This window comes from Intrasporangium zincisolvens, from assembly GCF_034724055.1.
Taxonomy (GTDB): Bacteria; Actinomycetota; Actinomycetes; order Actinomycetales; family Dermatophilaceae; genus Monashia; species Monashia zincisolvens.
This window is the reverse complement of sequence record NZ_JAWIIL010000001.1, coordinates 723,378-781,048: the sequence shown is the minus strand read 5'-3', so window position 1 is coordinate 781,048 and position 57,671 is coordinate 723,378. Positions and strand designations below refer to the sequence as shown.

General features: G+C 73.1%; 48 protein-coding genes (2 of these 48 cut by a window edge). 25 read left to right on the top strand and 23 right to left on the bottom strand.

Annotated elements, in window-relative coordinates; genetic code table 11:
• A protein-coding gene (locus tag RY076_RS03505; protein WP_323096178.1) for a CHAT domain-containing protein crosses the window boundary here: on the top strand, positions 1 to 1,822 show its 3' portion. 1,067 nt of this gene lie to the left of the window's left edge; only the last 1,822 of its 2,889 coding nucleotides appear in the window; its start codon lies off the left edge, out of view; the stop codon is at positions 1,820 to 1,822.
• Between the two features lie 9 nt (positions 1,823 to 1,831).
• Here the strand turns inward: RY076_RS03505 and RY076_RS03500 are convergent, their stop codons facing one another.
• Both RY076_RS03500 and tdh read right to left on the bottom strand, forming a co-directional pair.
• The gene (locus tag RY076_RS03500) at positions 1,832 to 2,485 is read right to left on the bottom strand and encodes an alpha/beta fold hydrolase (protein WP_323096177.1); all 654 of its coding nucleotides are present in this window, start codon (positions 2,483 to 2,485) and stop codon (positions 1,832 to 1,834) included.
• Positions 2,482 to 3,519 carry an L-threonine 3-dehydrogenase gene (gene tdh, locus RY076_RS03495; protein ID WP_323096176.1) on the bottom strand — a complete coding sequence of 346 codons (1,038 nt, stop codon included), beginning with the start codon at positions 3,517 to 3,519 and terminating at the stop codon, positions 2,482 to 2,484. The genes RY076_RS03500 and tdh overlap by 4 nt, the downstream gene beginning before the upstream one ends.
• A 44-nt stretch (positions 3,520 to 3,563) precedes the next feature.
• On the opposite strand from tdh, the gene RY076_RS03490 reads away from it, so the two are divergent.
• Both RY076_RS03490 and RY076_RS03485 read left to right on the top strand, forming a co-directional pair.
• The gene (locus tag RY076_RS03490) at positions 3,564 to 4,085 is read left to right on the top strand and encodes a Fur family transcriptional regulator (RefSeq protein WP_323096175.1); all 522 of its coding nucleotides are present in this window, start codon (positions 3,564 to 3,566) and stop codon (positions 4,083 to 4,085) included.
• A 77-nt stretch (positions 4,086 to 4,162) separates the two neighbouring features.
• Positions 4,163 to 5,539, top strand: coding sequence for an ATP-binding protein (locus RY076_RS03485; protein WP_323096174.1), 1,377 nt, complete (start codon positions 4,163 to 4,165; stop codon positions 5,537 to 5,539).
• Positions 5,540 to 5,554: 15 nt separating this feature from the next.
• On the opposite strand, the gene RY076_RS03480 is transcribed toward RY076_RS03485, so the two are convergent.
• The 4 genes from RY076_RS03480 to RY076_RS03465 are packed head-to-tail and all read right to left on the bottom strand — an operon-like array spanning position 5,555 to position 10,954.
• Positions 5,555 to 7,756, bottom strand: a complete 2,202-nt coding sequence (locus tag RY076_RS03480; RefSeq protein ID WP_323096173.1) for an alpha-galactosidase — start codon at positions 7,754 to 7,756, stop codon at positions 5,555 to 5,557.
• Between the two features lies 1 nt (position 7,757).
• Complete coding sequence (locus RY076_RS03475) at positions 7,758 to 8,693, bottom strand: carbohydrate ABC transporter permease (protein ID WP_323096172.1); 936 nt, start codon at positions 8,691 to 8,693, stop codon at positions 7,758 to 7,760.
• Between the two features lies 1 nt (position 8,694).
• Positions 8,695 to 9,588, bottom strand: a complete 894-nt coding sequence (locus RY076_RS03470; RefSeq protein ID WP_323096170.1) for a carbohydrate ABC transporter permease — start codon at positions 9,586 to 9,588, stop codon at positions 8,695 to 8,697.
• A 16-nt stretch (positions 9,589 to 9,604) separates the two neighbouring features.
• Positions 9,605 to 10,954 (bottom strand): ABC transporter substrate-binding protein, encoded by a 1,350-nt coding sequence (locus RY076_RS03465; protein ID WP_323096168.1) that lies wholly within the window; start codon positions 10,952 to 10,954, stop codon positions 9,605 to 9,607.
• Between the two features lie 329 nt (positions 10,955 to 11,283).
• On the opposite strand from RY076_RS03465, the gene RY076_RS03460 reads away from it, so the two are divergent.
• The 7 genes from RY076_RS03460 to RY076_RS03430 are packed head-to-tail and all read left to right on the top strand — an operon-like array spanning position 11,284 to position 19,652.
• Positions 11,284 to 13,275, top strand: a complete 1,992-nt coding sequence (locus RY076_RS03460; RefSeq protein WP_323096166.1) for a beta-galactosidase — start codon at positions 11,284 to 11,286, stop codon at positions 13,273 to 13,275.
• Positions 13,276 to 13,277: 2 nt separating this feature from the next.
• Positions 13,278 to 14,060: a DeoR/GlpR family DNA-binding transcription regulator gene (locus RY076_RS03455; RefSeq protein WP_323096164.1), complete on the top strand. Its 783-nt coding sequence runs from the start codon at positions 13,278 to 13,280 to the stop codon at positions 14,058 to 14,060.
• Positions 14,057 to 15,166 carry a galactose-1-phosphate uridylyltransferase gene (gene galT / locus RY076_RS03450; RefSeq protein ID WP_323096162.1) on the top strand — a complete coding sequence of 370 codons (1,110 nt, stop codon included), beginning with the start codon at positions 14,057 to 14,059 and terminating at the stop codon, positions 15,164 to 15,166. Before RY076_RS03455 ends, galT begins: the two co-directional genes overlap by 4 nt.
• Complete coding sequence (gene galK / locus RY076_RS03445; protein ID WP_323096160.1) at positions 15,163 to 16,347, top strand: galactokinase; 1,185 nt, start codon at positions 15,163 to 15,165, stop codon at positions 16,345 to 16,347. Before galT ends, galK begins: the two co-directional genes overlap by 4 nt.
• A gap of 17 nt (positions 16,348 to 16,364) precedes the next feature.
• Positions 16,365 to 17,678 (top strand): MFS transporter, encoded by a 1,314-nt coding sequence (locus RY076_RS03440; protein ID WP_323096158.1) that lies wholly within the window; start codon positions 16,365 to 16,367, stop codon positions 17,676 to 17,678.
• Positions 17,678 to 19,120, top strand: a complete 1,443-nt coding sequence (locus RY076_RS03435) for a pyridoxal phosphate-dependent decarboxylase family protein (RefSeq protein WP_323096156.1) — start codon at positions 17,678 to 17,680, stop codon at positions 19,118 to 19,120. Before RY076_RS03440 ends, RY076_RS03435 begins: the two co-directional genes overlap by 1 nt.
• Before the next feature lie 10 nt (positions 19,121 to 19,130).
• Positions 19,131 to 19,652, top strand: a complete 522-nt coding sequence (locus RY076_RS03430; RefSeq protein ID WP_323096154.1) for a hypothetical protein — start codon at positions 19,131 to 19,133, stop codon at positions 19,650 to 19,652.
• 73 nt (positions 19,653 to 19,725) lie between these two features.
• Here the strand turns inward: RY076_RS03430 and RY076_RS03425 are convergent, their stop codons facing one another.
• Together RY076_RS03425 and RY076_RS03420 are read right to left on the bottom strand one after the other, a co-directional pair.
• Positions 19,726 to 20,346 carry a superoxide dismutase gene (locus RY076_RS03425; protein WP_323096152.1) on the bottom strand — a complete coding sequence of 207 codons (621 nt, stop codon included), beginning with the start codon at positions 20,344 to 20,346 and terminating at the stop codon, positions 19,726 to 19,728.
• A 173-nt stretch (positions 20,347 to 20,519) separates the two neighbouring features.
• Entirely contained in the window at positions 20,520 to 24,029 is a 3,510-nt protein-coding gene (locus RY076_RS03420) for a DEAD/DEAH box helicase (protein ID WP_323096150.1), read from the bottom strand.
• Positions 24,030 to 24,095: 66 nt separating this feature from the next.
• On the opposite strand from RY076_RS03420, the gene RY076_RS03415 reads away from it, so the two are divergent.
• The 5 genes from RY076_RS03415 to RY076_RS03395 all read left to right on the top strand — a co-directional run bounded on the left by RY076_RS03415 (position 24,096) and on the right by RY076_RS03395 (position 28,544).
• A complete protein-coding gene (locus tag RY076_RS03415) occupies positions 24,096 to 24,572 on the top strand; it encodes an acyl-CoA thioesterase (RefSeq protein WP_323096149.1) in 477 nt (158 codons plus the stop codon).
• The gene (locus tag RY076_RS03410) at positions 24,569 to 25,051 is read left to right on the top strand and encodes a TY-Chap domain-containing protein (RefSeq protein WP_323096147.1); all 483 of its coding nucleotides are present in this window, start codon (positions 24,569 to 24,571) and stop codon (positions 25,049 to 25,051) included. The genes RY076_RS03415 and RY076_RS03410 overlap by 4 nt, the downstream gene beginning before the upstream one ends.
• Before the next feature lie 111 nt (positions 25,052 to 25,162).
• The gene (locus RY076_RS03405; protein WP_323096145.1) at positions 25,163 to 26,662 is read left to right on the top strand and encodes an arylsulfatase; all 1,500 of its coding nucleotides are present in this window, start codon (positions 25,163 to 25,165) and stop codon (positions 26,660 to 26,662) included.
• Positions 26,659 to 27,636 (top strand): formylglycine-generating enzyme family protein, encoded by a 978-nt coding sequence (locus tag RY076_RS03400; RefSeq protein ID WP_323096143.1) that lies wholly within the window; start codon positions 26,659 to 26,661, stop codon positions 27,634 to 27,636. Before RY076_RS03405 ends, RY076_RS03400 begins: the two co-directional genes overlap by 4 nt.
• Positions 27,633 to 28,544 (top strand): HAD family hydrolase, encoded by a 912-nt coding sequence (locus tag RY076_RS03395; protein ID WP_323096141.1) that lies wholly within the window; start codon positions 27,633 to 27,635, stop codon positions 28,542 to 28,544. The genes RY076_RS03400 and RY076_RS03395 overlap by 4 nt, the downstream gene beginning before the upstream one ends.
• A 9-nt stretch (positions 28,545 to 28,553) precedes the next feature.
• Here the strand turns inward: RY076_RS03395 and RY076_RS03390 are convergent, their stop codons facing one another.
• Genes RY076_RS03390 through RY076_RS03380 form a run of 3 tightly spaced genes read right to left on the bottom strand, consistent with a single transcriptional unit; the run spans position 28,554 to position 32,646 of the window.
• Complete coding sequence (locus tag RY076_RS03390) at positions 28,554 to 29,363, bottom strand: SDR family NAD(P)-dependent oxidoreductase (RefSeq protein ID WP_323096139.1); 810 nt, start codon at positions 29,361 to 29,363, stop codon at positions 28,554 to 28,556.
• 8 nt (positions 29,364 to 29,371) lie between these two features.
• Entirely contained in the window at positions 29,372 to 30,346 is a 975-nt protein-coding gene (locus RY076_RS03385) for an NADPH:quinone oxidoreductase family protein (protein WP_323096137.1), read from the bottom strand.
• Entirely contained in the window at positions 30,346 to 32,646 is a 2,301-nt protein-coding gene (locus RY076_RS03380) for an exo-beta-d-1,3/1,6-glucosidase (RefSeq protein WP_323096135.1), read from the bottom strand. Before RY076_RS03380 ends, RY076_RS03385 begins: the two co-directional genes overlap by 1 nt.
• Positions 32,647 to 32,677: 31 nt before the next feature.
• On the opposite strand from RY076_RS03380, the gene RY076_RS03375 reads away from it, so the two are divergent.
• Together RY076_RS03375 and RY076_RS03370 are read left to right on the top strand one after the other, a co-directional pair.
• Positions 32,678 to 33,970, top strand: coding sequence for a DUF4921 family protein (locus tag RY076_RS03375; protein ID WP_323096133.1), 1,293 nt, complete (start codon positions 32,678 to 32,680; stop codon positions 33,968 to 33,970).
• Complete coding sequence (locus RY076_RS03370) at positions 33,967 to 34,434, top strand: MOSC domain-containing protein (RefSeq protein WP_323096131.1); 468 nt, start codon at positions 33,967 to 33,969, stop codon at positions 34,432 to 34,434. The genes RY076_RS03375 and RY076_RS03370 overlap by 4 nt, the downstream gene beginning before the upstream one ends.
• A gap of 288 nt (positions 34,435 to 34,722) precedes the next feature.
• On the opposite strand, the gene RY076_RS03365 is transcribed toward RY076_RS03370, so the two are convergent.
• Both RY076_RS03365 and RY076_RS03360 read right to left on the bottom strand, forming a co-directional pair.
• Positions 34,723 to 35,931, bottom strand: a complete 1,209-nt coding sequence (locus RY076_RS03365; protein WP_323096129.1) for a flavin-containing monooxygenase — start codon at positions 35,929 to 35,931, stop codon at positions 34,723 to 34,725.
• Positions 35,825 to 36,184 carry an NAD(P)-binding protein gene (locus RY076_RS03360; RefSeq protein ID WP_323096127.1) on the bottom strand — a complete coding sequence of 120 codons (360 nt, stop codon included), beginning with the start codon at positions 36,182 to 36,184 and terminating at the stop codon, positions 35,825 to 35,827. The genes RY076_RS03365 and RY076_RS03360 overlap by 107 nt, the downstream gene beginning before the upstream one ends.
• A 65-nt stretch (positions 36,185 to 36,249) precedes the next feature.
• Between RY076_RS03360 and RY076_RS03355 the strand changes: the two genes are divergently transcribed.
• Positions 36,250 to 38,268, top strand: a complete 2,019-nt coding sequence (locus tag RY076_RS03355) for an NADPH-dependent 2,4-dienoyl-CoA reductase (protein ID WP_323096125.1) — start codon at positions 36,250 to 36,252, stop codon at positions 38,266 to 38,268.
• Between the two features lie 60 nt (positions 38,269 to 38,328).
• On the opposite strand, the gene RY076_RS03350 is transcribed toward RY076_RS03355, so the two are convergent.
• A complete protein-coding gene (locus RY076_RS03350; RefSeq protein ID WP_323096124.1) occupies positions 38,329 to 39,444 on the bottom strand; it encodes a ScyD/ScyE family protein in 1,116 nt (371 codons plus the stop codon).
• A 309-nt stretch (positions 39,445 to 39,753) separates the two neighbouring features.
• Between RY076_RS03350 and RY076_RS03345 the strand changes: the two genes are divergently transcribed.
• Positions 39,754 to 40,197 (top strand): iron chaperone, encoded by a 444-nt coding sequence (locus RY076_RS03345; RefSeq protein ID WP_323096122.1) that lies wholly within the window; start codon positions 39,754 to 39,756, stop codon positions 40,195 to 40,197.
• 16 nt (positions 40,198 to 40,213) lie between these two features.
• On the opposite strand, the gene RY076_RS03340 is transcribed toward RY076_RS03345, so the two are convergent.
• From RY076_RS03340 to RY076_RS03320, 5 genes are all read right to left on the bottom strand, one after another.
• Positions 40,214 to 41,485, bottom strand: a complete 1,272-nt coding sequence (locus RY076_RS03340; RefSeq protein ID WP_323096120.1) for a glycosyltransferase — start codon at positions 41,483 to 41,485, stop codon at positions 40,214 to 40,216.
• Positions 41,486 to 41,492: 7 nt separating this feature from the next.
• A complete protein-coding gene (locus RY076_RS03335) occupies positions 41,493 to 42,521 on the bottom strand; it encodes an LLM class flavin-dependent oxidoreductase (protein WP_323096118.1) in 1,029 nt (342 codons plus the stop codon).
• A 20-nt stretch (positions 42,522 to 42,541) separates the two neighbouring features.
• Positions 42,542 to 43,066 carry a 2'-5' RNA ligase family protein gene (locus tag RY076_RS03330; protein WP_323096116.1) on the bottom strand — a complete coding sequence of 175 codons (525 nt, stop codon included), beginning with the start codon at positions 43,064 to 43,066 and terminating at the stop codon, positions 42,542 to 42,544.
• A 4-nt stretch (positions 43,067 to 43,070) separates the two neighbouring features.
• A complete protein-coding gene (locus RY076_RS03325; RefSeq protein WP_323096115.1) occupies positions 43,071 to 43,970 on the bottom strand; it encodes a P-loop NTPase family protein in 900 nt (299 codons plus the stop codon).
• Positions 43,971 to 44,043: 73 nt separating this feature from the next.
• Entirely contained in the window at positions 44,044 to 44,478 is a 435-nt protein-coding gene (locus RY076_RS03320) for a MarR family winged helix-turn-helix transcriptional regulator (RefSeq protein ID WP_323096114.1), read from the bottom strand.
• 86 nt (positions 44,479 to 44,564) lie between these two features.
• Between RY076_RS03320 and RY076_RS03315 the strand changes: the two genes are divergently transcribed.
• From RY076_RS03315 to RY076_RS03305, 3 genes are read left to right on the top strand one after another with little or no spacing between them, the layout of a single operon-like run.
• Positions 44,565 to 46,385: an ABC transporter ATP-binding protein gene (locus tag RY076_RS03315; RefSeq protein ID WP_323096112.1), complete on the top strand. Its 1,821-nt coding sequence runs from the start codon at positions 44,565 to 44,567 to the stop codon at positions 46,383 to 46,385.
• A gap of 26 nt (positions 46,386 to 46,411) precedes the next feature.
• A complete protein-coding gene (locus RY076_RS03310; RefSeq protein WP_323096111.1) occupies positions 46,412 to 46,915 on the top strand; it encodes a PH domain-containing protein in 504 nt (167 codons plus the stop codon).
• Complete coding sequence (locus RY076_RS03305; RefSeq protein WP_323096109.1) at positions 46,912 to 48,414, top strand: PH domain-containing protein; 1,503 nt, start codon at positions 46,912 to 46,914, stop codon at positions 48,412 to 48,414. Before RY076_RS03310 ends, RY076_RS03305 begins: the two co-directional genes overlap by 4 nt.
• 180 nt (positions 48,415 to 48,594) lie before the next feature.
• On the opposite strand, the gene RY076_RS03300 is transcribed toward RY076_RS03305, so the two are convergent.
• Both RY076_RS03300 and RY076_RS03295 read right to left on the bottom strand, forming a co-directional pair.
• Positions 48,595 to 50,421 carry a BCCT family transporter gene (locus RY076_RS03300; protein ID WP_323096108.1) on the bottom strand — a complete coding sequence of 609 codons (1,827 nt, stop codon included), beginning with the start codon at positions 50,419 to 50,421 and terminating at the stop codon, positions 48,595 to 48,597.
• 291 nt (positions 50,422 to 50,712) lie between these two features.
• Complete coding sequence (locus tag RY076_RS03295) at positions 50,713 to 52,122, bottom strand: cation:dicarboxylate symporter family transporter (protein ID WP_323096106.1); 1,410 nt, start codon at positions 52,120 to 52,122, stop codon at positions 50,713 to 50,715.
• 87 nt (positions 52,123 to 52,209) lie between these two features.
• Between RY076_RS03295 and RY076_RS03290 the strand changes: the two genes are divergently transcribed.
• Genes RY076_RS03290 through RY076_RS03280 form a run of 3 tightly spaced genes read left to right on the top strand, consistent with a single transcriptional unit; the run spans position 52,210 to position 55,369 of the window.
• A complete protein-coding gene (locus RY076_RS03290; RefSeq protein ID WP_323096104.1) occupies positions 52,210 to 53,853 on the top strand; it encodes a sensor histidine kinase in 1,644 nt (547 codons plus the stop codon).
• Positions 53,850 to 54,554, top strand: a complete 705-nt coding sequence (locus tag RY076_RS03285; RefSeq protein ID WP_323096103.1) for a response regulator — start codon at positions 53,850 to 53,852, stop codon at positions 54,552 to 54,554. The genes RY076_RS03290 and RY076_RS03285 overlap by 4 nt, the downstream gene beginning before the upstream one ends.
• Positions 54,551 to 55,369: a helix-turn-helix domain-containing protein gene (locus RY076_RS03280; protein ID WP_323096101.1), complete on the top strand. Its 819-nt coding sequence runs from the start codon at positions 54,551 to 54,553 to the stop codon at positions 55,367 to 55,369. Before RY076_RS03285 ends, RY076_RS03280 begins: the two co-directional genes overlap by 4 nt.
• On the opposite strand, the gene RY076_RS03275 is transcribed toward RY076_RS03280, so the two are convergent.
• Positions 55,335 to 56,786, bottom strand: a complete 1,452-nt coding sequence (locus tag RY076_RS03275; RefSeq protein ID WP_323096099.1) for a carboxyl transferase domain-containing protein — start codon at positions 56,784 to 56,786, stop codon at positions 55,335 to 55,337. The two genes, RY076_RS03280 and RY076_RS03275, sit on opposite strands and share 35 nt — an antisense overlap.
• On the bottom strand, positions 56,786 to 57,671 hold the 3' portion of the coding sequence (locus RY076_RS03270; protein ID WP_323096097.1) for a CaiB/BaiF CoA transferase family protein. Its footprint extends 290 nt past the window's final position; only the last 886 of its 1,176 coding nucleotides appear in the window; its start codon lies beyond the right edge, outside the window; its stop codon occupies positions 56,786 to 56,788. Before RY076_RS03270 ends, RY076_RS03275 begins: the two co-directional genes overlap by 1 nt.

Below are 57,671 nucleotides of genomic sequence, written 5' to 3'. Positions count from 1 at the left end.
CCAGCTCGAGGGCACGACGATGCGCAGCCACGTGCTGTCGGCGACGACGGGCCGCGCGTTCGTCATCGGCGACACCGAGAGCGGCCTCGGGCCACTGCCGGCCGCCCAGAACGAAGCGCGCGCTGTCGCGAAGACCCTGCAGGACAAGGGTTTCCAGTGCGACCCGCTCATCACGGCGTCGGGCACGCAGGTGGTGCAGGGCCTCTTCGACGGCGCCTACCGCATCGTGCACCTGGCCGGGCACGGCGTCTTCGACTGGCCCGTGCCGGCGGCCGGGACCGACGGCGTCGACGGGACGGCACGCGTCACCGGGCTCGTACTCGGCGGCGGGATGTTCCTCACCGCCGGGGAGATCGGGCAGCTGCGCCAGGTGCCCGAGCTCGTCTTCGTCAACTGCTGCCACCTCGGCGCGGTGCCCGAGGGCGACACCGCCGCACCGACGCTCGGCGGCCGGTACCACCGGCTCGCCGCGAGCGTCGCCACCGAGCTCATCGACATCGGCGTGCGCGCCGTCGTCGCGTGCGGCTGGGCCGTCGACGACGAGGCCGCCGCGACGTTCGCGACGACGTTCTACGACGCGATCCTCGCGGGTGAGACCTTCGGCGACGCCGTCACCCGGGCCCGCGCGGAGACGTGGAGCCTGCACCCCGACGTCAACACGTGGGGCGCCTACCAGTGCTACGGCGACCCGGACTACCGCCTGGCCCGTGAGGGCGTCGAGCTGACGGCCGGCCCGACGCGGAGCCTCGCGAGCACCGAGCAGGCCCGCGTCGAGATCGAGAACCTCGGCCAGTCGGTCGACGTCAGCCGCGACACGAACTACGGCCTGCGCCGGCTGCACACCCTCGTGGCCCAGCTCGACGCGTGCGACCTGTCCGACGGCGCGCTGCAGGTGCTCATCGCCCGCACGTACAACAAGTTCGGCAACTTCGACCTCGCCCGCGACTACTTCCGCCGCACCCTCGCCTCGGGCGGCACGGCGCTCACGGTCCGCGACTTCGAGGTGTGGATCGACCAGACGGTCCGCACCGCCGCGACCGACGCCGTGCACGGCTCGGGCGCGCCGGGCGGCTCCGGCATCGCGCTGCTCGGCGCCGACGCGGTGGAGACGGCCGCCGCGACGATCGAGTCCTCGATCGCGACGCTGCGCCACCTCATCGACGACCCCGGCTCGGTGGTCCTCGGCAGCGGACCGGGGGCCTCGGTCCTCACCGCGGCCGACGCTGTGCCCGCACCGAGCATCGACCGGCTGTGGCGGGTCGCCAGCGCCTACAAGCGGCTCGCCCTCGTGACGTGCCCGGCCCGCTCCGCCGCCGCGGCCGCGGCGGCCCCCGACGACTGGACGCGTGCCAAGGCCGCGCTCGTCGACGCCGCCGACTGGTACCGCCGCGCCCACGAGGCCGCCGGCCCCAACGACCGGCGCAGCAACGGGGCCCTCGCCAACTGGCTCGCGGCCGAGCTGGCGCTGACGTGGCGCCCGGTGCCGGACCGCGAGGGCGTCGACCCGGACACCGCCCGGCGGCTGCTCCACGACGCCACCGAGGTGGCCGACGAGGAGGCGCGACACTCCCCCTCGTTCTGGACCGTCGCCGTGGTGGGCGACCTCGTCACGCTCGCGGCGCTGTGGGCGCCGGAGCCGACGCGCTCCAAGGCCGCCAAGGCCGTCGACCGCTACGAGCGCGCCGCCCTCATCGGCAGCGAGGAGCAGCTGCGCCAGGTGCGCGACCAGGTCGACTGGCTCTCCGACATGGCGAACTCCGACCACCCGCCGCAGGCGGCGTTCCTCCGGACGCTCCAGGAGGGCCTCGACGCCATCGGGTGAGTCGGGAGGTCAGGCGTCGGAGAGGAACTCGTGGGTGAGGTCGGCCAGCTCGCGTGCGGACTCGGTGTTGAGCATCGCCCCGGCGCCGTCGACGACGTGCAGCCGCGCGCCCGGCACGTCGGCGGCGAGGCGTCGCCCGGCCTCGACCCCGGCGCGGTCGCGCGATCCCGCGACGACCAGCGTCGGCGCCTCGACGCGTCGCAGCGCGTCGGTGCCGTCGAACTCGCGCAGCGCGTCGAGGACCGCGAGCATCCGCGGGCGCGACACCCCGGCGTCGACGAGCTTCGACTCGGGCACGAGGCGCATGGCGAGCTTCTGCATCCGCAGCGCGCCCTTCGAGGGGCGCACGAGCGCGCCGGCCACGACGAGGCGCCCGACGAGCTCGGGCCGCTGGACGGCGAGGCGCAGCGCGACGCTCGCCCCGACCGACACCCCGAGGAGGTCGGCCTTGCGGACGCCCTGCAGCTCGAGCTCGTCGGCGACGCCCGACGCCGCGGCGTCGAGGTCGAAGCCGACCGGGTCCTTGGGGCGCAGGCCGCGCATCCACGGCGCGGTCATCGGCCGCCCGGCGCCGAACGCCGACACGAAGTCCTGCCACGCGATGGGCGACTGCCCGACGCCGTGGAGCAGCACGAGCGGGCGGGGCCGACCCGGCTGGGTCATGACCAGTCGAGGACGACCTTGCCGCACTGGCCCGAACGCGCCGTGTCGAAGGCCTCCTCCCAGCGCTCGGCCGGGAACCGGTGCGTGATGACCTGCGAGACGGCGGCCCGGAAGCGCTCGGACGTCGCGATCATCTGCGACATCGCGTACCAGGTGTCGTACATCTCGCGGCCGTAGATGCCCTTGAGGGTCAGCATGTGCGTGATGACCTTGCCCCAGTCGAGCTCGTAGCTCTGGTGCGGCAGCCCGAGCAGCGCGATGCGCCCGCCGTGGTTCATGTTGGCGATCATGTCGGTGACGGCCGGAGCGGCCCCCGACATCTCGAGACCGATGTCGAAGCCCTCCTTCATGCCGAGGTGGTGCTGGGCGTCGGCGAGCGACTCGCGCGTCACGTTGATCGTCAGGTCGGCGCCGGCGTGCTCGGCGAGGGAGAGGCGGTAGTCGCTCGCGTCGGACACGACGACGTAGCGGGCCCCGGCGTGGCGCGCGATGGCGGCGGCCATGACGCCGATCGGCCCGGCGCCGGTGACGACGACGTCCTCGCCGACCATCGGCCACTGCAGCGCCGTGTGCGTGGCGTTGCCGAGCGGGTCGAAGACGGCGCCGAGGTCGGGGTCGAGGTCGGCCGGCTGCACCCAGACGTTGCTCGCCGGCAGCACGACGAAGTCCGCGAAGGCGCCGTCGCGGTTGACGCCGATGCCCTGGGTGCGGATGCAGAGGTGGCGGCGCCCGGCGCGGCAGTTGCGGCAGATGCCGCAGACGACGTGGCCCTCGCCGGAGGCGCGATCGCCGACGGACACGCTCGTGACGTCCTCACCGACCTCGACGACCTCGCCGTAGAACTCGTGGCCGATGACGAGCGGCGGCTTGACGGTCGACTCGGCCCAGTCGTCCCAGCCCGCGAGGTGCAGGTCGGTGCCGCAGATGCCCGCCCGGAGCACGCGGATCTTGACGTCGGTGGGGCCGCATTCGGGCTCGGGTCGGTCGACGAGCTCGAGACCGGGGCCGGCGGACAGCTTCGTGAGGGCACGCACGGGGGCAGTCTGCCACCCACCGCCGGACGCGGGATGATGAGGGCGTGCCGCCGACCCAGCCGACGACCCCGACGCCGCGCGTCGCCGACGTCCTCGCCCGGCTGCGCGCCGTGGGCGAGCGGATGACGCCGGCGCGGCGTGCCGTGCTCACGGTGGTCGACGTGGCCGATGCCGCGGGCGAGCACCTGACGGCCGAGCAGATCGGCGCGCGGGTCGGCGACCTCGAGCCGGCCGTGCACCGGGCCACCCTCTACCGGACCCTCACCTCGCTCACCGAGCTCGGGGCGCTGTCGCACGTCCACCTCGGCGGGTCGGCGACGGTCTACCACCTCGGCGCCGGGCCCGAGGACGTGACGCCGCACGAGCACGAGGAGGGCCACGACCACGCGCACGACCACGCGCACGACCACGCGCACGTCCAGTGCCACCAGTGCGGACGCGTCCTCGACGTCCCACCGGACGTCCTCGACGACGTCGCGGCCCGCCTCGAGGCCGACCTCGGCTTCGTCCTCGACACCGGACACGCCGCCCTGCTCGGCACCTGCCGCGACTGCGCCGCCGATTGACCCGATTCGCCGCCACCGGCCGCGTCCGCGGGCCACCATGGAGAGGCTTGCGGTTCGGCGGCGGTGTGGAGGCGATGATGACGCACGACACGACATTCGGCGCAGACGTCAGGTCCGACGACGGGCGCACCTTCGTCGCGGCCACCGAGCGACTCAGTCCCGGCGACCTCGCCGTCATCGAGTCCGACCACGAGACCCTGCTCGCCCAGGTGCGGGACCGGTTCGGCGACCCGGCCGTCGCGGCGGGGGTCGTGCTCGGTCACCTCAAGGACGGTCGGCTGGTGCGTCCGCAGGGTCGGGACCTGCTCGACCAGGCGACCATCCGCCCGGCGAACCGCGAGGAGGCCGAGCACCTCCAGGCGGCGACGCGGGCGTCGATGGAGGTCGGCACGTGGCAGCTCGGCGCCGCGGAGGCGCCGCTGCGCCTGCGGCCTGCCGGGTTCGCCCGGCACACCTTCGTGTGCGGGCAGAGCGGCTCGGGCAAGACGTACGCGCTCGGCGTCGTCCTCGAGCAGCTGATCCTCCAGACGCGGCTGCGGCTGTTCGTCATCGACCCGAACGCCGACTTCGTGCACCTCGGCACGACCCGCGACGATGCGCCCGCCGGGACCGGTGAGAGGCTCGCCGCCGCCGGCACCCTCGATGTGCAGCGGGCCGACGCCACCGGCGCGGAGGCGCTGCGCGTCCGCTTCGGCCACCTGTCGCTGGCGGCGCAGGCGTCGGTCATGCAGCTCAACCCGGTGACCGACCGCGGCGAGTTCAACGAGTGGCTGCACGTCGACGTCAACGACCCGAGCATCGACCTCGGCGACCTCATGGCGCGGATGGCCGTCGGCTCGGCCTCAGAGCGGGCCTTCGCCCAGCGCGTCGAGAACCTCGGCATCGGGGACTGGCAGGTGTGGCCCATCAACACCCCCGGCGCGGTGCCGATGGACGAGCGGTCCGCGCGCACGACGGTCCTCGACGTGTCGGGCTTCGGCCGTCACGAGGAGCAGCTCGTCGTGGCCCTCGACCTGCTCGACCGGCTGTGGGCCGAGCGGGAGGAGCGGCAGCCCGCGCTCGTGGTCATCGACGAGTCGCACAACATCTGCCCGTCCGACCCCTCCACGCCGCTGCAGCGCGCCGTGACCGACCGGCTCATCCAGATCGCCGCCGAGGGGCGCAAGTACGGGTTGTGGCTGCTCCTGTCGACGCAACGGCCCTCGAAGGTCCACCCGCAGGTCGTCTCGCAGTGCGACAACCTCATGCTCATGCGGATGAACTCGCCCTCCGACGTCGCCGACCTCTCGCGCCTCTTCGGCTTCGCGCCGGAGGCGATGCTCGACGCGTCGCCGAACTTCTACCAGGGCGAGGCCCTCTTCGCGGGCGCGTTCGTGCCGGTGCCGTCGTTCGGGCGCATGGGCGCCCGGCTGACGATCGAGGGCGGCATCGACGTGCCGGTGCCGCTGCCCTGAGCCGGGCGGCCGGGGTCAGACGGCGCGGACGTCGAGCAGGTAGCCCTGGGCCGGGCCGAGGACCGGCACCGGCAGGCCGACGACGCCGAGCACCGAGCCGGGCACGACGACCCCTTCGGCGGCGAGCGCCGGCTCCCACCACGACGGCGCCCCGTGCTGGACGACCGCGGGCGCTCCCGCCTCCGGACGCACCCGCACGGAGTAGCTGCGCCGCGGGTCGAGACCCGGCAGCGGCAGCGCCCCCGTGGTGGCGTCGCGCCCCGTGACGAGGCGCGCCACGGTGTAGGCGGCGCGGCCGCGGTCGGCGTCGACGGTGCCGGTGACGAGGACGGTGCCGTCGGGGCTCTCCGACCGGACGAGGTCGCCGGCGTGCAGCAGCGGTCGCAGCTCGCGGGCCAGCGCCGTCCACGCGGTGAGCGCCTCGAGCTCGTCGTCCGAGCACGTCGTGATGTCCCACTCGAGCCCCGCGTGCCCCTGCAGTGCCATGAGCGTGCGGAAGCCGAGGTCGACGGTGCGGTGCGTCGTGTGCGCCGTGGCCGGGCCGACGTGCGTGCCCATGAGCTCGGCGGGCACGAGCAGGCTCGTCCAGCGCTGGATGCTCGCCCGCTCGAGGGCGTCGTTGCAGTCGCTGGTCCAGATGCGGTCGGTGTGGTCGAGCACCCCGAGGTCGACGCGCCCGCCGCCGCTGCTGCACGACTCGATCTCGAGCCGCGGGTGACGGGCCCGGAGGTCGTCGAGCAGGCGGTAGAAGGCGAGCGTGTGCTCGTGCACCGCAGGGGCGTCGACGCGGCGTCCGCCGGGGCCGTCCACCGTGTGCACGGCCTCGAGGAGGTCGCGGTTGTGGTCCCACTTGATGTAGTCGATGCGGTACTCGGCGACGAGCGCGCTGATCCGCTCGAGCAGCTGGGCGTACGCGTCGGGGTTCGTGAGGTCGAGCAGCTGCTGCCAGCGCCACTCGCGCGGGGCGCCGGCTGCCGGGCCGAGCGCCCACTCGGGGTGGGCGCGCACGAGGTCGCTGTCCTCGTTGACCATCTCCGGCTCGAACCACAGCCCGAACTCGAGGCCGAGGCCCTTGACGTGGTCGACGAGGGGCGCCATGCCGTCGGGCCAGACGTCGGCCGAGACGACCCAGTCGCCGAGGCCCGCGCGGTCGTGGCGGCGCGAGCCGAACCAGCCGTCGTCGAGCACGAAGCGCTCGACGCCGATGCGGGCAGCCTTGTCGGCCAAGGACTTCAGGTGGCCGAGGTCGGTCTCGAAGTAGACGGCCTCCCACGTGTTGAGGACGACCGGACGCGGCCGCGACGGGTGGCCGGCACGGGCGCGCAGGCTCCGGTGGAGTCGGCGCGACAGGCCGTCGAGACCGTCGGTCGAGTGGACGAACACGACGGTCGGGGCCTCGTGGGTCTCCCCCGGCGCGAGACGCACCTCGCCCGGCGCGAGCAGCTCTGCCCCTCCCAGGACGGCGTGGTGGCGGCCGGCCCCCTCCGGCAGGGCCTCGACGAGGTGCTCGTGGTTGCCGCTCCACGCGGTGTGCACGGCCCAGACCTCCCCTGAGCCCCAGTCGAACCCGCGGGTGCCCGCCATGAGGAGGAGCGTCGCGTCGTGGCCGGTGCGACCGCGCCGCGACGCGCGCAGGTGCGTGCCGTGGTCGAGCCGGCTGCGCTGCGGCGAGCGTTCGCGGCACCAGCGGCCGGTGAGGTCGAGCACCTCGTCGGCGCGCAGCGGCAGCGGCAGGATCGCGCGCAGCGCCGACACGTCGAGCGGGGCGGCGGCGTCGGACGTGTTCGTCACCGACGCGTCGACGCGGAGGACGCCGTGCGCGTCGAGCGCGTGCCGCAGCTCGAGGCGGATGCCGTCCACCGAGGTCGCGCGGGTCAAGACGGTGGCGCCCTCGGCCGCGCACGTGACGTCCGACCAGCGCACGGCGCCCGCGGACCCGCCGCGGTGCCCGGCCCACCCGGGCGTGCCGGACCAGCCGTCGGCTTCGCCGGGCAGGACGGTGAGCGGCCACGGCTCGTCGAGCGCGCTCGGCGGGACGGGGGCGACCGTCAGGGCGGACAGGGCGGCGTAGGTGCCGGGCCCGCCCTCGAGGACGGGGCCCCAGTGGAGCACCTCCGGCAGGCCGTCGGTGCGGGGCTCGAGCGCCAGCGCGGTGCCCGCGGACTCGACGACGACCGGGGAGGAGGACGGCTGGGACGGGCGGGTCGGGTGGTTCACGTCATCCCTTCGTCGCGCCGAGCGTCAGGCCCGCCACGAAGTGTCGTTGGAGCACGAAGAAGATCACCAGCGTAGGCACCGCGATGATGATCGAGCCCGCGGCCACGAGGTTGTTGTCGGTGAAGAACTGGCCTTGGAGGTTGTTGAGCGAGCTCGTCACCGGGTACTTGTCGCCCTGCTGGAGCAGCACCGTGGCCCAGAAGAACTCGTTGTAGATCCACGTCGTCTGCAGCACCGCGAGCGCGGCCAGGGCCGGTCGGCACAGCGGCAGGGTGATCTGCCAGAACTGACGCGTCACGCTCGCGCCGTCGATGACGGCCGACTCGTAGAGCTCCTTGGGCAGCGCCTTCATGTAGTTGCTGAGGACGAAGGCGCAGAAGCCGGTCTGGAACGCGACGTTGACGAGGATCAGGCCCTGGAAGCTGTTGAGCAGCGTGCCCGACTCGCTGAACCAGAACGGCACCTCGATGGCGCGGAACATCCGGTACACCGGGATGAGCAGCGCCTGGGGCGGCAGCAGGTTGGCCGCCATGAAGAAGCCGAGCAGCGCGAAGTTGACCTTCCACGAGAAGCGCGCGACGACGAAGGCGACGCACGCCGACAGGAAGAGCGTCAGGAGCACGGCGGGGACCGTGATGATGAACGAGTTCCAGAAGTGGAGCGCGAACTCGCCTCTCTCCCAGGCGTTCTTGTAGTTGTCGAGGGTGAAGCCACCCCAGGACACGTAGCCGTTTCGGGCCGTGTACGCGTAGTCGCGGAAGGAGTTGACGAGCGCGAGCAGCAGCGGGAAGAGCCAGATGAGCGAGACGAGGGTCAGCACGAGCGGCAGGAACCAGCGGCGTCCCGACCTCGGGCCGCCCTCGCGCGGCGGGGCCGGGGAGGGGGTGCGCTCCCGCACCGGCTCCACGGCGTCGGCGGTGACGGACACGTCGGTCATGTCAGTCCTCCTTCATGGCGATGCGCAGGTAGACGAAGACGAGCACGCTCGAGATCGCGAGCATGATCGTGGCGAGCGCCGACCCGAAGCCGATGCGGCTCGCCTCGCCGACGACGTTCTGGGTGACGAGGGTCGAGATGAGCTCGAGCCCGTTGCGGCCCTTGTTGATGATCCAGACGAGGTCGAAGGCACGCAGGGACTCGATGAACGTGACGATGAGGACGATGATGTTGATCGGTCGCATGACCGGGAAGACGACACGGAAGAACGTCGTCGTCTCGCTGGCGCCGTCGATCTTCGCCGCCTCGCGCAGCGACGGGTCGACGCCCTTCAGGCCGGCCAGGTAGAGCAGCATGATGTAGCCGGAGTGGCGCCACGTCGCCGCGACGAGCGCGGCCCAGAGGTTGACGCTGGAGTCGCCGTACCAGTCGGTCTTGGTGTGCAGGACGGCGTTGAGCAGTCCCTGGTCGCGCGAGTAGATGAGCTGCCAGATGAAGCCGATGAGCGCCAGCGACAGCACGACCGGCAAGTAGATGCTCGTCTGGTAGAACCGCGTGCCCGCCGCGCCGCGGTCGACGAGTACCGCGAAGAGCATGCCGAGCGGGGTCGCGACGAGGAACATCACGGCCAGCCAGATGAGGTTGTGCTGGATCGCCGGCCAGAACGGCGGGTAGATCGTCGTGACGTCGCGGTAGTTCTGGAGCCCGACCGACTTGATGCCGGAGAGCGGCCCGATCCCGTCCCAGTTGGTGAACGAGAGCAGGACCGAGCCGATCGCCGGGATCCAGACGAGCCAGAGGACGAGGAGCGTCGGCACCGCCACCATCAGCGCGATGACGACCCGGTCGCGCGCCGACAGCTGGTCGATGCCCTTGTACCTGCGTGTGCTCGCCATGATGAGTCGCCTCCTGTCAGGACCCGAAGATGCTCTTCTTCTGGGCCTGGATGCTCGAGCAGAGGCCGTCGATGTCCTTCGGGTTCTTCAGGAAGGTCTGCAGGGCGGGGATCATGACCGTCGAGGCGAAGTCCGGGCGGGTGTCGCGGTCCATGAACTGCGCGATGGACTTGGCCGACTGGACGTACTCCTTCGACTTCTTCTGCAGCGCCGTGTAGCCGCTCGTGTCGGCCTTGCCGTTCGTGGCGATGACGCTGGGGTCGGCCTTGAGCGCGAGCAGCTGGGCCTCGGGCTGCGAGATGTACTGGAGCAGCTTCTTGGCCGCGCCCTCGTTCTTGGGTCGGGCGCTCATCATGTAGCCGTCGATCGGCGCCTCGATGGCGTCGGTGCCGATCGTCGAGTCCACCTCGGGGAAGGTGAAGAAGTCGAGGTCGTCCTGCTCGGCGCCCTTGCCGAACTGCTGGGCGAGGAAGGAGCCGAGGACGTACATGCCGGACTTCTTCTGCTGGAGCGACTGCGCCGCCTCCTGCCACGTGCGGCCGAGGCCGTCGGGCTGGTGCAGCGGCAACAGACCGGCCCAGGTGTCGAAGACCTTCTTGACCTTGGGGTTGGTCCAGTCCTCCTTGCCGGCCATGAGGCTGACGTGGAAGTCGTAGCCGTTGACGCGGAGGTTGAGCTGGTCGAAGGTGCCCATCGCGGGCCAGCCGTCCTTGTCGCCGAAGGCGATCGGGGCGAGGCCGTCCTTCTGCATCTGGGCGCCGAGGGTCTTGAGGTCGTCGAGGGTCTTGGGCACCTCGTAGCCCTTCGCCTGCCAGAGGCTCTTGCGGTAGAAGACGGCCCACGGGTAGTTGGTCATCGGCACGAAGTACTGCTTGCCGTCGGCGCCCGTCGAGGCCTTCTTCAGGGCGTCGCCCATGCCGGTGATGCCGGACCAGACGTCGGAGATGTCGCCGACGAGGCCCTTCTCGGCAAAGAACTGCATGCGGTAGCCGGCGAACCACGTGAAGACGTCGTCGGGCGAGCCCTGCAGGTAGTTGTTGATGTTCTCCTGGAAGGAGTTGTGGTCGACGGTGTTGATCTTGACCGTCGTGCCGGCGTTGGCCTTGGCGAAGGCGTCCATGTAGGACTGGACGGCCGCCTTCGGCACGGCGTCGGACTGGTTGGACCCGACGGTGACGGTGCCCGTCACGGCGCCGGTGGGCACGCCGCTGCCGCCCGAGCTGCTGCCGCACGCCGCGAGGCCGCCGGCTCCGAGCAGGGCGCCGACGCCGACGGCGCCGCGCAGCAGGGTCCGACGGTCGATGCCGCGAACGGAGGGGGGAACCATGCGAGCGAGGTACTCGGCCTCGGTGCTCGGGCGGGTCATTGCGGTCTCCTTTGACGCTGTGCCTGGTGTGGTGCGGTCGAGTCAAGAACGAACATGTCCGCTCAGAACCGGCCAACAACAAACACGAGAATCCCGACCTCTGACACTTCTGTCAAGAGGACCAGACATAAAGATTCGGCCGAGAACCTTGGACAACCAGCGCTCTCCACTCCTTGTGGCCGTGTGGGATCCAGCGCGGCCAGCCACCCATCGGTCGGGACGGGCGGGCGAGGATCGGCTGGCGGACCGGACAGGACAATCGAACAGCGCCCAAGCCGGCGTGTTCGAAAATGTTGACATTGCCCACGTCACCGGCCACGCTGGGCGCCATGCGCTCATGGCCGACGAAGACCCTCGCCCTCGGTGGTGACTACAACCCGGAGCAGTGGCCCCGTGCCGTCTGGGACGAGGACGTGGAGCTGATGCAGCGGGCCGGCGTCTCGTTCGTCAGCCTCGGGATCTTCTCGTGGAGCTGGCTCGAGCCGGCCAAGGGCGAGTACGAGTTCGAGTGGCTCGACACCGTCATGGACACGCTCCACGCCGGGGGCATCGCCGTCGACCTCGCCACCGCCACCGCCACCCCGCCGCCGTGGCTCTCGACCGCCCACCCCGAGATCCTCCCCGTCGACGTCGACGGCCACACGCTGTGGCCGGGCAGCCGACAGGCCTGGTGCCCCACCTCGCCCGTCTACCGCGAGTACGCGCTCGCCCTGACGCGGCAGCTGGCGACGCGCTACCACGAGCACCCGGCCCTCGCCATGTGGCACGTGTCCAACGAGTACGCCTGCCACAACCTGCCCTGCTACTGCGACGAGTGCGCGCGCCACTTCCGCACGTGGCTGCAGCGTCGGTACTCGACGCTCGAGGGCCTCAACGACGCGTGGGGCACCGCCTTCTGGAGCCAGCGCTACACCGCATGGGAGCAGGTGCTGCCGCCGCGGCGTTCGACGACCTTCAACAACCCGACGCACGTGCTCGACTACAAGCGCTTCTCCTCCGACGCGCTGCTCGACTTCATGCGCGCCGAGCGGGCCGTCCTCGACGAGTGCTCCCCCGGCGTCCTCGTCACGACGAACTTCATGACGCTGGCCCACTTCCGCCACCTCGACTACGCGCAGTGGACCGACACCGTCGACGTCGTCAGCACCGACCACTACATCGTCGACGCCCTCGCCCACCCGCGCGCCGAGCTCGCCTACAGCGGCGACCTGACGCGCGGCCTCGCCGGCGGCGCCCCGTGGATGCTCATGGAGCACTCGACGAGCGCCGTCAACTGGCAGCCGGTCAACCACGCCAAGGCCCCCGGGCAGACGATCCGCGACGCGCTCGCCCACGTGGCGCGCGGCGCCGACACCATCGGCTGGTTCCAGTGGCGCCAGTCGCGTGCCGGCGCCGAGAAGTTCCACAGCGCGGTCGTGCCACACGCCGGGCCCGACAGCGCCCGGTTCCGCGAGGTCGAGGAGCTCGGCCGCATCGCGGGCCGGCTCGGCGAGCTCGTCGGCAGCCGCGTCGAGGCGCGGGTCGCGATCCTGCACGACTACCAGGCGATCTGGGCGTCCGAGGGCCCGTGCCTGCCCTCCTCCGACCTCGACGCGCTCGAGGCGGCCTACGCCGTGCACCGCGTCCTGCACGGCCGGGGAGTCACCGCCGACGTCGTCCACCCGGACACCGACCTCGACGGCTACGACGTCGTCGTCGTGCCCCAGCTCTACACCGTGACCGACGCCGCGGCCGCCGCCGTCACGGCCGCCGCCGAGCGCGGCGCGCAGGTCGTCGTCACGTACTTCTCCGGCATCAGCGACGAGCACGACCACGTCCGCCTCGGCGGCTACCCCGGCGCCTTCCGCGACCTGCTCGGCGTCCGCGTCGAGGAGTTCTTCCCCCTCGACGGCGACGAGAGAGTCACGCTGTCGCAGGGCGACGGCACGTGGTGGAGCGAGGACGTCACCGCCCTGCCGGGCACCGAGGTGCTCGCCTCGTACGCGTCCGGGCCGCTCGCCGGCCGACCCGCCGTGACGCGTCGGGGCGCGGGCAGCGGGGCCGCCTGGTACCTCAGCACGCTCCCCGACGACGCGACGCTCGGTGCCCTCCTCGACGACGTGCTCGCCGCCGCGGGTGTCGGCCCCGCCGTCGCCGGGCTCCCGGTCGGCGTCGAGGCCACCCGTCGCGTCGGCGAGGACGGCTCGTGGCTGTTCCTGCTCAACCACACCGACGCCGCGCATGATCTCGTCGCCACCGGGTACGACCTCGTCGCCGACCGACGCGTCGAGGGTGTCGTCACGCTTTCGGCCGGAGCGGTCGCCGTCGTACGAGAGGATTGAGCGTGCTCGCCAGCCAACGCCGAACCGTCATCCTCGACCTCGTCGAGGGCGAAGGGGCCGTCCGGGTCTCCGACCTCGTCGAGCGCCTCGGCGTCTCCGACATGACCATCCGCCGCGACATCGAGCGGCTCGCCGGTGACGGCCTGCTCGAGCGCGTGCACGGCGGCGCCCTCGCCGTCGGAGGCACGAGGTCGAGCGAGGAGCCGGGCTTCTCGGCCAAGTCGCACCTGCAGCTGGCGCAGAAGCAGGCCCTCGGGCAGCACGCCGCCCGCCTCGTCGCACCCGGCATGGCGATCGGCATCTCGGCGGGCACGACGACCTACGAGCTGGCCCGCGCCGTCAAGGACGTGCCGCAGCTGACGGTCGTGACCAACTCGGTGCCGGTGGCGCAGCTGCTCCACGAGTCCGGGGCACCCGGGCAGACCGTCGTGCTCACCGGCGGCATCCGCACGCCGTCCGACGCCCTCGTCGGGCCGGTCGCCGTGTCCGCTCTGCGGTCGCTGCACTACGACGTGCTGTTCCTCGGTGCGCACGGCGTCGACGACCGCGCCGGGCTGACCACGCCGAACCTCGTCGAGTCCGAGACCAACCGCGCCCTCATCGGCTCGGCCCGCACCGTGTGCGTCCTCGCCGACGCCTCGAAGTGGGGCACCGTGGGGCTCAGCACCTTCGCCGACCTGCAGGACGTCGACGTCTTCGTCACCGACGCCGGCCTCGGCGAGCGCGCCCGCACCGCCCTCGGAGACGCCGTGGGCTCCCTCGAGATCGTGGAAGCCACCTCATGAGCCACCGCTTCACCTCCCGCACCCTGGCCGACGGCCGGGAGATCATCTACGTCGACGAGCCGGGTACGCCGGAGCGCACGGCGCCCGACCCGCGTCCGGTCGAGCCGCGCGTCCGGTCCGGCGAGGTGCGCTACGACGCCCTCGTCGACGACTGGGTGGCCGTGGCCGCGCACCGCCAGAACCGCACCTTCATGCCCCCGAAGGACGAGTGCCCCCTCTGCCCCGCCGGGCGCGGCACGGCTCCCTCGGAGATCCCCGAGACCGAGTACCAGGTCGTCGTCTTCGAGAACCGCTTCCCCTCGTACGCCGTCGAGGCCGAGGGGCATGAGTCCTCAGCTGCCGCAGGGCTGTTCGCCACGCGCCCGGCCGAGGGGCGCTGCGAGGTCGTGTGCTTCACGAGCGACCACGAGAGCTCGTTCAAGGACCTCTCCGTCGACCGCGTCCGGATGGTCGTCGACTCGTGGGCCCAGCGCACGGAGGCCCTCGGTGCGCGGCCCGAGGTGCAGCAGGTCTTCGCCTTCGAGAACCGCGGCCGCGAGATCGGCGTCACCCTGCCGCACCCGCACGGGCAGATCTACGCCTACCCGTACGTGCCGGCCCGCACCCGTCAGCTGCTCGACGCCGCCGAGCGCCACCTCGAGCGCACCGGGCGGCTTCTCGGCGCCGACGTGCTCGCGGCCGAGCGCACCGACGGCTCCCGCGTCGTCATCGAGGGACGGCACTGGACTGCCTACGTGCCGTTCGCGGCCCGGTGGCCGGTGGAGGTGCACCTCGCGCCGCACCGCGACGTACCCGACCTCGTCGCCCTCGACGACGACGAGCGCGACGACCTCGCCGCCGTCTACCACGACCTGCTCGGCCGGCTCGACCGCTACTACGTCGCCGAGGACGGCTCGCCCGTCTCGCTGCCGTACATCGCCGCGTGGCAGCAGGCCCCGGCCAAGGTCGGCCGCGACGCCTCACGCCTGCACCTGCAGCTCATGTCGGTGCTGCGCGGCCCGGGCCGCCTGAAGTACCTCGCCGGGTCCGAGTCGGGCGTCGGCGGCTGGGTCAACGACGTCGCTCCCGAGCAGGCTGCGTCCCGGCTGCGAGAGGTGGCTCCGTGAGCACGCGCGAACCGGCGCAGGTCATCGAGAGCGTCCGGGCCCACTTCGTCGAGCGGTACGGCCGCGAGCCCGCGGGCGTCTGGTCGGCCCCGGGGCGCGTCAACCTCATCGGCGAGCACACCGACTACAACGGCGGCCTCTGCCTGCCGATCGCCCTGCCGCACCGCACGTACGCGGCGGCCGCCGTGCGCGACGACGGCGTCCTGCGCGTCTGCTCGCTGCAGAGCGAGGCCCCGGCGGAGGTCGCGCTCGACGACGTCTCCCCGGAGCGTCCCGGCGGCTGGGCGTCGTACGTCGCGGGCGTGCTGTGGGCGCTGCGCCGGGAGGGGCACGACGTGCCGGGCCTCGACGTCGTCATCGACTCGGTCGTGCCGGTCGGCGCCGGGCTGTCGAGCTCGGCGGCCCTCGAGTGCTCGGTCGGCGCGGCCGTCAGTGACCTCGCCGGTCTCGGCCTCCTCGACGACGCCGACGCGCGGGCGCGCCTCGCCCAGGCCTGCATCCGGGCCGAGAACGAGATCGCCGGGGCCCCGACCGGCGGCATGGACCAGTCGGCCGCGCTGCTGTGCGATGACGCCACCGCCCTGCTGCTCGACTGCCGGTCGTGGCAGACCGAGCCGGTCCCCTTCGACCTGGCCTCGGCCGGCTACGCGCTGCTCGTCACCGACACCCGCGCCCACCACGAGCTCGTCGACGGCCAGTACGCCGCGCGCCGGGACGCGTGCGAGGAGGCGGCCCGGATCCTCGGCGTCGGCACCCTGCGCGAGGTGCCGGCGTCGGGGCTCGAGGCGGCGCTGGACCGGTTGCCCACCGACGAGATGCGGCGGCGGGTGCGGCACGTCGTCACCGAGATCGACCGCGTCGAGCGGGCCGTCGCCGCCCTGCGTGCCGGCGACCTCGACGAGGTGGGCCGGCTCTTCGACGCCTCGCACGCCTCGATGCGCGACGACTACGAGATCTCGTGCGACGAGCTCGACGTCGCCACCGACACCGCCCGACGCCTCGGGGCCCTCGGCGCGCGGATGACCGGCGGCGGCTTCGGCGGCTCGTGCATCGCCATCGTGCGCGCCGACGCCGTCGACGAGGTGTCGCAGGCCATCGACGCGGCGTTCGCCGAGCGCGGCTTCACCGCGCCGTCGTCCTTCGCCGTCACCGCGGGGAGTTCGGCACACCGCGACGCCTGAGCGCCTAGGGTGCGTCCATGACCCTCGCGTCGCCACCGCTGCCCCCGGTCGTGCGGCGCGGGTACGGGCTCGGTTCGGTGGCCACCGGCGCCTTCGGCACGGTGCCCGGCCTCCTCCTGCTGCCCTACCTCACCGACCACCTCGGGGTACCGGCAGCCGCGGCCGGCGTCATCGTCTTCGCCCCCAAGGCGTGGGACGTCGTGCTCAACCCCGTCGCCGGACGCGTCAGCGACCGCTCGCGCCACCCTGACGGACGCCGGCGGCCCTTCCTCATCCGCGCGGGCCTGCTGCTCGCGGCCGCGTTCGCGCTGCTCTTCCTCGGTCCGTCGGCGCCCGTGTGGCTCGGCGCCGCGTGGGTGGCCGTCGCCTACCTGGCCTGCGCGACGGCGTACGCGTTCTTCCAGGTGCCCTACGTCGCGATGCCGGCCGAGCTGACCGACGACTACGACGAGCGCACCCGCCTCATGACGTGGCGGGTCGCCGTGCTCGCCCTCGCCATCCTCGTCAGCGGTGGCGCATCCCCGGCGATCCGCGATGCGCTCGGGCCGGAGTGGGGGTACCGCGCCGTCGGGCTCTTCGTCGCGCTGCTCATCGCGGGCGGCGCGTACGGTGCCTGGCGCACGACGCGGTCCGCCCACCTCCACGAGGCCGAGGCCCCGACAGCGCCGCTCGGTGAGCAGCTGCGGATCGTACGCGCCGACAAGCCCTTTCGCTCGCTGCTGCTGACGTTCGTGCTCCAGGCGCTGGCCACCGGAGCGATGCTCGCCGGAGTCGACTACGTGGCCCGGTGGATCCTCGGCACGCCCATCGCGGCGACACTGCTCTTCGTCTGCTTCGTCGGACCGGCTCTCGTGGTGATGCCCTTGTGGCAGCGGTTCGGCACCGCGTACGGCAAGCGTCGTGGGTGGGTCATCGCCTCCCTGCTGCTCGCCGCCGGCGCCCTGCTGCTCCTCGGCGCCCGGGCGCTGCCCGACGGCGCCGTCTACGGGGCGGTGGCGCTCGTCGGTGTCGGGTACGCGGGGGCGCAGATGTTCCCCCTGGCGATGCTGCCCGACATCGCGACCCGCACCGGGGAGACCCGCACCCGGGCCGGCCTCTACACCGGCGTCTGGACGGCCGGGGAGACCCTCGGCCTCGCCCTGGGGCCGGGGCTGTATGCGGCGGTCCTGGCCGTCGGCGGGTACCAGTCGTCGGCCGGTTCGACCGTGGCCCAGTCCGACTCGGCCCTCACCGCGATCGTCATCGGCTTCTCCGTGCTGCCGGCGGCGCTCGTGCTGCTCTCACTCCTCGCCCTTCGAACCTTCCCGCCCCATGAAGGGAGCACGCCGTGATGGACCGCGACGAGATCCGGGCGGCACTGGTCGCGATGCGCGGCCGCGACCTGCCGACCCACGGTGGCCGAACGCTGGCCTACGTCTACGACTCCGGCCTCGCCGAGGCCGACGCCATCGGGCGCGAGGCCCTGGCCGACTTCGCCTCGACGAACGGCCTGGACCCCACGGCGTTCCCGTCGCTGCTCGCCATGGAGAACGACCTCGTGGGCATCGCCGGTGGGCTCGTCGACGCCCCAGCGGGATTCGCCGGCGTCGTCACCTCCGGCGGTACCGAGTCGATCATGCTGGCCGTCCTGGCGGCGCGCGACGCCCGATCCGACGTCACCCACCCGCGGATGGTGCTCCCCGTCACGGCGCACGCCGCGTTCCACAAGGCCGCCCACTGGCTCCGCGTCGAGCCGGTGCTCGTCGACGTCGACCCCGTGACGAAGCGGGCCGTGCCCGAGGCGATGGCGGCGGCGATCGACGCGAGCACCGTCCTCGTCGTCGCCTCGGCACCCTCGTACGCGCACGGCGTCATCGACCCCGTCGCCCCGATCGCCGCAGCGGCTGCCGCGGCCGGCGCACGCTGCCACGTCGACGCGTGCATCGGCGGTTGGGTGCTGCCGCACCTGCGGGCCACCGAGCCCGACCAGCCGGCGTGGACCTTCGAGGTTGCGGGCGTCACGAGCATCTCCCTCGACCTGCACAAGTACGCCTACACGCCCAAGGGGGTGTCGGTGCTGCTCCACGCGTCTGCCGACCTGCGCCGCACGCACCTGTTCGCGTCGGCCCGGTGGCCCGGCTACACGATGCTCAACACGACGGCGCAGTCGACGAAGTCGGGCGGACCCGTCGCCGCAGCCTGGGCGGTCGTCCACCACATCGGCGCCGAGCGCTACGGGGAGCTGGCCCGCACGGCCCGACGCGCCACCCTCGATCTCGCCGCCGCAGCGTCCGACGTGCCCGGGCTCGCCCTCGCCGCGCCGCCCGACTCGACGCTCCTCGCCGTCACCGCCGACGAGACCTGCGACGTCTTCACGATCAGCGACGAGATGCTCGCGCGCGGCTGGTTCGTCCAGCCACAGATGCGGTTCGGGCCGCTGCCGCCGACGCTGCACTTCACCCTGAGCGCGGCGACGGCCGCGTCGTCCGACCTCGTCGCCCGCGACCTCGCCGACGCCACGGTCGCGGCCCGCGCGTCGGGCCCGGTCGTCGTGTCGGCCGAGCTGGTGACCATGGCCTCCACCGTCGACCCCGCCGCCCTCGACGAGGCGACGTTCTCCGCCCTGCTCGCGGCTGCGGGCCTCGGCGGCGAGGGCGGCACCATCGAGCTGCCCGAGCGGATGGCCCCGGTCAACGCGCTGCTCGACGTCGTCCCGCCGGCGCTGCGCGAGGCGCTGCTGCTCGGCGTCGTCGACCGCCTCGCCCGCCCCACAGGTACCGCCTCGACCGTCTAGGGTCGCGGGCATGACTCGTACACAGGGGAACACGGGACGAGCCCTCGGCGTCGTCGGTGCCATCGGACTGCTCGCCGGCTGCACGGCCGGGCCGCCGGCATCCACTCCCGGGGTCGCCACGTCGTCGTCGGCCTCATCGGCGAGGGAGCCGGCGTGCGGTACGGCACCGAAGGCTCTCGTCGAACGGGTGGCCACGTCGGTCGCTGCCCATCCGGGCACGATCACCGGCACGTCCTACGTCTTCGCCGCAACGACCGACACCGGTGACTGGTACGTGCTCGGCATCGACCGGACCTACGTCCACGACGACGGCAGCCCCGGCCTCGGGCCCGAGGGCGACCACTCGCGCTCGCTCGCGCTGACCAACGCGGCTCGAAAGACCGACGGTTCGGTGGCGATGATCGCGCTCAGTGTGGCCGTGTCGGACAAGTTGCCGGTGTCGTGGGACCGCGTCTCGTGGACGGGCGAGACCCTCGCGGCCGGCAAGCGCGCCGCCGCACGCGCCATGGAGTGCCTCGACACAAAGGGCTGAGGCCCGGCACACGGCGACGGGCGGCCACCCCGTGGGGTGACCGCCCGCCCACGACCGTGTGCTGCGTGGAGCGTCAGGCCGGGATGATGAGGCCGGCCGTCGCCTTGGCGCGCTCGAGGCGGGCCGAGACGTCCTCCCAGTTGACGACGTTCCACCAGGCCTTGACGTAGTCGGCCTTGACGTTCTCGTACTGCAGGTAGAAGGCGTGCTCCCACATGTCGAGCTGCAGCAGCGGGATCTGGCCGACCGGGATGTTGCCCTGCTGGTCGAACAGCTGCATGATGTGCGGCCGCTGCGCGATGGTGTCCCAGGCCCAGATGGACCAGCCGGAGCCCTGGATGGCGTTGGCGTTGGCGTTGAAGTGCGCCTGGAACTTCTCGAAACCGCCGAAGTACTCGTCGATGGCGGCCTTGACCTCGCCCTCGGGCTGGCCGCCACCGTCGGGGCTCATGTTCTTCCAGAACACCGAGTGGTTGGTGTGGCCACCGAGGTGGAACGCGAGGTTCTTCTCGACGCCGTTGACCGCTGCGTAGTCACCGGACTCGCGCAGCTCCTCGAGCTTGGCGACCGCGGCGTTCGCGCCGTCGACGTAGGCCTTGTGGTGCTTGCTGTGGTGCAGCTCCATGATGCGAGCGCTGATGTGCGGCTCGAGAGCTGCGTAGTCGTAGTCGAGCTCGGGAAGCGTGTAAGCCACTTGTCGTTCCTTTCTGGAGACCTTCCGGCTCCGTTCACTCTATGCCGCGCGTTCGAGGCGCCGACAGGGGTGTCCGGGCGGCTGGGCGGCGTCGGGGATGACGTACCCACTACCCCGATCCTGCGAGTTCAACTGGCCTTGAGGTCAAACCGGGCTGCGCCCGCCTCGAGAGGTCAGTCGAGGGCGAGCAGGTCGCGGACGTCGTCGGGGGTGATGGCCCCGGACATCGACCCGCCCTCGTCGACGACGCGGTCGAAGAGGTCGCGCTTGCGCTCCTGCAGCGCCACGACCTTCTCCTCGATCGTGCCGGCCGAGACGAGGCGGTAGACGGTGACGGGCTTGTCCTGGCCGATGCGGTGCGCGCGGTCGATGGCCTGGGCCTCGGCGGCGGGGTTCCACCACGGGTCGAGGACGAAGACGTAGTCGGCCTCGGTGAGCGTGAGCCCGAAGCCGCCGGCCTTGAGGCTGATGAGGAACGCGACGGCGTCGCCCTCGCGGAAGCCGCGCACGACGTCCTGCCGGTCGGTGGTCGAGCCGTCGAGGTAGGCGGTCGACAGCCCGGCCTTGGTGAGCGCGGCCTCGACGAGGCGCAGGAACCCGGTGAACTGGCTGAAGACGAGAGCGCGGTGGCCCTCGGCGGCGAGCTCGCGCAGCTGGTCGACGAGGAACTCCACCTTGGCCGCGGTGGCGCGCCCCGCCTGGGCGGGGTCGACGAGCGAGGGGTCGAGGGCGAGCTGGCGCAGGCGCGTCAGGGAGGCGAGGATCGCGACGCGGTTGGCGTCGGCGTCGCCGAGCAGGCCCAGGATCCGCTGGCGTTCGCGCTGCAGGTGCTGGTCGTACACGTGCCGGTGCACCGGGTGCGGCTCGAGCGGCACGACCTGGATCTGCTTGGGCGGCAGGTCGAGGGCGACCTGCTCCTTGGTGCGACGCAGCACGAGCGGGCGGATGCGGCGGCGCAGGAGGTCGAGCAGGTCGGGCCGCTCCCCCGACTCGATGGGCCGCCGGTAGTGCTGGGTGAAGACGTCGGGGCGCGGATAGAGGCCGGGCGCGGTGAGCGACAGCAGCGACCAGAGGTCCATGAGGGAGTTCTCGAGCGGCGTGCCCGTGACCGCGAGCGTGAACGGCACGCCGAGCCGGCGGACCGCGAGGTGGGTCTTGGCCTGGCGGTTCTTGACGAACTGCGCCTCGTCGAGCACCACTCCGCCCCAAGCGATCCCGTGGAACGCATCGGCGTCGAGGCGCAGCACGGCGTACGACGTGACGACCACCTGCGCGTCGGCGACGGCTTCCGCGAGGGCGGTCCCGCGCTTGCGCTCGGTGGCGGTGACGGCGACGGCCCGCAGATGCGGCGCGAAGTGGTGCAGCTCCTGCAGCCAGGTGCCGACGACGCTCGTGGGCGCGACGACGAGCACCGGGCCCCGGGCGTCGGGACGCTCCGGGGTGACGCCGCCGAGCTCGCCGAGGTCGTGGGCGCGCGCGAGCGCCGCGATGACCTGGAGCGTCTTGCCGAGGCCCATGTCATCGGCGAGGATTCCGCCGATGCGGGCGTCCCACAGCCGGGTCAGCCAGTGGTAGCCGTCGAGCTGGTACGGACGCAGGGTGGCACGGAGATCGGGCGGGACCTCGGCCGCAGGGGCGTCGGAGAGGGGCGAGAGCGCCGCGACGTTGGCCGCCCAGCGGGCGCTCTGCTGCTCGACGACTCCGAGGGCGGCGAGCTCCTCCCAGAGGTCGGCGTGGTGGGCGCTGAGGCGCAGCGCGCCGGTGTCGGGGTCGGCGAGGTCGCGGGCCTCGTCGATGAGTGTGCGCAGTCGGAGGAGCTCGGGCCGGTCGAGGCGGAACCACGAGCCGGAGTCGAGGAGCATGATGTCGTCGCCGGCGGCGAGCGCGGCGAAGAGCGGCTCGAACGGCACCTCCTCGCCGTCGACCTCGACGATGACCCGCAGGTCGAACCAGTCACCGGGCTCGGCACGCTCGCGCGCCGTCGTGCCGGGCACGGCGTCGCGGGCGGGATCGGTGGCCCCGATGTGCACGACGGGTGGCGCGGTGACCTCCTCGTACGGCGGGAGGTCGCCGTCGACCTCGACCGTGACGTGCTCGTCGGCCTCGAGCGTGGGCAGCTGCTCGGAGACGAACCGGGCCGCGTCGACGCCGCGCAGGTGCAGCCGGGAACGCAGCCACGGCAGCTTCTCGGCGAGGCCCCCGACGGCGCCCGGGACGGCGTGCAGCGACGTGGCCGCGAGCGTCGCGGCGGTCTCGGCGTCGCGGTCGCGGGTGCGGCGGATGCCGAGAGCGCCGAGGGCACCGTGGACGCCGTGGGCGGGACGTTCGGTGAGGGGCCGCAGGACGCCGTCGTAGGCGTGGCCGAGGTCGACGCGCAGCTCGCCGGGCACGTCGTGGACGACGCGGACGTGGACCGTGACCCGCTCGGGGCCACGTGGCCCGTCGTCGGACGCGTCGGCGACCGGCAGCGGCACCTCGGAGCGCACCCGCACGCGCTGCCGCAGTCCCGGCACGGTGGAGCCGAGGAAGCGGGCCCTCTCGTCGGCCGGGACGCGCAGCCCGGCCACGGCCTGCTCGAGGGCGGCGGGGGTGAGCCCGAGGTCCTGCTCGAGCGGCACGAACGTCAGGGCGCCGTCGTCGGCCGAGACGGCGACACCGTGGACCGGGTCGCCGAGGAAGAGGATCTCGGCGTCCTCGCCCGCCCCGCCGTCGGCGTCGGGCAGACCCACGACCTGCACGTCGACGACGAGGTCGCCGGAGTCTCCGGGCGCGCGGCGCACGTGGAGCTCGAGCGTCGCGGGGTCGTCGAGGACCGTGACCGGCCCGGTGACGCCCTCGCCCGGGAGGAGGGCCACGCCGGCGTCGCGGGCGCGGGAGAGCAGCGGCCACACGTCGGGGCTCGCGTCGAGCGCGATGGGCGGCGCGGCCGTGAGGTGCGTCGTGCCGCCGGACCCGTGGCGCGCGGCGTCGTAGAGGCGGGTCAGGGCCCGTTCGTGCTCGGGCAGCAGGCGGATGCCGGCGCGCCACTGAGGCAGGGCGTCGTGCCAGGTCAGGGTGCGGTGCCACGTGCCGGCGCGGGTCCAGCGGGTGGGCCGGACGCCGTAGCCCGGCTCGGGCAGGCCGCCGCGGCCGCGCGGGTCGCGGTAGACGACGTCGACGAGCAGGCCGGCCGGCATGAGGTCGCCGCGCGGCTCCGGCGGCGCGTCGACGCTCGGGGCGGCGTCGGTGCGGGGGCGGACGTGGCCGAGGACGTCGGACCAGTGCACGAGCCGCGGCCCGGGGTCGGGGCGGGGGGACGCGGCCGGCTCGCCGACGCGTGCGCTGGCCTCGGGCTCGACGACGGCCTCGGGCAGCACGCCGTTGGCGACGTCGCGGGCGGTCATGAGCAGCGCGACGACGTGCTTGCAGTCGGTGGCGACGGGGCAGCTGCACCGGCCGTTCCACAGGTGCGCGCGGCCCTTCGGGTGCGGGCGCGCCTCGATGATCGTCTGGTAGGTCTCGGCGCCGCTGCCCGCGATGGTGCCGAGGATCATGAGCCCGTCGGGACGGGTGGCGATGGACCGGACCCGGCGCTCGGCGGCGTAGGCCTCGCCCCGGCCGAAGGTGCGCGAGCCGACCTGCTGGGCGATGTCGGGGTCGGTGACCTGCCCGACCCACGTCGCCCGCCCCACGCTCCACGCCATCCCTCGACTCTAGGTCGGGCCGCCGACACCGGCGGTCGCCGTCCACCGGTCCGGCAGGATGGGCGGATGGCCGACCCACGATCCCTGACGCTCGCCGACTTCCCCGTGCACCGGCCGGTGACGACGCGCTGGTCGGACAACGACATGTACGGCCACCTCAACAACGCCGTCTACTACGAGCTGTTCGACTCGGCGATCAACGGCTGGCAGGCCGAGCACGTGACGATCGACCCGACGCGCGACCCCACCCAGGGCGTCGTCGCCGAGTCCGGGTGCGCGTTCTACGCCGAGGTGGCCTTCCCGACGCCGCTCGTCGTCGGGCTTCGGGTCACGCGCCTGGGCACGAGCAGCGTCACCTACCAGCTGGGGCTCTTCGTCGACCCGGAGCGCGCGGGCGGCAGCATCCCGGACGCCGACGGCGCCATCTGTGCGCTCGGCCACTGGGTCCACGTCGAGATCGACGCCACGACGCGCCGCCCGACGCCGATCCCGGACCACCTGCGCGCCCTCATGGAGGCCGCGGTGCCGGAGGCCGGCGCATGACCGACGCGCTCGAGGAGACCTGGGAGGCCTGGACGGCGCGCATGGCGACGGACCTCGCTGCCCTGACCGAGGACGACTGGATGACGTTCACCGTCCACGTGCCGTCCCGAGCCTCGACCGAGCACACCGAGACGCACGGCACGCGCGCCCCGCGCGGATGGCGCCGGGCCGGGGCACGCTCGAGTGGGCGACCCCGGGTGCCGGACGTCTTCGTGCAGGTGCGCAGGGTGGGCAGCGTGGTCGCGCTCGAGTGCATCGGTGACACGGAGTTCGAGGGCCTGACCGACCTGACCCGCGACCAGCAGTCGGCCCTGGCCGAGCTCGGCTGGGAGCGCGAGGGGCCGGAGCCGGAGTTCAGCCGCACCTTCACCGACGCCGCCGCTGCGGCCCGCCTGGTCCGGGCGAGCCTCACCGAGGTCCTCGGCGCGGCGACCCCGGCGGACGTCGACCTCCGCCGTGCGCCCCGGCCCCAGGCGTAGCGCGCCGACGAGAGCCACCCCCAAAGCCACCCCCGAAGAGTGAGTCCCCGGGGCGTCGCGGGCCTCTAGCGTGCGTGGATCGCATCGTCTGATCTCGAGTCTGGAGGCGCCATGGCCGAGCGGCCGAACATCCTCGTCATCTGGGGCGACGACATCGGCATCAGCAACCTCAGCTGCTACTCCGAGGGACTGATGGGCTACCGGACGCCCAACATCGACCGCATCGCCGCCGAAGGCGTCCGCTTCACCGACTACTACGGCGAGCAGAGCTGCACCGCCGGGAGGGCCGCGTTCATCACCGGCCAGAACCCCTACCGCACCGGCCTGACGAAGGTCGGCATGCCGGGAGCCGACATCGGCCTGCGCGCCGAGGACCCGACGATCGCGACCGCGCTCAAGGCCATCGGCTACGCGACGGGGCAGTTCGGCAAGAACCACTTCGGCGACCGCGACGAGTTCCTGCCGACGGCCCACGGCTTCGACGAGTTCTTCGGCAACCTCTACCACCTCAACGCCGAGGAGGAGCCCGAGCAGGACGACTACCCGTCGGCGGAGGAGTTCCCGGATTTCCGGAAGAACTTCGGCCCGCGGGGCGTCATCCACGCGTGGGCCAACGGGGACGGCACCTCACGCATCGAGGACACCGGTCCGCTGACGAAGGAGCGGATGAAGACCATCGACGACGAGGTGGTGCCCGAGGCGCTGCGCTTCATGACCGACGCGAAGAACGCCGACACGCCCTTCTTCCTCTGGCTCAACACGACCCACATGCACTTCCGCACCCACCTCAGGGACGGCAGCCGCGGCAAGGCCGGGCGATGGCAGTCGGAGTACCACGACACGATGGTCGACCACGACGAGCTCGTGGGTCGGGTGCTCGACTTCCTCGACGAGCAGGGCCTGGCCGAGTCGACGATCGTCATGTACTCGACCGACAACGGCCCGCACATGAACACGTGGCCGGACGGCGGCATGACACCGTTCCGCAACGAGAAGAACTCGAACTGGGAGGGCGCCTACCGGGTGCCGGCGATGGTGCGATGGCCCGGCCACATCGACGGCGGCCGGGTCCTCAACGGCATCGTGAGCCACGCCGACTGGTTTGTCACGCTGCTCGCCGCCGCCGGTGACCCCGACGTGGCCGACCGGCTCAGGGCCGGCACCGACCTGGCCGGGACGACCTACCGGGTCCACCTCGACGGCCAGAACCAGCTCGACTACGTCACGGGCGCGTCCGACGTGAGCGCGCGCCAGCACTTCTTCTACGTCTCCGACGACGGCGACCTCACGGCCCTGCGCTACGACAACTGGAAGGTCGTCTTCCTCGAGCAGCGGGCCACCGGCACCCTCAACGTCTGGGCCGAGCCGTTCACCGTGCTGCGCGTGCCCAAGATCTTCAACCTCCGCACCGACCCTTACGAGCGGGCCGACATCACGTCGAACACGTACTACGACTGGTTGCTCGACCACGCCTGGGTGCTCGTGCCGGCCCAGGCGTACGTCGCCCGGATGCTGCAGACGCTCGTCGACTTCCCGCCCCGACAGGAGCCGGCCAGCTTCTCGCTCGACAAGGTCCTCGAGAAGCTGCGCGGCGGGGTCGCCAGCAGATGAGCAAGGCGGCGCGGCGGGAGAGCGCCCGCCCGCGGCGCCGGGACCCGGGCGCCGGCCTCGTCGACCTGCCCGGTGGCCTGTTCACCATGGGCTCGGACGACCACTACCCGGAGGAGGCGCCGACGCACCGGGTGCACGTGGACGCCTTCTCGATCGAGCCGATGGCCGTCACCAATGCGCAGTTCGGGGCCTTCGTCGCCGCGACCGGCCATGTCACGGTGGCCGAGCGCCCCCTCGACCCGGCCGACTACCCGGGCGCGCCGGCCGAGAACCTCCAGCCGGGCTCCCTCGTCTTCACGCCCACGGACGGGCCGGTGGACCTGCGCCACCTCAGCCAGTGGTGGACGTGGACGCCCGGAGCGAGCTGGCGCCGCCCCGAAGGGCCCGGCAGCTCGGTCACGCGCCGGGCCGACCACCCGGTGGTGCACGTGGCCCACGAGGACGCCGCGGCGTACGCGGCGTGGGCCGGGCTGTCCCTGCCGACCGAGGCCGAGTGGGAGTACGCGGCGCGCGGGGGCCTCGACGGACGGCCGTTCACGTGGGGTGACGAGCCCCGACCGGGCGGCCGCATCATGGCCAACACGTGGGACGGGCTCGACTTCCCCTGGCGCAGCACCGGCGAGAGCGGCTACCTGCGGACGGCGCCGGTGGGCAGCTTCCCCGCCAACGGGTTCGGCCTGTTCGACATGGCCGGGAACGTCTGGGAGTGGACGGACGACTGGTGGACGGCTCGCCACCCCGACGACGCCGGCTCCCCCTGCTGCGCCCCGGCCAACCCCCGCGGCGGCGACCTCGAGGCCAGCTACGACCCGGCGCAGCCGCAGTTCCGGGTCGGGCGCAAGGTCGTCAAGGGGGGCTCGCACCTGTGCGCCGACACCTACTGCCTGCGCTACCGCCCGGCGGCGCGCCGGCCGCAGATGATCGACACCGGCATGAGCCACGTCGGGTTCCGGTGCGTCAGGCGCCCGACGTGAGTGCGGCACTCCTGCCGTCATGGCGGCCCGGAGCCACGCGCGACGCCCTCACGGCCTTCCTCGACGCGTCGTCCGAGCTGCCTCCCGAGCGCCGTCTGGCCTGTTTCGACAACGACGGCACCCTCTGGGCCGAGCGTCCGACCTACGCGCAGCTCGACTTCTTCGTCGACGCGCTCGGGCGTCGCGCCGCAGCCGACCCGCTGCTCGCCGACCGGGCCGAGTACGCCGCGCTCCTGGACGGTGACACGACCGCCCTCGGCGAGCTCGGGCTCGCCCGGGTGGCCATGGCGCTCGTCGAGCTCTTCGACGGCCAGGCGCCGGAGGCGTTCGCGGCCGAGGTCAGGGACTTCATGTCGCGCGCCCGTCACACGGCGCTGGACCGTCCTCTCCGCTCGACCCTGTACGTGCCGATGCTCGAGCTGGTCGACGCCCTGCGGGAGCGCGGGTTCACCATCGGGCTCGTCACCGGGGGTGGCACGGAGTTCGTCCGCTCGGTGAGCCTCGACCTGTACGGAGTGCCGCCCGAGCTCGTCGTCGGCACGCAGATCACGTACACGTACGCCCGCGACGCGCACGGCCGACCGGCCCTGCGCCGGTCGGCCCAGCTCGACGGCAGGCCCAACGAGGGCGAGGTCAAGGTCTCCAACATCCAGGCCCAGCTCGGCCGCGCCCCGGTGCTCGCGGCCGGCAACTCCGGCGGGGACCGCGAGATGCTCGAATGGGCCGCGAGCGGGGACGGCCCGAGCCTGGCACTGCTCGTCGACCACGACGACCCCGACCGCGAGTTCGCCTACGTCAGCGCCGCCGCGACGGTGGACGAGGCCGAGCCGATCACCGACGTGGCCCGTCGGCTGGGCTGGACCGTCGCGAGCATGCAGCGCGACTGGGCGACGGTCTTCCCCTCCTGAGCCGGAGGGTCAACGGCCGGGGGTCACGCGCCTGGCCGCGCGCTTCATGACGGCGGTGTAGGCCGGACGCGCGAAACGCTTGGCGCGCCAGGCGATCCGGCCGTCGACGTCGGTGAGCACGACGTCCCGTCGCGCGTCGATGCCGCGCACGACGGTGGCGGCCACCTCGTCGGCCGAGCGCCGTGAGCGGCTGACCATGGCGCGTCCCGCATCCTCCATCTCGGCGTCGGCGCCCTGGAACGACGCGTCGAGGCCGCTGCGGAAGAACGACGGGCACACGACGGTGACGGCGATGCCGTGGGGCGCCAGCTCGTGCGAGAGCGTCTCGCTCACCGCGACGACCCCGGCCTTGACGGCGTTGTAGGCGGCCATCCCCGGCGCATGGACGAGGCCCGCGAGCGAGGCCGTGTTGACGATGTGCCCGCTGCCCTGCTCCTTGAAGAGGGGCGTGAAGGTGCGACAGCCGCGGACGACGCCGAGCAGGTTGATGTCGACGATCCAGCGCCACTCGTCCATCGTCGCGACGTCGATGCGGCCGCCGGCCGCGACGCCCGCGTTGTTGACGAGCACGTCGAGACCGCCCCATGTGTGGCGCACGTGGGCGAGCGCGGCGTCCCAGTCGGCGTCCTCGCGCACGTCCAGACGCCGATAGCCGACGGACGCCGGTAGGGCGCCGGGGCGCTCGGACGGCAGGTCGGTGGCGAGGACGCGGTCGCCGCGGGCGTCGAGGGCGCGCACGAGCGCGAGCCCGAGGCCCGACGCGCCACCGGTCACGAGGACGCGTCGGGGCGAGCGGGGGGTGCGTCGTCGCAGAGGCACGGCCGGGCTCATGACCCGCGGACCGTGATCGTGACCTTGCCGGTGGCGCGCCGCTCGTCGATCTCGGTGAGGGCGGCGGCGACGTCGTCGAGGGCGTGGCGGCTGCCGATCGGCGGGTCGAGCAGGCCGCGCTCGAGGAGGGGCTGCAGAGCGTCCCACTGGGTGCGGACGAACTCGGGCCGCTTCTGCCAGAAAGCGCCCCAGCCGACGCCGACCACGCTGACGTTGTTGAGCAGCAGCCGGTTGACCTTGACCTCGGGGATCGATCCGGCGGTGAAGCCGATGACGAGCACCCGGCCCTCCGGTGCGAGGGCGCGGATGCTGTCGGTGAAGCGGTCGCCGCCGACCGGGTCGACGACGACGTCGACGCCACGGCCCTGGGTCAGCTCGCGCGTGGCGTCGAGGAAGCCGTCGGCCAGCACGGTGTGGTGCGCGCCCGCGGCCTGCGCCACGGCCGCCTTCTCCTGCGTGGACACGACGGCGATGACGCGGGCGTCCATGGCCCGCGCGAGCTGGATCGCGGCCGTGCCGATGCCGCCGGCGGCGCCGTGGACGAGGACGACCTCCCCGCGCTCGAGCCGCCCGCGCTGCGTCAGGGCGAAGTGGACCGTGAGGTAGTTCATCGGCAGCGCGGCGCCGGCGAGGAAGGACACCGACTCGGGCAGCGGGAAGACGAGCGCCTCTGGTACGAGGACCTGCTCGGCGAACGCACCGAGCACCGGGAAGGCTGCGACGCGGTCACCGACCGCGAACGCGCTGTCCTCGGGAACCGCGCTGACGACGCCCGCGCACTCGGCGCCCGGCGTGAAGGGCGGGTCGGGGCGCATCTGGTAGAGCCCGCGGGTCAGGAGCACGTCCGGGAAGGCCACGCCAGCCTCGTGGACGTCGACGAGGACGTGCCCCGGCGCGACGGTCGGGGCCTCGACCTCCTCGACGCGGAGGGACGTCGGTCCGTCGAGGGTGGCGACTCGGGCGGCGCGCATCATCGGGCTCCTGCGTGGTCGGGGTGACGGACGGTGAAGGGAGCGCGGAGCAGGTCGGCGTCGCGCGACGTCGGGCCCACCAGGAGCTCGAACTCGCCCGGCTCGACGACGCGGCGACCCGCTGCGTCGACGATGGTGCACGCCGCGACCGACACCTGCACGTCGGCGACGACCGACTGCCCGGGAGGCACCGTGGTGCGACGGAACGCCTTGAGCTCCTTGGCTGCCCACGTGACGCTCGTGACGACATCGGCGACGTACGCCTGCACGACCTCGTGCGCCGGACGTGTGCCGGTGTTCGTCAGCGTGACGTGGGCCGTGACCGTGCCCTCGACGTCGAGGTCGGTGGCGTCGAGGGTGAGGTCCGACCACTCGACGGTCGTGTACGAGAGGCCGTCGCCGAAGACGAACTGCGGGTCCTGGGTGAGGTCGGCGTAGCGGTGGCCGTGCTGGCCGCGCACCTGGTTGTAGTAGGTCGGCTGCTGGCCGACGTGGCGGGGCACGGAGACGGGGAGCCGGCCCGAGGGGTCGATGCGGCCGAGGACGAGCTCGGCGACCGCAAGGCCGCCGCGCATCCCCGGATTGAACGCCTCGACGATCGCCGACGCGCGAAGAGCACTGGGCGGCAGGACGTTCGGCTTGGAGTGGAGCAGCACGAGGACGAGCGGGACGTCGGTGCCCTCGAGGGCATCGACGAGCGCGTCGAGCAGCGCCACCTGACCACCCTGGAGGTCGAGCGTGGCCGTCGAGCAGCCCTCGCCGGTGAGCGCCACGGTGTCGCCGAGGACGACGACGGCGAGGTCAGCCGCGCGGGCCGCGGCGACGGCTTCGGCCAGCTGGTCGGTGTCGACGGGCGCGGGCGCCGACACGGGTGGGCGCGGCTGTCCGTCGGGGAAGGTCGGGCCGTCGGGATCGGGCACGAGCACCTCGATGTCGGCACCGCGGGTGTGCGGCACGGTCCATGTGGGCGGCGCGACGGCCCGGAAGCCGTCGAGGACGGTCTCGACCGTCTCGCGCGGGTGGCCGTCGGGCATCCAGTCCACCTGCCCCGACGCGCCGGCCCAGTCGCCGAGGTTCGCCTGCGGGTCGTCGGCGTTGGGGCCGATGACGGCGACGGTGCGGGGCGAGGCGGCGGCGTGGTCGGGTTCGAAGGGCAGCGAGCCGTCGTTGGTGAGCAGGACGAGCGAGCGGCGGGCGACGTCGAGGTTGAGGGCCGCGTGCGCGTCGGAGCCGATGACCGTGGCCTGCCGGGCGGCGTCGGGGGCGCGCGGGTCCTCGAAGAGGCCGAGCTCGACCTTGAGGCGCAGGACGCGGCGGACGGCGTCGTCGATGGCCGCCTCGTCGAGCAGCCCTCGGGCGACGGCCTCCTGGGCGCCCTCGAAGAACTGCGCGGTCGTCATGACGAGGTCGTTGCCGGCCCGGACCGCGACGGTCGCGGCCTCGACGTCGTCGGCGCAGACCTTCTGCTCCCAGACCATCCGGCCGACGTTGTCCCAGTCGGTGACGAGGGTGCCGGTGAAGCCCCACTCGCCCTTGAGGACGTCGTCGAGCAGCCATCCGTTGGCGGTGACGGGCACGCCGTCGATGGCCTGGTAGCCGAGCATGACGGTGCGGCAGCCCTCGCGGACGGCGCGCTCGAACGGCGGCAGGAACCACGAGGTGAGCTTGCGGCGCGACAGGTCGGCCTCGCTCGCGTCGCGGCCGCCCTGGGTCTCGGAGTAGCCGGCGAAGTGCTTGGCGCAGGCCAGCACCGCTGTAGGGTCGGTGAGCCCGTCACCCTGGTAGCCGCGGACCATGGCCGCGCCGAGCTCGCCGATGAGGTGCGGGTCCTCGCCGAACGTCTCGCCGACCCGGCCCCAGCGCAGGTCGCGGGTGATGCAGAGGACGGGCGAGAAGGTCCAGTGGATGCCGGTGGCCGCGACCTCGACGGCGGTGGCGCGGGCGGCCTGCTCGAGCAGGTCGGGGTCCCACGAGCAGGCCATGGCCAGCTGCGTCGGGAAGATCGTGGCGCCGGGCCAGAACGAGTGGCCGTGGATGGCGTCGTCGGCCGTGAGGAGCGGGATCTGCAGCCGGGTGCGGCCGACGAGCTCGATGGCCTCGAGCATCCGCTCGGGCGACGCGTGCAGGATCGAGCCGGCGAGCCGCGTCAGGACGACGTCCTCGAGCTCGCCCCGGGCGTCGAGCTGGAGCATCTGCCCGACCTTCTCCGGCAGCGTCATGCGCCCGAGGAGGTCTGCGACGCGTTGCTCCACGCCGAGGCTGGGGTCGAGGTAGGGGTGGGTGGTGTCGACGGCGGCCACGCACCGACGCTAGCCCACCTAGTCTGGAGGGGTGAGCCAGCCATCGCTCCGCCCGATCCTGCACCCCCTGACCCGGTTGCCCGACGGCACGGTCAAGCAGGTCAACCCCCTCACCGGCACCAAGGTGTGGACGCTGCCGGGGCGCGCGGCCCGGCCGATCGGCGTCCCGAACCGGGTCCCGCTACCGATCGACCCGGACGACCACGACCAGCACTGCGCCTTCTGCGCCGGACGCAAGCTCGAGACGACGCCGGAGATCGCCCGGCTCGTGCGCACCGACGCGGGGTGGACCCAGCGGCGCGGGCTGCTCGCCGAGCAGCTCGACGACAGCGTCGCGGAGTTCCGGCTCATCCCCAACCTCTTCGAGATCCTCAGCTACGACTACTGGCACCTGACCCATGGGTTCGAGCCGACCCCGGAGTCGCAGGCGCACCGCGAGGCCTACCTGGCCACGCCGGCCGGCCGTGCTCACGTCACCGGGCTGGCGCGGATTCGCATGCGCGCCAGAGGCGCTCACGGCGCCGATGCCGAACCGCTGGCCGAGGACGACCTCGACCGGGAGGCCGTGGGCCTCTTCGCGGGTAACCACCAGGTGGTCATCGCCCGGCGCCACTACGTCGACGGCGCGACCGACGACACGCAGCTGGCCTCGTCCGGCACCCTGACCCCCGACGAGCACGAACAGTACGTCCGGCTCAGTATCGAGGCCATGCGCGACCTCTACCGTGGCAACCCGCATGCCCGGTACGTGTCCGTGTTCCAGAACTGGCTCGCGGCGTCGGGCGCCTCGTTCGACCACCTGCACAAGCAGGTCGTCGCGATCGACGAGCTCAGCGCGCAGAAGGAGGTCGAGGTGCGGCGCGTCCGCCGCGAGCCCGACCTCTTCCTGCGCTGGGGCGCGCAGTACGCCGAGGAGCAGGGGCTGGTCGTGGCCCGCACCGAGCACGCCGTCGCCTTCGCCGGCGTGGGGCACCGCTACCCGGCGCTCGTCGTGCACGTGCTCGACGGGGAACCGTGCCCGTGGGAGCTGTCCGACGAGCAGGTCCGCGAGTTCTCCGACCTCGTCCACGCCTGCCAGGCCGCGACCGGCGTCCACGTGCCCTCGAACGAGGAGTGGCACCACCGCCCGCCGTCGGTCGACGTGCCGATCCCCCTGCGCGCGGTCATCAAGTGGCGCATCTCGACGCTCGCCGGCTTCGAGGGCGGCACGAAGATCTACGTCAACACCATCGACCCGTGGACGCTGCGTGAGCGGACCGTGACGCGGCTGCGCGAGCTCGCCGACGCCGGTGCGGTCTCCGGACGCATCGAGGTGGGTGGGTGAGCCCCACGGTCGTGGCCATCCACGTCGCCAAGGCCCGACGCCTGCCGACCCGGTCGGTCGAGAGCGTCGAGGCCGAGGCGGGGGCCGGGCTCGTCGGCGACCGGTACCACGGCAGCCGGCACCGGCACGTCACGGTGCAGGCGATCGAGGCTCTCCAGGCAGCCGCCACGGACCTCGGACGCCCCGTCGACCCGGGGCTGACGCGGCGCAACGTCACGATCAGCGGCGCCGAGGTGCCCCGACGTCCCGGCGAGCGCATTCGCATCGGCGACGTCGACCTCGAGGTGGTCCGGGTGGCCGCACCGTGCCGGCTTCTCGACGACGAGCTCGGTCCGGGCGCCGCGCGTGCCCTCCACGACCGCGCGGGCACGGTGTTCCGACTCCTCGGCTCGGGCACGATCCGCGTCGGCGACCCCGTCGACCTCGACCCGGAATGGCGCGCATCCGGCTCCGAGCAGCCGTGACGGGCCGGGGAACCGGACCCTCGCCGGAGGCACCCACCGTCTCCTCTGCGTTGCTCCACCACGTGAGCCACTGGTCATGGGGCACCGTCGGTCACTGCGTGGTCCACGTGGCGGAGCAATGCAGAGCGCGTGCGGGGTCTGGTCAGGGGCGTGGCGCGGCGCGCCCGGCCTGGGTGGCGCCCCGGACCACGAGGGTGTCCGGTTCGGAGTCGCGGAGGCGATGCCCGTGCCGACCACGACGACCGCGACGTCGGTGCCCACGTGCATGCGGGCATGCCTCTCACGCGCTCAGCGGGAGAACTCCATCGCCTCGGTGACGTCACCGCGCAACAGGTCGCGCCGGTCGAGCAGGTAGTTCTGGCGCATCAGCCACGGCGCACGGTCGCCCTGCCGCGGGAGCAGATCCGCGGCCCGGGTCACGTAGCCGGACGACAGCGGCAGCAGCGCACTCTCGGACATCCCCGAGGGCGGCCGGGGCACCGCGACCCGCCAGCCGTGGCGGTCCATGTGGTCGACGAGCCGGCACACGTAGCGCGACGCGAGGTCGGCCCGCAGCGTCCACGACGCATTGACGTAGCCGACGCAGACGGCGAGGTTCGGCACGTCACCGAACATCAGCCCCCGGTACACGACGAGGTCGCGGGTCGACCGCGTCTCGCCGTCGACGTCGAACTCGATGCCTCCGGCCACCTTGAGCGTCAGCCCGGTGGCGGTGACGACGACGTCAGCCTCGAGCTCGCGCCCCGAGGCCAGCCGCAGCCCGTGCCCGGTGAACGTCTCGATGGTGTCGGTGACGACCTCGGCACGCCCGGCGCGCACCGTGTCGAAGAGGTCGCCGTCGGGCACGAAGCAGATCCGCTGGTCCCACGGGTCGTAGGCCGGGGTGAAGTGCTCGGCGACGGTGCCCGCCGACCCCAGGGCCCGCTCGGCCCCGCGCAGCAGCAGCCGACGCGTCAGTGCCGGCCGTCGGCGGCTCAGCTGGTAGAACGCCCCGGCCGTCAGGACGTTCTTGTAGCGCACCGCCGTACCCGAGACGCCATCCGGCAGGGCCCCCCGGAGAGCGTCGCCCACGCGGTCGCGGCGGGCGAGCGGCACGACCCACGACGGGCTGCGCTGCAGCATCGTCACGTGGGCGCCGCGGTCGGCGAGCGCCGGCACGAGCGTGACGGCCGTGGCGCCCGAGCCGATGACGACGACCGAGCGGCCGGTGACGTCGAGGTCGTCCGGCCAGGACTGCGGGTGCACGACCCGACCGGCATAGGCGTCACGACCCGCAATCTCCGGCGTGTGGCCCTGCTCGTAGTCGTAGTAGCCGCTGCACAGGTGCAGGAACCGGCAGGTGAGCGTCGACCGACGCCCCGCGTGCTCGACCGTGACCGTCCACCGCGCGTCACGGCTCGACCACGACGCGGCGACGACCTTGTGCCCCAGCCGGATCCGCTCGTCGATGCCGTACTTCGCGGCGGGTGCGACGGATGTAGTCGAGGATGCTCGCACCGTCGGCGATCGCGTCGCCCTCGGGCCACGGCTCGAACGGGAAGCCGAGGGTGTACATGTCGGAGTCCGAGCGCACGCCGGGATAGCGGAAGAGGTCCCACGTGCCGCCGATGGCGTCACGGGCCTCGAGCACCGCGTACGAGCGGCCGGGCAGCATCGTCTGGACGCGGTACGCAGCACCGATCCCGGACAGGCCGGCGCCGACGACGAGGACGTCGAGGTGCTCTGGCGTCGAGGGTGTCGAGGAGGTCACCCCGTCATTGTGACGTGTGCCGCGCGGATCACTACCCGGCGGTAACCGCGGCTACCCTCGAGCGGGTGAGCCCGTACCCGCACCTGCTCGAACCCCTCGACCTCGGCTTCACGACGCTGCGCAACCGCGTCGTCATGGGCTCCATGCACACGGGCCTCGAGGACCGGGCCCGCGACCTCGACCGGCTCGCCACGTACTTCGCCGAGCGGGCCCGCGGCGGCGCGGGTCTCATCGTCACCGGCGGTTTCGCGCCGAACCTCGAGGGCAGCCTCTACCCGGGCGGATCGGCGCTGATCACGTCGCGACAGGCGCGCAGACACCGCCGCATCACCGACGCCGTGCACCGCGAGGGCGGGAAGATCGCACTGCAGATCCTGCACGCCGGACGCTACGCCTACCACCCGGCGTCGGTCGCCCCGAGCCGGCTCAAGGCCCCCATCACCCCGTTCACGCCGCGCGCCCTGTCGACCCGCGGCGTCGAGCGCACCGTGCGCGCCTACGCCCGCTGCGCGCGCCTGGCGCGCGAGGCCGGCTACGACGGCGTCGAGATCATGGCCTCCGAGGGCTACCTCCTCAACCAGTTCCTCGCGCCGCGGACCAACCAGCGCACCGACCGCTACGGCGGCTCCCCCGAGAACCGACGCCGCCTGCCCGTCGAGGTCGTGCGGGCCGTGCGCGAGGCGGCCGGCGAGGACTTCGTCGTCGTGTACCGCCTCTCGATGCTCGACCTCGTGCCCGACGGCCAGTCGTGGGACGAGGTCGTCGCCCTGGCGCGCGAGGTCGAGGCAGCGGGCGCGACGATCATCAACACCGGCATCGGCTGGCACGAGGCCCGCGTGCCGACGATCGTCACGTCGGTGCCGCGCGGCGCCTTCACCCGGGTGACGGCGAAGCTGCGGCCCGAGGTCTCGATCCCCGTCGTGGCCTCCAACCGCATCACGATGCCCGACCTCGCCGAGCAGACCCTCGCCGACGGCAGCGCCGACCTCGTCTCGATGGCGCGCCCCTTCCTCGCCGACCCCGAGTGGGTCCGCAAGGCCGAGCAGGACCGCGCCGACGAGATCAACACGTGCATCGCGTGCAACCAGGCCTGCCTCGACCACACCTTCGCCAAGAAGACCGCGACGTGCCTCGTCAACCCGCGCGCGGCCCACGAGACCGTCCTCGTCCTCGCCCCGACGCGTCGCGCCAAGTCGGTCGCGGTCGTCGGCGCCGGCCCGGCGGGGCTCGCCGCGGCCACGTCGCTCGCCGAGCGCGGCCACCGCGTCGAGCTGTTCGAGGCCGGCGACGACGTCGGCGGCCAGTTCGCCATCGCGATGCGCATCCCCGGCAAGGAGGAGTTCGCCGAGACGATCCGCTACTACCGGCGACGCCTCGAGCTGACCGGCGTCAAGGTGCACCTCGGCCGCCGGGCCGAGGCGGCCGACCTCACCGAGTTCGACGAGGTCGTCGTCGCCACCGGCGTCGAGCCCCGGATCCCCGACGTGCCCGGCATCGACCACCCGAAGGTCGTCACCTACGCGGCCGCGGTGCGTGGCGAGGCCCCGGTCGGCCGACGCGTCGCGGTCATGGGTGCCGGTGGCATCGGCGTCGACGTGGCGGAGTTCCTCACCCACACGGCCTCGCCCCTCACCGTCGAGCAGTGGATGGCCGAGTGGGGTGTCGGGTCGCCCGACGCGTCACGCGGCGGCCTCGTCGACCCGCGGCCCGAGGCGTCGCCCCGGGAGGTGCACCTGCTCCAGCGCAAGGACACCCCGATCGGCAAGGGGCTCGGCAAGACGACGGGCTGGGTGCACCGGGCCGCGTTGAAGGCCAAGGGAGTCCAGCATCACGTCGGCGTCAACTACGAGCGCGTCGACGACGCTGGGCTGCACATCACGCACGGCCCGGACCGCACCGATCCGCAGGTGCTCGACGTCGACACCGTCGTGCTGTGCACCGGTCAGGAGTCCGTCGACGGGCTCGCGGCCACGCTCGAGGGCCTCGGCGTGCCGGTCCACGTCATCGGTGGTGCCGGGCTGGCCGCCGAGCTCGACGCCAAGCGGGCCATCCGGCAGGGCACCGAGCTCGCCGCCCGCCTCTGAATCGCATGGTTCGAGGTGCCTGCGCGGCCGATCGACCGCGCAGGCACCTCGAACGGTGGGTCAGCGGTGCAGGCTCACCTTCATGACCTGGCCGGCACCCGGCGGGCAGAACGTGCTGCACGTCGTGACGTACGCGGAGTCACCGCGGATCGCGACGCCGTAGGGCAGCGAGAGGCCGCCGGCGACGACGCGGTGCGAGCTCGACCACGGCTTGACGCGAACGAGATCGCCGGGACCACCCGACAGCAGGCCGGTCGCCGACAGCTCGACGGCGTAGAGCCGGCCGCGTTCGTCGAACGCCAGCGACGTGACGTTGGTCAGCCCGGTGGCGTAGGCCTTGGGCTGGTGACCCGGCACGACGCGCCAGATCGTCGACGCCCCCGCCTCGAAGGGGAATCCGACGAGCTGCGAGACGTACCAGGCACCGTCCGGACCCTTGACGACATCGGTCGGCACGGCGTCGGCCGGGAACCCGACGGGGAGCCCCTGGGCGGCCTTCGTCGTCGGCACGGGCCCCAGCACCGCGACCGTGGACCCGCCGTGACGCGTCGAGACGATGTCGTTGCCACCCGCGTCGGCCACGACGAAGCCGTCGCCCTTGCGTGCGAGGCCCACGGCGTTGCTGTCGACGTCGGTGCCGTCCGGGTTCGCCCGCTTCTCGTACTTCGCGACGTCGAAGACCCGCTTCACGCCGGCGCCCGGGTGGCGCAGGTCGCCGGTGACGACGGTGCCGAGCAGCTTTGCAGCAGTGCCGAACCCAGCACGGTAGGCGGGGCTGCCGCCGAGCCCGATCGACAGGGCGAAGCGGTGGTTGCCCGTGAACGTGATGTCGCTGGGCCCGATGACGTCGCTGCCGCCCAGCGACGGCAGGCCCTGGACGACGCGGGTGATGCCGTGCCTGCCGACCTTCGCCACCGAGCCGGTGAGGCCGAAGCAGACATCCCCCATCTCGGGCCCGCCGGGCTGGCACGGCCCCTTGCCGCCGAGGCCGGCCTCGACGACGTAGAGCTGGCCACCCGGGCTGAAGGCGAGCTGTCTCGGGTTGTTGAGTCCCGACGCGACGACCCGTGGACCGTCGTCGTGGGCTCCTGCCGGGGCCCCACCCCAGAGGCCTGCCACGACGGCGACGACCGTGGCGGCGACGGCGATGCCGCGGCGTTTCCTGGCACTTCCCATGGCGCTTCTCATGCGTGTTCCTCCTGAGTACTCGACCCTCGGTCGTCGGCGACGCCGGAGTTCCCTTCCTCCCCCTAACTCCCCCTCTCGGCAGGCTACGACCGGGTCCGGAGGCGCACCGCCGAACCGGTCAGCCGGCGGCTTTGGTCCACGAACGCGTCGATCGCGCGCTATCCGCCCATGCGTCTCCCCCACCCCGGGAGGCGGTTTCGGGACGCATCGGGCATCGGTCAGGAATCGAGAAGCGCCGACAGCACCCGGCGCCCGAGACTGGACACACACCACCACGACAGAGGGGACACCCAAGCGATGAGCACCACGACGAAGCGGACCAGCCCGGCCTTCACCGACGACGAGAAGGCGGCGATGAAGGAGCGCGCGAACGAGGTCAAGGCGTCCCGGCGGAAGGGTGCCGACCCGGCCGAGGCGAAGGCCCAGCTGCTCGCGAAGATCGCCGAGATGGTCGATGAGGACCGCGTGATGGCCGAGGGTGTCCTGGCCCTCGTCGAGAAGGCCGCGCCCGACCTCGTGCCCGGCACCTGGTACGGCATGCCGTCGTGGTCGAAGGGCGGCAAGGTCGTCTGCTTCTTCCAGCCGGCCGCGAAGTTCAAGGCGCGCTACTCGACGCTCGGGTTCAACGACCCGGCCGCCCTCGACGACGGCGACGCCTGGCCTGTCGCCTTCGCCCTGTTGAAGCTGACACCCGCCGTCGAGAAGCAGCTCTCCGCCGTCCTGAGCAAGGCCGCCGGCTGACGCCACCCGCGCTGCATCACCGAGTGAGGACGGCGGCGACGACGCGTGCGGCGTCGGCGGCGCCGTCCTCCGCGTCGACGAGTCGTCCCAGTCGCCGGGCGGCCTCGACCGACGAGGGAGCCAGCGCCTCCTCGAGCGCCGCGGTCAGCGCCGTGGCGTGGAAGTTCTTGCGCGGCAGCGGTGCCGGGCCACATCCCAGGGCCTGGACGCGTCGGCCCCAGTACGGCTGGTCGGCGATGTGGGGCACGACGACCTGCGGCACGCCGGCCCGGAACGCGGCAGCGGTCGTGCCTCCCCCGCCGTGGTGGACAACCGCGGCGCACCGCGGGAAGAGCCACTCGTGCGGCGCGCCCTCGATGCCGAGAACCGTCGCCGGCAGGTCGCCGGGCTCCACGCCGTCGCGGCCCAGCTGCGCCCACCCCGCGCTGACGATCCCCCGGCGACCGACCCGTCGCAGCGCGTTGAGGAACGAGCGCAGCACGGACGCCGGGTCGTGGGTCGGCATCGAGCCGAAGCCCAGGTGCACGGGCGGGTCGCCGGCGTCGAGGAACGACGCGAGGGCGTCCGGTGGCTGCCAGGCGGGTGCGTCGGGGCGGAACCACCATCCGGTCTGGGTCAGCGTCTCGGGCCAGTCGGGCGCGGGCGGCACGACGTGCGGGCTGGCGGCGAGCAGCGTCGGCGTGCGTCTCGCGTCAAGCACGTATCCGCGGAAACCTTTGCGGGGCAGGTTCATCCGGCGGCGCATCCGGTCGCCCGGCTGGCGGAAGATCGACCATGCCGCATGGGCGGCGAGCCAGCCCCAGCCGAGGTTGAGCGCCGACGGCGAGCCCGGCCGCAGGGCGAACGACGACGACGGCCCGTACCGCGACGGCCAGACCGGCTGGAAGGTCGCGAACACGTGCGGGCGCCCGTCGCGGGCGCACAGGCTCGCGACGGCGTCGAAGGTGAGGGCGCTCGACACCACGGCGTCGGCCATCCCGACCACCCGCGCCACGTCGGCACCGAGCTCGTCGGCCGTGTACGCGACGACCCGGCGCATCAGCGCGGCCTCGCGCACCTGGTTGGTCGACGAGCCGCGCAGCCAGCGGCGGCCGAGGTCGGACTCGACGCCCGGGCGCACCTCGAACGACAGCGGTTCGAACGCGACCCCGTGACCCTCGACGAACGACCGGAAGTCCGCGGGAGCGACGACGAACGGCTCGAGGCCGAGCGCGGACAGGTGCGGGGCGAGCGCGACGAACGGCTGCACGTCGCCGCGCGAGCCCATCCCGAGCAGCGCGACCCTCATCGACGCCTCAGCCGAGCTGCTCGCGCACCCGCGGCACGACCTCCTCGGCGTACAGCCGGATGCACTCCGCGCGCTGCTCGTGAGGCAGGGTGCCCATCGAGTACTTGAGCTGGAAGCGCGAGGCCCCGAGCACCTGCAGCGTGTCGACGATCTTGGCGGCCACGGTCTCGGGCGACCCGCAGTACACCGCGCCGTCATGCCCGAGCTGGCCCAGGGCCTGCTCCTTGGTCATCGGCGCCCAGCGGCGTTCACGACCGAGCTTGTTCATGTACGGCAGGAAGTGCGGGAGGAACTCCTCGACGGCCTGCTCGTCGGTGGCCGCGACGTAGCCCGGCGAGTGCACACCGATCGGCAGCTCGGGCTTGCCCATCTCCGACAGCGCCCGGCGGTAGAGGTCGGCGAGCGGCGCGAACTGCCGCGACGCCCCGCCGATGATGGCGATGACGACCGGGAACCCGTAGTGCGCGGCCCGCACGACCGACTGCGGGGTGCCGCCGACGCCGACCCACACGGGCAGCCGCCCCGACTCGGTGGCCGGCATGACCCGGTCGACCTGGACCGGCGGCCGGATCGAGCCCTCCCACCGCACCGGCTGCTCGGCGACGACGGCGGCGAGCAGGTCGAGCTTCTCCTCGAAGAGGGTCTCGTAGTCGGACAGGTCGAGGCCGAACAGCGGGAACGACTCGATGAACGAGCCTCTGCCGACGGTGATCTCGGCCCGGCCGTTGGACACGGCGTCGACCGTCGAGAAGCGCTGGAAGACACGGATCGGGTCGTCGGAGGACAGCACCGTCACCGACGTGCCGAGCCGGATCCGCTCGGTGCGCGTCGCGAGGGCCGCGAGCAGGGTGTCGGGCGCGCTGACGGCGTAGTCGGGCCGGTGGTGCTCGCCGACGCCGAAGAAGTCGAGGCCGAGCCGGTCGGCGAGCTCGCCCTCGGCGAGGACCTCGCGCAGCACGACCGCTGGGTGCAACGGTTGTCCGTCGGGGCCGTTCGCGATGTCGCCGAACGTGTCGAGGCCGAGTTCGAGAGCCATGGGCCCATCGTAGGGACGCCTCAGCCGGCGAGGCCCCACGCGCGTCCGGCGTCGGGGTCCCACCGGCGCACCGACGCGACGGCCCCGTCGACCGGGCGCGTGCGGCCGAGAGCGGCGAGCGCCTCCCCGACCTGACGTGACCCGAGGCCGCGCGCGAGAGTCACGTGCGGCGTCCAGCGCCCGGCGCGCACCTGCTCGGGCACGTCGGGGCAGGCCACCATGGTCTCGGCCACGGCGCCGTGGAGGGCGAGCAGGCCGGCGTCGGGCACGACGAGCCGCGCGAGGACGAACCGCCGCGACCCGAGCACGAGCAGGCCGCCCAGCCGCACCGGCAGCGGCAGGAGCCCGGCGACACGTTCGGCGAGACGCCGTTCGACGAAGTCGGGCACCGCGCTCGCGACCGACAGCGTCAGGTGCGGCGCGTTCGTCGGCCCCGTGTGACCCGCCTGGCTCGGCAGCCCCGCCGCGGCGAGCAACTCCCACTCGCGCCGCACCTCCGCCGTGGTGGAGTCGTCGAGGAGCGCTTCGACCGAGTGGAGGGGCATGGGCTCAGGCGGCCCGTTCCGGCTCGGGGGCGGTCCCGGCGGTCCCGGCGGTCCCGGCGGCCCCGGCGGCCCCGATGCCGAGGTGCCCGCCGACGAAGGCACGGATGCGGTCGGTGTGCTCGTCCCACGACCCGGTGTCGGTGCGGACGACCAGCGTGGGCAGCGGGAGGCGCGGGAGCAGGTCGAGCTCGACCTCGCGGCGGTGCCGCATGAACTCGACGTAGCCCTCGAAGCCCTCGAGGCCGCGCGCGAGGCCCCAGCCCTGCCGCGTGTGGTACTCGACGACGGCCTCCAGCCACGAGGCCGGACGCTCGGCCGCGGCCCGGCGCAGCACCGGCTCGGGGTCGCCGGCGTCGAGGTAGACGAGCACGGGCGCGTGGGCCGACACGGCGGCGACGAGGCCGCGGACGTGCGCCTCGAGGACCGACGCCGGCTCGTCGAAGCGTGCGACGAACGCGCACCCCGGGTTCTGGAGCAGGACGCACTCCCACACCTGGACCGCCGCGCGGGGCGGGCGGGCGCCGTAGCGCTGCCAGCTGTCGGTGAGGACGCGGCTGTGCAGCTCGGGCGTCACGTCGCCGTCGTAGCCGTCGTGCCGGCGGAGACGCTCGACGAGGTCGGCGGGCAGCTCGGGGTGCTGGCCGAGCCGGACGAGCCAGGCGTCGCCGGCCCGCTCGGCGGTGCGGATGAAGCCGTCGGCGGCGGACGGCATCTCGGCGAGCAGCCGCACGACGTCCTCGTTGGTCAGCACCGAGACCTGCTCGAGGTCGACCGGGTGGTCGGTGCGCCCCTCGGGCCACTGCTCGACGGCGGCGCCCTGACCGGCCAGCCAGGTGCCGACCTCGTGCGCCGTCGTGCTCTTGCCCGAGCCGGGCAGCCCCTCGACCATGACCAGACCCGACATGTGCCTCACCTTCGACTCGACGCGTGCAGCGGCCGTGCTGCCCCGGCGCGGCGACCCACTCTAGGGCACCGGGTCACGCCCGCGGCGCCTCGAGACGGGTGAGGATCGCTGCGAGAGAGGCCCGCTCACGCTCGCTGAGGATGCCGAAGAAGTCGGCGGACTCGACGCGGCGGGCCTCGTCGACCTCGGCGAGGACGGACTCGCCCCTGTCGGTGAGCGAGACGGTGAGCGCGCGCCGGTCCGCGGGGTCGGGCGCCCGGGTCACGAGGCCGCGCTGCTCGAGGCGGTCGACGACGTCGGTGACCGAGCGGGGCGCGATGCGCAGGTGGTCGGCGACGACGCCGAGACGCGTCGGTCCGTGGTGGCCGATGACGCGCAGCGCCCGGGCGTCGTGGGGCGTCAGGTCGGGCCCGAGGCCCGCGGCCCACCGGCGGCGCAGGGCGCGGGCGGCGCCGACCAGGAGCTCGTCGAGCGAGGGATCGGCGTCGGGGCGCCCGGCGTCGTGCATGGGCACAGCATACGGTCGATCTTGTCGTGCTGCCTCATTGTGAGGTAACCTCATTATATTCTTCGACCTGAACGGAGCGTGATCGCTTGGATCGCCCCCAGAACACCCGCCGTGGGCCGCAGCGCGCCACCGCCGAGGACCGTGCCCAGCTGGACGAGTCGCCCGTGTCGGTGCGACGCGTCGCCGCCCTCTTCCGCCCCCACCGCGCCACCGTCGCCGTCGTCACGGCGCTCATCGTCGTCGTGTCCGTCGTCTCGATGGCCCAGCCGTTCCTGCTGCGCACCGTCATCGACGACGCCCTCCCCCACCGCGACGTCCGCCTCCTGCTGCTCGCCGTCGCCGGCATGCTCGGCGTCACCGTCGTGAGCCAGCTGCTCGGCGTCGTCCAGACCTGGCTGACGACGAGCGTCGGCCAGCGCGTCATGCACGGCCTGCGCACCGACGTCTTCCGCCACCTGCAGCGCCAGTCGCTCGCCTTCTTCACCCGCACCCGCGGCGGCGAGGTGCAGTCGCGCCTCACCCACGACGTCAGCGGCATGCAGGCGGTCATCACCAACAGCGCCACCGGCGTCGCGAGCAACGTCACGACCGCCGTCGCCACCGCCCTCGCCATGGTCGCCCTGAGCCCGCGGCTCTCGCTGCTGTCGCTGCTCGTCGTGCCGCCCGCCGTGTGGATGACCCGACGCGTCGCCCTCCTGCGCCGCGACGTCACCGCCCGCCAGCAACGCCGCCTCGCCGACCTGCACAGCCAGGTCGAGGAGAGCCTCAGCATCGGCGGCGCCACCCTCGTCAAGACGCTCGGCGCCGGGGCGGCCACGGCCGCGCGCTTCACCGACACCTCGGCCGACCTCATCGACCTCGAGCTGCGCTCACAGCTGGCCGGCCGGTGGCGCATGGCGACGATGCAGATCGTCTTCGCCGCGATCCCGGCCCTCATCTACCTCGCCGCCGGCTTCCCCGCGACGTCGGGCGGCATGACCATCGGCACGCTGATCGCCTTCACGAGCCTGCAGGGCGCGATCTTCCGCCCGCTCATGGGCCTGCTCGACGTCGGCGCGCAGTGGGTCACCTCGATGGCGGTCTTCAGCCGGATCTTCGGCTACCTCGACCTCACCGTCGACGTGCCCGAGCCGACGCGCCCGGTGCCCCTCGACCCGGGGACGGCCCGCGGCGACGTCCGCTTCGACGCCGTCACCGTGAGCCACGACGGACGCGTCGACGCCGTCGCCGACGTGTCGCTCCACGTACCCGCGGGCACGACGCTCGCCCTCGTCGGCGAGACCGGCTCGGGCAAGTCGAGCCTCGCCACGCTGCTGCCCCGCCTGCACGACCCGGTCGCCGGACGCGTCAGCATCGACGGCGTCGACGTGCGCGACCTCGCCGCCGCCGACCTGGCGGGCGTCGTCGGCGTCGTGTCGCAGGACACCCACCTCGTCCATGCCTCGATCCGCGAGAACCTCCTGCTCGCCGCGCCGGACGCCACGGACGACGACCTCTGGCGCGCGCTCGCCGCCGCCCAGGTGGCACCCCTCGTGGCTGACCTGCCGGACGGCCTCGACACCGTCGTCGGCGCCCGCGGCCACCGGTTCTCCGGCGGCGAGAAGCAGCGCCTCGCCATCGCCCGCACCCTGCTGCGCAACCCGCGCGTCCTCGTGCTCGACGAGGCCACGAGTGCTCTCGACAACGAGACCGAGCGCGAGGTCCAGGCGGCGATCGACCGGCTCATGGTCGGACGCACCACGGTGACGATCGCGCACCGGCTCTCGACGGTCCGCCACGCCGACCAGATCGCGGTGCTCGACCACGGCCGCGTCGTCGAGCTCGGCGACCACGACACGCTGCTCGCCCGCGGGGGCCGGTACGCGCGTCTCGTCGAGTCCAGCGCCGAGGCACCGCTCGCCGCCTGAGGACCGTCGTGTGGCACCGTGGGCCCATGCAGACCGAGGAGGCAACGACCCTCCGCGCCCCGGCCAACCTCGTCTCACGCCGCGCCGTGACCCTCTGGACGGTCGAGGCGCTCGTGCCCGTCACCGGACTGCTCGTGGCCCAGGTCGTCTGGTGGATCGTCGACGACGACGCCGACCGTGGCGTGCACTGGCTGGTCGGGGCGGCGTGGCTGCTCGTGTCCGCGGCGTACGTGCTCGTCATGCCGCGCTGGCGCTGGCGGGTGCACCGGTGGGAGGCCACCGGGCGGGCCATCTACACGCAGACCGGCTGGGTGCGCCAGGAGCGCCGGATCGCGCCGATGAGCCGGGTGCAGACCGTCGACCTCGAGCGCGGACCCATCGCCCAGCTGCTCGGCCTCGCGTCGGTGACCGTGACGACCGCGTCGGCCGCCGGGCCGCTGCGCATCCACGCCCTCGACCTGCCCGTCGCCACCGAGCTGGTCGAGACGCTGTCGGCCGCGGCCGTCCTCGAGAAGGGCGACGCGACGTGACCGACGCGGCGCCCTCGGACTCCGCCCCCGAGACCGAGTGGCGTCGCCTCGACGCGCGGATGCTGCTCGTCCATCCGGTCGAGACCGTCGTGCGGCTGCTGCCGGCCCTGCTGGCGCTGCTCGTGGCCCGCGCGAACTCGAACAGCGACCAGCCGTGGGAGATCTACGCCCTGCCGCTCATCGTCGCCTTCGGGGTGCTGCGCTGGTTCACGACGCGCTACCGGATCACCGGCGGCCGCATCGAGCTGCGGCGCGGCCTGCTCAACAAGCAGACGACGACGGCCCAGCTCGACAAGGTCCGCACCGTCGACCTCACGGCCCGGGTGTACCACCGCGTCCTCGGCCTGGCCAAGGTCGAGATCTCGACGGGCGGGGGCCAGCGCGACCGCCTCGTACTCGACTCTCTGCGGGTCGACGAGGGGCGACGGCTGCGGGCCGAGCTGCTGCACCGGATCGACCCTGCCGTCACCGGGCTCCCCGCTCCCACAGGCGCGCCCGTCGCGGCTGACGTGTCGGCGACGCCTGTTCCCACCGACGAGGAGCTCGTCCGGCTCGACCCGGGCTGGGTCCGCTACGCGCCCTTCACGCTGACCGGCATCGCCACCGCGGCGGCCGGCGTCGGCTTCCTCTTCCAGGCCGTCGGGCGGGTGCGCGACCAGGGCGAGGTCATCGCCTCGGGCACCGAATGGGTCCGCGGACTCGCGATCTGGGTCGACGTGCTGCTCCTGCTCGCCGTCGTGTCGGTGCTCGCCGCCGTCGCGTACGTCCTCAACTTCTGGGGCTTCCGCCTCACCCGCAACCGGCTCGGCAGCCTGCACACCCGCCGGGGTCTGCTGACGACCCGCGAGACGAGCATCGACCACGGCCGGGTGCGCGGCGTGCAGGTCGACGAGCCGGCCGGGTTGCGCCTCGTCGGCGCGCGGCGACTGAAGGTGGTCACCACCGGGCTGCTCCGCGAGCGCGGCGGCGCCGACTGGCTCGTGCCACCGGCGCCCGCGGCCGACGTCGTCCGCGTCGCCACCGACGTGGTCGAGGACGACGACGCCGTGACCGCGCCTCTACAGCAGCACGGACGGGCTGCCCTGCGACGCAGGCTGACCCGCACCCTCGTGCCGACCCTCATCGTCCTCGTGGCGCTCGCCGTGCTGCGCTCGACCACCGGCGCGCCGGCCGGCTGGTACGCGACCGCGCCGGTTCTGCTCGGCCTCGCCGCGTGGCTCGGCGTCGACCGGTACGCCGGCCTCGGGCACCGCGTCACGCCGCGCCACCTGGTCGTGCGAGAGGGCTCGCTCGACCGGCACCGCGTCGCCCTCGAGCGCGACGGCGTCATCGGCTGGACCGTGCGCCGGTCGTTCTTCCAGCGCCGGGCCGGGGTGGCCACGCTCGTCGCGACGACCGCGGCCGGCACGTCGCACTACGACGTCGTCGACGTGCCGGTGGCGCGCGCCTACGAGGTCATGGACGAGATCAGCCCCGACCTGCTCGCCGAGTTCCGCTGAGGCCGGGGCTGACCGCCCCAACTGCGCCATGGCGAAGTTTCCGTGCCGAATCCCGCCCGAACACCGCGCCAACTCCGCCACGGCGCACTTCCCGCGCTCTCGAGGACCTGAGGAACGACGCCGCCCCGGAGGACGCTGCGGGGCAGCATCCGCCGGGGCGGCGTCGTGGATCGGCAGGCCTCAGAGGCGCATCGAGGCTCCGACGCGCTCGGTGCTCTCGTCGACGTCCTTCGCGACCTCGGCGTCGGCACCCGTCGGCGCAGCGGCGTCCTCCGACCACTCGGTCGGCACGAGCTCGCCGACGCCCTCACCGGGCGCGGACTCCTGCACGCTGAGGGTGAAGTCGTCGCCGTGCTCGCTGACGCCGGTGACGACCGCGTGCTCGACGGCGGCCACCGCGTACCGGCGGCGCACCACCTGCGGGTCGCGCGACAGGTCCTTCACGAGGGCCGCGGCGAGTCCGACCATGATGACGAGGAAGGGCAGGGCCGCGACGATCGTGACGTTCTGCAGGCCCGAGAGCGCATCCTCACCACCGAGCAGCAGCATGATCGCGGCGACGGCACCGGTGGCCGCGCCCCAGAAGATGACGGTCTTCTTCGACGGCTCGAGGGTGCCCTTCTCCGAGAGCGTGCCCATGACGATCGACGCGGCGTCCGCGCCCGACACGAAGAAGATCGCGACGAGGACCATGACGACGACCGCGGTGACGGTCGGCCAGGGCAGGTTGCCGAGCATCGTGAAGAGCGAGCCCTCGGCCGAGGACTGGCCGCCGATGTCCTGGCCGTGCTGCTGCTGCCAGATGCCGGCGCCACCGAAGATGGCGAACCAGATGAGCGAGACGACCGACGGGACGAGCAGCACGCCCGTGACGAACTGGCGGATGGTGCGGCCACGCGAGATGCGGGCGATGAACATGCCGACGAACGGCGTCCAGCTGACCCACCAGGCCCAGTAGAAGATCGTCCAGCTGGCAAGCCAGTCCTTCATGCCGGCGCCGCCCGCGGCGTCGGTGCGGGCCGACATCATCGCGAGGTCCTGGACGTATGAGCCGATCGTCGTCGGCAGCAGGTTGAGGATGAAGATCGTCGGGCCGACGACGAACACGAAGAGGGCGAGCGCGACGGCGAGCACCATGTTGATGTTCGAGAGCCACTGGATGCCCTTGGCGACACCCGAGACGGCCGAGAGGATGAAGGCGATCGTCAGCACGACGATGATGCCGATGAGCAGGCCGTTGCCGACCTTGCCGATGCCGCCGACGATCTCGAGGCCGGAGCCGATCTGCAGGGCGCCGAGGCCGAGCGAAGTGGCCGAGCCGAACAGCGTCGCGAAGATCGCGAAGATGTCAATGACCTTGCCGGCCGCACCGTTGGCGCGCTTCTCGCCGAAGAGCGGGGCGAAGGCCGAGCTGATGAGCAGCAGGCGGCCCTTGCGGAAGACGCCGTACGCGACGGCGAGGCCGACGACGGCGTAGATGGCCCACGGATGCAGCGACCAGTGGAACATCGTCGTGGCCATCGCGTGCTGCACGGCGGCGGGGTTGCCCGCCGCGCCGGTGCCCGGGGGCGGCGTCACGAGGTGGCTCACCGGCTCGGTGACGCCGTAGAACATCAGGCCGATGCCCATGCCGGCGGAGAACATCATCGCGACCCACGAAGAGGTGCGGAACTCCGGCTCCTCGCCGTCGCCGCCGAGCGGGATGTTGCCGTACCGGCTCGCGGCGAGCCAGATGACGAACACGACGAAGCCGGAGGCGACGAGGGAGAAGAGCCAGCCGGTGTTGTGCACGACGAAGTCGAGCCCGCCCGAGGCGCTCGTGCTCAGGCTGTCGGTGCCGAGCGCGCCCCAGACGACGAAGCCGATGGCGACGGCGGCCGACACCCAGAAGACGGGCTTGTCGAGCCGCGACGGCGCCGCGTCGTCGTGGTTGACGGGTGGTGGTTCGAGTGCGGGGTGCAGGGCGTCGCGCGACTCCTGCGTGGTCTCGTCGGTGGTTCCGGTCATCAAGGCCATACGTCGTCGACGGCACCCGACGAGGGGTGCCGCCAGTCTCCTCACGTTTCGGTTTCTCAGAGCTTTCGTTCGACCTTCAACTGTGCCGAAGGTTCCCGTGATACGCAAAACGGCACCCTTGACAGACAGTCGGGTCCGCCGTAGGCACCACGAAAACCCATACCCGGCAACGGTGCTCGGGGTGCCCGGAGGGACCGTGAGGCTCGTCACGGCAGCACACGGCAGCACCGGCGCGGCCTGTGCGGCCGCGCCGGTGCGCGTCGGTGAGAGGTGAGCGGGAGGTCAGCGGGCGCCGACGAGCTCGCCCTCGGTCGTACGGTCGCGGGACGGGTCGGGCACCGACGCGTCCGGCGTCGTGTCGTCGTCGGAGTCGACCATCCGGGCCTCGTCGAAGGGCAGCTGGCCCGACAGGACGCGCCCGGCCTTGTCGCGGTCGAACTCGCCGACCCACGTCCCGATGACGACGGTCGCGATGGCGTTGCCGGCGAAGTTCGTCAGGGCGCGCGCCTCGCTCATGAGGCGGTCGATGCCGACGATGAAGCCGACGCCCGGCACGAGGTCGGGGCGGTGCGACTGCAGGCCCCCGGCGAGGGTGGCCAGGCCCGCGCCGCTGACGCCCGCGGCGCCCTTGCTCGCGATGATCATGAAGACGAGCAGGCCGATCTGCTGGCCGATGCTGAACGGCTTGTCCATGGCCTCGGCGATGAACAGGCTCGCCATCGTCAGGTAGATGGCCGTGCCGTCGAGGTTGAACGAGTAGCCGGTCGGCACGGTGATGCCGACGACGGGACGCGAGACGCCGAGGTGCTCCATCTTGGCGATGAGGCGCGGCAGGGCCGACTCGGACGACGACGTCGACAGGATGAGCAGGAACTCGCGGGCGAGGTACCTCAGCAGCGAGAAGACGTTCATCCCGGTGACGAGCTTGAGGATCGTACCGAGGAAGGCGAAGACGAAGATCGCACACGTCGCGTAGAACGCGCCCATGAGCAGGCCGAGGCTCTTGAGCGAGCCGATGCCGGTGGCGCCGACGAGGGCGGCCATCGCGCCGAAGGCGCCGATCGGGGCGGCCCACATGATCATCGCCATGAGGCGGAAGACGAGACGCTCGAGGTGCTTGATGCCGGTGAGGATCGGCTCGCCCTGCTTGCCCATCTTCTGCAGCGCGAAGCCGACGAGGAGCGCGATGAGCAGAGCCTGGAGCACCGAGCCCGACGTCAGGGCCGACACCAGCGTGTCGGGGATGAGCCCGAGGACGAAGTCGACGGCGCCCTCGGCCTCGGCGGCGACCTGCGACGTGCCGGACTCGGCGACGGCAGCGGTGAGGTTGAGGCTGTCACCGGGGTGCACGATGTTGCCGACGACGAGGCCGATGCCGAGCGCGACGGTCGACATGACGATGAAGTAGCCGAGGGCGAGACCGCCGACCTTGCCGACCTGGGCGGCCTTCCGGACCGAACCGATGCCGAGCACGATCGTGCAGAAGATGATCGGCGTGATCATCATCTTGATGAGGTTGACGAACCCGGTGCCGAGCGGCTTGAGGCTCTTGCCCACCTCGGGGAAGGCCCAGCCGACGAGGATGCCGGCGACCATCGCCACGATGACGGCGATGTACAGGAAGTGGGTGCGATCGCGCTTCGGGGCCGAGCCTGGTGTGGCGTCGACGGCGCTGTCGGCGGTGTAACTCACGGTGACCTCCGTTGGCGTGGGCCGGGGAAGAACCCGGACCGGTGGATGACATCGAGGGTGTCCGCCGCAGTGACTAGGGTCACGATTGTGTTCATTGAGTTCTCGCCGCGGCGGTGGAGCGTCGCAGCGCAGACCTTTGCGCTCCAGGTGCTCGTGGCCGTCCTCGTCGTCGCGGCGGGGCTCGCGGGCGCCTGGGTCCAGGCCCAGCGCTCGGGCGACGAGGAGGCCATGGCGCGCGCCCTCGCCGTCGCCGAGACCATCGCCTCGACGCCGGAGGTCGTCTCGGCGGTCCAGGGCCCCGACCCGACGGCCCGGCTGCAGCCCTTCGCGGAGCAGGTGCGCAAGGACACCGCCACCGACTTCGTCGTCGTCATGAGCACCGACGCCATCCGCTGGACCCACCCCGACCCGACCCAGATCGGCAAGAAGTTCATCGGTCACACCGAGGCGGCCCGCGCAGGCGGTGTCGTCGAGGAGGACTACACCGGCACGCTCGGGCCGTCGGCGCGCGTCGTCGTGCCGGTGCGGGCCGGTGCCGGTTCGGCCGCTGGCTCGGGCGACGCGTCGAAGGTCGTCGCGCTCGTGTCGGTCGGCATCCGAAAGTCGGCCGTCGGCGAGCAGGTGCGCGCCCAGCTGCCCAACATCCTGCTGGCCGGGCTCGGCGCCGCCCTGCTGTCGGGCCTCGGCATGGCCCTCGTGTCGCGGCGCATCCGCCGGCAGACCCACGGCCTCGGCGAGCAGCAGCTGCGCGAGATGTACGAGTACTACGACGCCGTGCTCCACGCCGTGAGCGAGGGCCTCGTCATCACCGACCTCGACGGCACCCTGCGCCTCGCCAACGACGAGGCGGTGCGGCTGCTCGGCCTGCCGTCCGACGCCGTCGGCCGACGCGTCGCCGACCTCGACCTCGCCCCCGCGCTCGTCTCCGCGCTCACCGACGACGAGCTCCACGAGGACGAGCTGCACGTGACGGACGCCCGAGTCCTCGTCCTCAACCGGGCCCCTGCACGCTGGCGCGGCCGGGCGCTCGGCCACGTCGCGACGCTGCGTGACCGCACCGACCTCGAGGCCCTGACCGGCGAGCTCGACTCCGCCCGGGGCCTCACCGAGGCGCTCCGCTCGCAGGCCCACGAGTCGGCCAACCGCCTGCACACCATCGTCAGCCTCATCGAGCTCGGCCACACCGACCGCGCCCTCGCCTTCGCCACCGACGAGCTGCAGGTCTCCCAGCTGCTCACCGACAAGGTCGTCGGCGCCGTCGACGAGCCGGCCCTCACGGCACTGCTGCTCGGCAAGGCGGCCGAGGCGCACGAGCGCGGCATCGTCTTCGACATCGAGCCGGGCGCGCGCTTCCCGCGCGACGTCGCCCCGACGCGTGACGTCGTGACGATCGTCGGCAACCTCATCGACAACGCCCTCGACGCCGTCGCGGCCACCGACGAGCCGGGCGTCGCTCGCCACGTGGCGTTCGGCTCGCACGTCGCGGACGGTCACGCGGTGCTCGAGGTCAGCGACGACGGTCCGGGCCTGCCGCCGGGCGGCGTCGCCGACGCGTTCCGGCGCGGGTGGTCGACGAAGGAGCAGGGCAGCGCGGGACGGCGCGGCATCGGCCTGGCGCTCGTGGCCCAGACCGTCGAGCGCCTCGGCGGCACGCTCGAGGTCGACGGGCCGCCCGGGGCCACATTCACGGTGCGCCTGCCGGTGACAGCGGTCGACGAGGTGGCCCGATGACCAGGCCGACCCCGCCGACGGCATCGGCGCTGCGGGTGCTCGTCGTCGAGGACGAGCCGATCGCGGCCGAGGCCCACACCGCGTACGTCGAGCGGGTGCCCGGCTTTGTCGTGGTCGCCACCGTCGGCACCACCCAGGCCGCCCTGAAAGCTCTGCAGGACAAGGCGGTCGACGTCGTGCTGCTCGACATGAACCTGCCCGACCGGCACGGGCTCGACGTCGTGCGGGCGATGCGCGCGGCCGGGCACCGGGCCGACGTCATCGCCGTGACCTCGGCCCGCGACCTCGACGTCGTCCGCTCGGCGGTGTCCCTCGGCGTCGTCCAGTACGTGCTCAAGCCGTTCGTCTTCGCGACGCTGCGCGACCGCCTCGTGGCCTACCGCGCCTACCGCGACCAGATGACGAGGGGCGCCGAGGTGGCCACGCAGGCCGAGGTCGACGAGGTGTTCGCCGGGGTGCGTGGCGGCGCCGAGACACGCCTGCCGAAGGGGATGGGCGAGGAGCTGCTCACCCGGGTGTCGCGCGCCCTGCGTGACGCCGACGGCGCTCGCTCGGCGAGCGAGGTGGCCGACGAGCTCGGCGTCGCCCGGGTCACGGCCCGCCGGTACCTCGAGCACCTCTGCGAGACGCGGCTGGCCGTGCGTCGGTCCCGCTACTCCGGCGCCGGCCGGCCCGAGGTGGAGTACATGTGGGCAAGGTGAGGGACACGCGGGCGGACACGGAGCGGGCCCACCTCATCGACCCCACCGACCACACCTTCACCATCGAGCGCGTCGCCGTGGCAGGCGATCTCGCCGACCTGGCCCAGCGGTTCTGGATCCCGGTCTGGGACGTGCCCGCCGGGTCGAGCTCGCCCCAGAGCATCCTGCAGTACCCGGTCTGCCAGCTCGTCGTGACGCCGACGTACGCCCGCCTCTACGGCGTCGCCTCGGGCCTGTCGCGGCAGGTGCTCGAGGGGCGCGGCTGGGCCGTCGGCCTCATGCTGAGGCCCGCGGCGGGCTGGCTGCTCACCCACCGTCCCGTGCGCCGTCTCACCGATCGCGCCGTCGACCTCGACGGTCTCGACGCCCTCGACGGCCGGGCGCTCACCGGCGCCGTCCGGCAGGCGATGGCCGAGGACCCCGCAGGCCGGGACGCCCAGGCTGCCGCCCGCGAGGCCGTCGAGGACGCCCTGCGCAGCTTCCTGCCGGTCGACGACGAGGGCCTGCTCGTCAACGCGCTCGTCGAGGCCGTCGAGACCTCCCCCGACCTGCTCCGCGTCGACGACCTCTGCGCCCGCTTCGACATCGCCGAGCGGACGCTGCAACGCTTGCTGCACAAGCGGATCGGGCTCGGGCCGAAGTGGCTCATCCGTCGCCGGCGCCTGCAGGAGGCGGCGGAGAGGCTGCGCGACGACTCCGACGGCCTGGCCGCCATCGCCGCCGACCTCGGCTACGCCGACCAGGCCCACTTCACGCGCGACTTCCGCCGCGCCACCGGGCTCACGCCGGGAGAGTTCGCGGCACGCTTCCGCTGACGCGTCGGAGCGCCGCCGCGCACTCGGCCGCGACGGCCGACGCGAACGCGACCGGGTCGTCGCCCGCCGGCTCGGGCACGACGCGCGCCACGACGCCCGCGGCGTGCAGGTCGGGCACCCCGACGCGCTGCTGCTCGGCCAGCTCGGCGGCGTGCGCCACGTCGCCGTGGACGATGGCGCTGGCGCCCTCGGGCGGCAGCGGTGAGAGCCACGCGTGCTCGGCCGCGATGACCTCGTTCGCGGGTAGCAGCGCGAGCGCGCCTCCGCCACAACCCTGTCCGAGGATCACCGACACGGTCGGAACCGTCATGGTCGTCAGCGTCGCGATGCAGCGGGCGATCTCGCCCGCGATGGCGCCCTCCTCCGCGTGCGCCGACAGCTCGGCGCCCGGGGTGTCGATGACGGTCACGAGCGGCAGCCCGAGCTCCTCGGCCAGGCGCATCGCCCGACGCGCCTCGCGCAGCGCGCCCGGGCCCATCGGCGACGCCGCCGACTGGCGGGCGCGGTCCTGCCCGACGAGCACGCACGGCTGGCCGTCGACCCGGGTCAGCGCCACGAGCATCGTCGCGTCGCGCTCCCCCTCGTCGGTGCCGTTGAGCCGCAGCGTGCCGGTGGCGCCGTGGCGCAGCAGCTCGCGGACCCCGACGCGGTCGGCCCGCCGCGTCAGCTCGATCGACTCCCACACCGACGCGTGCCGCGCGGGCTCGCCGTCGCGCCGCTCGAGCCGCGGCTCGGTGGGCGGGTCGACGAGCACGTGGAGGGCGCGGTCGACGAGCACCGGCAGGTCCTCGGCGGCGACGACGGCATCGAGCACGCCCTTGGCGGCGAGGTTCTCGGCGGTCTGCACGCCGGTCGGGAAGGCCGTGCCGTTGAGCGCCTCGTAGACCTTCGGCCCGAGGAACCCGACGAGGGCGCCGGGCTCGGCGACGGTGACGTGCCCGAGCGAGCCCCACGAGGCGTAGACACCGCCGGTCGTCGGGTGGCGCAGGTGCACGAGGTAGGGCAGCCGCGCGGTCCGGTGCGCCATGAGCGCCCGGCAGATCTCGATCATCTCGACGAAGGCCGGCGTGCCCTCCTGCATCCGGGTGCCACCGGACGCGGTCGAGGCGAGGACCGGCAGCCCCTCGGCCGTGGCGCGGCGCACGGCGGAGATGATGCGCCCGGCCGCGGCCTTGCCGATCGAGCCGGCGAGGAACCGGAACTCGTTGACGACCACGACGACCGGCCGTCCGCGCACGAGCCCGCGCCCGGTGAGCACCGACTCGTCCGTGCCGGCCTTGGCGGCGGCCTCCTCGAGCTGGCGCCGGTACTGCTCCGGCTGGCCGGAGATGTCGATCGGCTCGTCCCACGACTCGAACGACCCGCGGTCGAGCACGAGGTCGAGCAGCTCGTGGGCGGTCCATGGGCGCCGGCCCATCAGCCCTCCTGGAGCCAGGCGCGGATGGCGGCGCCGTCCTCGTCGAGGGTCGGGGGCGCCGCGTGGTCACTTCCCGTCACCTCGGTGCCGTGGGCGTCGAAGAAGCGCAGCGGCGGCCCGGGCAGCGTGATCCGGCCCAGCGTCGGGTGCTCGACGTCGACGAGCAGGCCCTGGCTCGCGGTCTGGTCCCAGGCGTAGACCTCGTCGAGGGTGCGCACCTTGCCGGCCGGCACGCCGACCTCGGCGAGCCGGGCCAGGAGCGGCTCGGCGTCCCAGTCGGCGAAGGCTGCCTCGACGAGCCCGATGACGTGGTCGCGGTGCGCGACGCGGTCGGCGTTGGTGGCCACACCCTCGCCCGACGCGTCGAGCCCGAAGGCCGTGCAGAGGCGCTGCCACAGGCCCTCGCTGCCGACGGCGATCTGCACTGAGCCGTCGCGGCAGTGGAACAGCCCGTACGGCGCGATCGACGGGTGGTGGTTGCCGGCCGAGCGGCCCACCTCCCCGGCGACGGTCCAGCGGGTGCCCTGGAAGGCGTGCACGCCGACGACCGACGCGAGCAGCGACGTGCGCACGGCCGTGCCGCGTCCGGTGCGGTGGCGCTCGTTGAGCGCGGCGACGATGCCGTAGGCGCCGTACATGCCCGAGAGGAGGTCGGCGATGGGCACGCCGACGCGCTGGGGGTCGTCCGGGCCCGATCCGGTCAGGGACATGAGGCCGGCCTCGCCCTGGGCGATCTGGTCGTAGCCGGCGCGCCCGCCCTCGGGCCCGTCGTGGCCGAAGCCGGTGATCGACAGGACGACGAGGCGCGGGTTGCGCTCCATGAGCGACTCGATGCCGAGGCCGAGCCGCTCGAGGACGCCGGTGCGGAAGTTCTCGACGAGCACG

Bases quoted from the DNA above. Each gene is read 5' to 3' on its own strand.
- RY076_RS03330 (WP_323096116.1), bottom strand. From the start codon at position 43,066: ATGCCCCTCCACTCGGTCGAAGCGCTCCTCGACGACTCCACCACGGCG.
- RY076_RS03325 (WP_323096115.1), bottom strand. From the start codon at position 43,970: ATGTCGGGTCTGGTCATGGTCGAGGGGCTGCCCGGCTCGGGCAAGAGC.
- RY076_RS03465 (WP_323096168.1), bottom strand. From the start codon at position 10,954: ATGACCCGCCCGAGCACCGAGGCCGAGTACCTCGCTCGCATGGTTCCC.
- RY076_RS03400 (WP_323096143.1), top strand. From the start codon at position 26,659: ATGAGCAAGGCGGCGCGGCGGGAGAGCGCCCGCCCGCGGCGCCGGGAC.
- RY076_RS03310 (WP_323096111.1), top strand. From the start codon at position 46,412: ATGCAGACCGAGGAGGCAACGACCCTCCGCGCCCCGGCCAACCTCGTC.
- RY076_RS03430 (WP_323096154.1), top strand. From the start codon at position 19,131: ATGACTCGTACACAGGGGAACACGGGACGAGCCCTCGGCGTCGTCGGT.
- RY076_RS03285 (WP_323096103.1), top strand. From the start codon at position 53,850: ATGACCAGGCCGACCCCGCCGACGGCATCGGCGCTGCGGGTGCTCGTC.
- RY076_RS03410 (WP_323096147.1), top strand. From the start codon at position 24,569: ATGACCGACGCGCTCGAGGAGACCTGGGAGGCCTGGACGGCGCGCATG.
- RY076_RS03475 (WP_323096172.1), bottom strand. From the start codon at position 8,693: ATGACCGACGTGTCCGTCACCGCCGACGCCGTGGAGCCGGTGCGGGAG.
- RY076_RS03320 (WP_323096114.1), bottom strand. From the start codon at position 44,478: ATGCACGACGCCGGGCGCCCCGACGCCGATCCCTCGCTCGACGAGCTC.
- RY076_RS03415 (WP_323096149.1), top strand. From the start codon at position 24,096: ATGGCCGACCCACGATCCCTGACGCTCGCCGACTTCCCCGTGCACCGG.
- RY076_RS03275 (WP_323096099.1), bottom strand. From the start codon at position 56,786: ATGGGCCGGCGCCCATGGACCGCCCACGAGCTGCTCGACCTCGTGCTC.
- RY076_RS03300 (WP_323096108.1), bottom strand. From the start codon at position 50,421: ATGACCGGAACCACCGACGAGACCACGCAGGAGTCGCGCGACGCCCTG.
- RY076_RS03385 (WP_323096137.1), bottom strand. From the start codon at position 30,346: ATGCGCGCCGCCCGAGTCGCCACCCTCGACGGACCGACGTCCCTCCGC.
- RY076_RS03470 (WP_323096170.1), bottom strand. From the start codon at position 9,588: ATGGCGAGCACACGCAGGTACAAGGGCATCGACCAGCTGTCGGCGCGC.
- RY076_RS03485 (WP_323096174.1), top strand. From the start codon at position 4,163: ATGACGCACGACACGACATTCGGCGCAGACGTCAGGTCCGACGACGGG.
- RY076_RS03405 (WP_323096145.1), top strand. From the start codon at position 25,163: ATGGCCGAGCGGCCGAACATCCTCGTCATCTGGGGCGACGACATCGGC.
- RY076_RS03440 (WP_323096158.1), top strand. From the start codon at position 16,365: ATGACCCTCGCGTCGCCACCGCTGCCCCCGGTCGTGCGGCGCGGGTAC.
- RY076_RS03460 (WP_323096166.1), top strand. From the start codon at position 11,284: ATGCGCTCATGGCCGACGAAGACCCTCGCCCTCGGTGGTGACTACAAC.
- RY076_RS03420 (WP_323096150.1), bottom strand. From the start codon at position 24,029: ATGGCGTGGAGCGTGGGGCGGGCGACGTGGGTCGGGCAGGTCACCGAC.
- RY076_RS03340 (WP_323096120.1), bottom strand. From the start codon at position 41,485: ATGAGGGTCGCGCTGCTCGGGATGGGCTCGCGCGGCGACGTGCAGCCG.
- RY076_RS03335 (WP_323096118.1), bottom strand. From the start codon at position 42,521: ATGGCTCTCGAACTCGGCCTCGACACGTTCGGCGACATCGCGAACGGC.
- RY076_RS03500 (WP_323096177.1), bottom strand. From the start codon at position 2,485: ATGACCCAGCCGGGTCGGCCCCGCCCGCTCGTGCTGCTCCACGGCGTC.
- RY076_RS03435 (WP_323096156.1), top strand. From the start codon at position 17,678: ATGGACCGCGACGAGATCCGGGCGGCACTGGTCGCGATGCGCGGCCGC.
- RY076_RS03345 (WP_323096122.1), top strand. From the start codon at position 39,754: ATGAGCACCACGACGAAGCGGACCAGCCCGGCCTTCACCGACGACGAG.
- RY076_RS03350 (WP_323096124.1), bottom strand. From the start codon at position 39,444: ATGGGAAGTGCCAGGAAACGCCGCGGCATCGCCGTCGCCGCCACGGTC.
- galT (WP_323096162.1), top strand. From the start codon at position 14,057: ATGAGCCACCGCTTCACCTCCCGCACCCTGGCCGACGGCCGGGAGATC.